The 47,779-nt window shown below is 66.5% G+C and carries 57 protein-coding genes (1 of these 57 only partly in view); 46 read left to right on the top strand and 11 right to left on the bottom strand.

What is annotated here, in order from left to right; genetic code table 11:
• From tuf to rplQ, 29 genes are all read left to right on the top strand, one after another.
• Positions 1 to 1,190, top strand: a 1,190-nt coding sequence (gene tuf, locus F467_RS0112735; RefSeq protein ID WP_018138205.1) for an elongation factor Tu, incomplete at its 5' end; no start/stop codon positions are given.
• A gap of 5 nt (positions 1,191 to 1,195) precedes the next feature.
• On the top strand, positions 1,196 to 1,507 hold the full coding sequence (rpsJ, locus tag F467_RS0112730; RefSeq protein ID WP_012983533.1) for a 30S ribosomal protein S10: 312 nt from the start codon (positions 1,196 to 1,198) through the stop codon (positions 1,505 to 1,507).
• Positions 1,508 to 1,618: 111 nt separating this feature from the next.
• A complete protein-coding gene (gene rplC / locus F467_RS0112725; RefSeq protein WP_018138204.1) occupies positions 1,619 to 2,263 on the top strand; it encodes a 50S ribosomal protein L3 in 645 nt (214 codons plus the stop codon).
• A 5-nt stretch (positions 2,264 to 2,268) separates the two neighbouring features.
• Positions 2,269 to 2,874 carry a 50S ribosomal protein L4 gene (rplD, locus tag F467_RS0112720; RefSeq protein ID WP_026182195.1) on the top strand — a complete coding sequence of 202 codons (606 nt, stop codon included), beginning with the start codon at positions 2,269 to 2,271 and terminating at the stop codon, positions 2,872 to 2,874.
• The gene (gene rplW / locus F467_RS0112715; protein ID WP_012983530.1) at positions 2,871 to 3,167 is read left to right on the top strand and encodes a 50S ribosomal protein L23; all 297 of its coding nucleotides are present in this window, start codon (positions 2,871 to 2,873) and stop codon (positions 3,165 to 3,167) included. The genes rplD and rplW overlap by 4 nt, the downstream gene beginning before the upstream one ends.
• A gap of 2 nt (positions 3,168 to 3,169) precedes the next feature.
• Positions 3,170 to 3,991 (top strand): 50S ribosomal protein L2, encoded by an 822-nt coding sequence (gene rplB, locus F467_RS0112710; protein ID WP_018138202.1) that lies wholly within the window; start codon positions 3,170 to 3,172, stop codon positions 3,989 to 3,991.
• Between the two features lie 12 nt (positions 3,992 to 4,003).
• Positions 4,004 to 4,276 (top strand): 30S ribosomal protein S19, encoded by a 273-nt coding sequence (gene rpsS, locus F467_RS0112705; RefSeq protein ID WP_017926381.1) that lies wholly within the window; start codon positions 4,004 to 4,006, stop codon positions 4,274 to 4,276.
• Between the two features lie 9 nt (positions 4,277 to 4,285).
• Complete coding sequence (gene rplV / locus F467_RS0112700) at positions 4,286 to 4,624, top strand: 50S ribosomal protein L22 (protein WP_012983527.1); 339 nt, start codon at positions 4,286 to 4,288, stop codon at positions 4,622 to 4,624.
• 2 nt (positions 4,625 to 4,626) lie between these two features.
• The gene (rpsC, locus tag F467_RS0112695; protein WP_012983526.1) at positions 4,627 to 5,307 is read left to right on the top strand and encodes a 30S ribosomal protein S3; all 681 of its coding nucleotides are present in this window, start codon (positions 4,627 to 4,629) and stop codon (positions 5,305 to 5,307) included.
• A gap of 12 nt (positions 5,308 to 5,319) precedes the next feature.
• Positions 5,320 to 5,733: a 50S ribosomal protein L16 gene (gene rplP, locus F467_RS0112690; protein WP_012983525.1), complete on the top strand. Its 414-nt coding sequence runs from the start codon at positions 5,320 to 5,322 to the stop codon at positions 5,731 to 5,733.
• The gene (rpmC, locus tag F467_RS0112685; RefSeq protein WP_018138201.1) at positions 5,733 to 5,924 is read left to right on the top strand and encodes a 50S ribosomal protein L29; all 192 of its coding nucleotides are present in this window, start codon (positions 5,733 to 5,735) and stop codon (positions 5,922 to 5,924) included. The genes rplP and rpmC overlap by 1 nt, the downstream gene beginning before the upstream one ends.
• A 4-nt stretch (positions 5,925 to 5,928) precedes the next feature.
• Positions 5,929 to 6,195, top strand: a complete 267-nt coding sequence (gene rpsQ / locus F467_RS0112680) for a 30S ribosomal protein S17 (protein WP_018138200.1) — start codon at positions 5,929 to 5,931, stop codon at positions 6,193 to 6,195.
• Between the two features lie 21 nt (positions 6,196 to 6,216).
• The gene (rplN, locus tag F467_RS0112675; protein ID WP_012983522.1) at positions 6,217 to 6,585 is read left to right on the top strand and encodes a 50S ribosomal protein L14; all 369 of its coding nucleotides are present in this window, start codon (positions 6,217 to 6,219) and stop codon (positions 6,583 to 6,585) included.
• A 7-nt stretch (positions 6,586 to 6,592) separates the two neighbouring features.
• The gene (rplX, locus tag F467_RS0112670; protein ID WP_018138199.1) at positions 6,593 to 6,907 is read left to right on the top strand and encodes a 50S ribosomal protein L24; all 315 of its coding nucleotides are present in this window, start codon (positions 6,593 to 6,595) and stop codon (positions 6,905 to 6,907) included.
• A gap of 16 nt (positions 6,908 to 6,923) precedes the next feature.
• The gene (rplE, locus tag F467_RS0112665) at positions 6,924 to 7,463 is read left to right on the top strand and encodes a 50S ribosomal protein L5 (protein ID WP_018138198.1); all 540 of its coding nucleotides are present in this window, start codon (positions 6,924 to 6,926) and stop codon (positions 7,461 to 7,463) included.
• Positions 7,464 to 7,476: 13 nt separating this feature from the next.
• Complete coding sequence (gene rpsN / locus F467_RS0112660; protein ID WP_018138197.1) at positions 7,477 to 7,782, top strand: 30S ribosomal protein S14; 306 nt, start codon at positions 7,477 to 7,479, stop codon at positions 7,780 to 7,782.
• A gap of 13 nt (positions 7,783 to 7,795) precedes the next feature.
• Positions 7,796 to 8,188: a 30S ribosomal protein S8 gene (rpsH, locus tag F467_RS0112655; RefSeq protein ID WP_018138196.1), complete on the top strand. Its 393-nt coding sequence runs from the start codon at positions 7,796 to 7,798 to the stop codon at positions 8,186 to 8,188.
• A gap of 10 nt (positions 8,189 to 8,198) precedes the next feature.
• Positions 8,199 to 8,729, top strand: coding sequence for a 50S ribosomal protein L6 (gene rplF, locus F467_RS0112650; protein WP_017926378.1), 531 nt, complete (start codon positions 8,199 to 8,201; stop codon positions 8,727 to 8,729).
• Between the two features lie 10 nt (positions 8,730 to 8,739).
• Positions 8,740 to 9,090: a 50S ribosomal protein L18 gene (gene rplR / locus F467_RS0112645; RefSeq protein WP_018138195.1), complete on the top strand. Its 351-nt coding sequence runs from the start codon at positions 8,740 to 8,742 to the stop codon at positions 9,088 to 9,090.
• A 27-nt stretch (positions 9,091 to 9,117) separates the two neighbouring features.
• The gene (gene rpsE / locus F467_RS0112640; protein WP_018138194.1) at positions 9,118 to 9,624 is read left to right on the top strand and encodes a 30S ribosomal protein S5; all 507 of its coding nucleotides are present in this window, start codon (positions 9,118 to 9,120) and stop codon (positions 9,622 to 9,624) included.
• Between the two features lie 2 nt (positions 9,625 to 9,626).
• Positions 9,627 to 9,806, top strand: a complete 180-nt coding sequence (gene rpmD / locus F467_RS0112635) for a 50S ribosomal protein L30 (RefSeq protein WP_018138193.1) — start codon at positions 9,627 to 9,629, stop codon at positions 9,804 to 9,806.
• A 3-nt stretch (positions 9,807 to 9,809) separates the two neighbouring features.
• Entirely contained in the window at positions 9,810 to 10,244 is a 435-nt protein-coding gene (rplO, locus tag F467_RS0112630) for a 50S ribosomal protein L15 (RefSeq protein ID WP_018138192.1), read from the top strand.
• Entirely contained in the window at positions 10,244 to 11,590 is a 1,347-nt protein-coding gene (gene secY / locus F467_RS0112625; RefSeq protein WP_012983512.1) for a preprotein translocase subunit SecY, read from the top strand. Before rplO ends, secY begins: the two co-directional genes overlap by 1 nt.
• A gap of 36 nt (positions 11,591 to 11,626) precedes the next feature.
• Entirely contained in the window at positions 11,627 to 11,740 is a 114-nt protein-coding gene (rpmJ, locus tag F467_RS0112620) for a 50S ribosomal protein L36 (RefSeq protein WP_012983511.1), read from the top strand.
• A 66-nt stretch (positions 11,741 to 11,806) separates the two neighbouring features.
• A complete protein-coding gene (gene rpsM, locus F467_RS0112615) occupies positions 11,807 to 12,163 on the top strand; it encodes a 30S ribosomal protein S13 (protein ID WP_012983510.1) in 357 nt (118 codons plus the stop codon).
• A gap of 21 nt (positions 12,164 to 12,184) precedes the next feature.
• On the top strand, positions 12,185 to 12,574 hold the full coding sequence (rpsK, locus tag F467_RS0112610) for a 30S ribosomal protein S11 (protein WP_012983509.1): 390 nt from the start codon (positions 12,185 to 12,187) through the stop codon (positions 12,572 to 12,574).
• Positions 12,575 to 12,589: 15 nt separating this feature from the next.
• Entirely contained in the window at positions 12,590 to 13,210 is a 621-nt protein-coding gene (rpsD, locus tag F467_RS0112605; protein WP_012983508.1) for a 30S ribosomal protein S4, read from the top strand.
• Positions 13,211 to 13,240: 30 nt separating this feature from the next.
• Positions 13,241 to 14,227, top strand: a complete 987-nt coding sequence (gene rpoA, locus F467_RS0112600; RefSeq protein WP_012983507.1) for a DNA-directed RNA polymerase subunit alpha — start codon at positions 13,241 to 13,243, stop codon at positions 14,225 to 14,227.
• Between the two features lie 42 nt (positions 14,228 to 14,269).
• Positions 14,270 to 14,665 carry a 50S ribosomal protein L17 gene (gene rplQ, locus F467_RS0112595; protein WP_018138191.1) on the top strand — a complete coding sequence of 132 codons (396 nt, stop codon included), beginning with the start codon at positions 14,270 to 14,272 and terminating at the stop codon, positions 14,663 to 14,665.
• Positions 14,666 to 14,750: 85 nt separating this feature from the next.
• Here the strand turns inward: rplQ and uvrA are convergent, their stop codons facing one another.
• Positions 14,751 to 17,600: an excinuclease ABC subunit UvrA gene (gene uvrA / locus F467_RS0112590; protein ID WP_018138190.1), complete on the bottom strand. Its 2,850-nt coding sequence runs from the start codon at positions 17,598 to 17,600 to the stop codon at positions 14,751 to 14,753.
• A 169-nt stretch (positions 17,601 to 17,769) separates the two neighbouring features.
• Between uvrA and F467_RS0112585 the strand changes: the two genes are divergently transcribed.
• The 7 genes from F467_RS0112585 (at position 17,770) to lnt (ending at position 25,364) form a co-directional block, all read left to right on the top strand.
• Positions 17,770 to 19,158 (top strand): MFS transporter, encoded by a 1,389-nt coding sequence (locus F467_RS0112585; protein ID WP_018138189.1) that lies wholly within the window; start codon positions 17,770 to 17,772, stop codon positions 19,156 to 19,158.
• Positions 19,159 to 19,567: 409 nt separating this feature from the next.
• Positions 19,568 to 20,047 (top strand): single-stranded DNA-binding protein, encoded by a 480-nt coding sequence (gene ssb, locus F467_RS0112580; RefSeq protein ID WP_018138188.1) that lies wholly within the window; start codon positions 19,568 to 19,570, stop codon positions 20,045 to 20,047.
• A 39-nt stretch (positions 20,048 to 20,086) separates the two neighbouring features.
• On the top strand, positions 20,087 to 21,439 hold the full coding sequence (gene miaB, locus F467_RS0112575) for a tRNA (N6-isopentenyl adenosine(37)-C2)-methylthiotransferase MiaB (protein WP_018138187.1): 1,353 nt from the start codon (positions 20,087 to 20,089) through the stop codon (positions 21,437 to 21,439).
• Between the two features lie 3 nt (positions 21,440 to 21,442).
• A complete protein-coding gene (locus F467_RS0112570) occupies positions 21,443 to 22,438 on the top strand; it encodes a PhoH family protein (protein WP_018138186.1) in 996 nt (331 codons plus the stop codon).
• The gene (ybeY, locus tag F467_RS0112565; protein ID WP_018138185.1) at positions 22,425 to 22,940 is read left to right on the top strand and encodes an rRNA maturation RNase YbeY; all 516 of its coding nucleotides are present in this window, start codon (positions 22,425 to 22,427) and stop codon (positions 22,938 to 22,940) included. Before F467_RS0112570 ends, ybeY begins: the two co-directional genes overlap by 14 nt.
• Positions 22,933 to 23,865 (top strand): HlyC/CorC family transporter, encoded by a 933-nt coding sequence (locus tag F467_RS0112560; protein WP_018138184.1) that lies wholly within the window; start codon positions 22,933 to 22,935, stop codon positions 23,863 to 23,865. Before ybeY ends, F467_RS0112560 begins: the two co-directional genes overlap by 8 nt.
• Positions 23,865 to 25,364, top strand: a complete 1,500-nt coding sequence (lnt, locus tag F467_RS0112555; RefSeq protein WP_018138183.1) for an apolipoprotein N-acyltransferase — start codon at positions 23,865 to 23,867, stop codon at positions 25,362 to 25,364. The genes F467_RS0112560 and lnt overlap by 1 nt, the downstream gene beginning before the upstream one ends.
• Positions 25,365 to 25,411: 47 nt before the next feature.
• Here lnt and F467_RS0112550 read toward each other — a convergent pair whose 3' ends face one another.
• Positions 25,412 to 25,957: a zinc ribbon-containing protein gene (locus F467_RS0112550; RefSeq protein WP_018138182.1), complete on the bottom strand. Its 546-nt coding sequence runs from the start codon at positions 25,955 to 25,957 to the stop codon at positions 25,412 to 25,414.
• A gap of 61 nt (positions 25,958 to 26,018) precedes the next feature.
• Entirely contained in the window at positions 26,019 to 26,873 is an 855-nt protein-coding gene (locus F467_RS0112545) for a DUF2189 domain-containing protein (RefSeq protein ID WP_018138181.1), read from the bottom strand.
• A gap of 206 nt (positions 26,874 to 27,079) precedes the next feature.
• Here F467_RS0112545 and leuS point away from each other — a divergent pair, with 206 nt between their 5' ends.
• The 8 genes from leuS (at position 27,080) to F467_RS0112505 (ending at position 34,779) form a co-directional block, all read left to right on the top strand.
• Entirely contained in the window at positions 27,080 to 29,671 is a 2,592-nt protein-coding gene (gene leuS / locus F467_RS0112540; RefSeq protein ID WP_018138180.1) for a leucine--tRNA ligase, read from the top strand.
• Positions 29,668 to 30,234 carry an LPS assembly lipoprotein LptE gene (gene lptE / locus F467_RS0112535; RefSeq protein WP_018138179.1) on the top strand — a complete coding sequence of 189 codons (567 nt, stop codon included), beginning with the start codon at positions 29,668 to 29,670 and terminating at the stop codon, positions 30,232 to 30,234. The genes leuS and lptE overlap by 4 nt, the downstream gene beginning before the upstream one ends.
• A complete protein-coding gene (holA, locus tag F467_RS0112530; protein ID WP_018138178.1) occupies positions 30,234 to 31,271 on the top strand; it encodes a DNA polymerase III subunit delta in 1,038 nt (345 codons plus the stop codon). Before lptE ends, holA begins: the two co-directional genes overlap by 1 nt.
• A gap of 4 nt (positions 31,272 to 31,275) precedes the next feature.
• The gene (locus F467_RS0112525) at positions 31,276 to 32,580 is read left to right on the top strand and encodes a glutamate-5-semialdehyde dehydrogenase (RefSeq protein WP_018138177.1); all 1,305 of its coding nucleotides are present in this window, start codon (positions 31,276 to 31,278) and stop codon (positions 32,578 to 32,580) included.
• A 69-nt stretch (positions 32,581 to 32,649) separates the two neighbouring features.
• Positions 32,650 to 33,300 carry a nicotinate-nucleotide adenylyltransferase gene (nadD, locus tag F467_RS0112520; protein WP_018138176.1) on the top strand — a complete coding sequence of 217 codons (651 nt, stop codon included), beginning with the start codon at positions 32,650 to 32,652 and terminating at the stop codon, positions 33,298 to 33,300.
• A gap of 7 nt (positions 33,301 to 33,307) precedes the next feature.
• On the top strand, positions 33,308 to 33,700 hold the full coding sequence (gene rsfS, locus F467_RS0112515) for a ribosome silencing factor (protein ID WP_018138175.1): 393 nt from the start codon (positions 33,308 to 33,310) through the stop codon (positions 33,698 to 33,700).
• Between the two features lie 15 nt (positions 33,701 to 33,715).
• Complete coding sequence (gene rlmH / locus F467_RS0112510) at positions 33,716 to 34,186, top strand: 23S rRNA (pseudouridine(1915)-N(3))-methyltransferase RlmH (protein ID WP_018138174.1); 471 nt, start codon at positions 33,716 to 33,718, stop codon at positions 34,184 to 34,186.
• Positions 34,186 to 34,779 carry a nucleoside triphosphate pyrophosphatase gene (locus F467_RS0112505; RefSeq protein ID WP_018138173.1) on the top strand — a complete coding sequence of 198 codons (594 nt, stop codon included), beginning with the start codon at positions 34,186 to 34,188 and terminating at the stop codon, positions 34,777 to 34,779. The genes rlmH and F467_RS0112505 overlap by 1 nt, the downstream gene beginning before the upstream one ends.
• A gap of 10 nt (positions 34,780 to 34,789) precedes the next feature.
• On the opposite strand, the gene F467_RS0112500 is transcribed toward F467_RS0112505, so the two are convergent.
• From F467_RS0112500 to glgA, 5 genes are all read right to left on the bottom strand, one after another.
• On the bottom strand, positions 34,790 to 36,214 hold the full coding sequence (locus tag F467_RS0112500) for a sigma-54 dependent transcriptional regulator (RefSeq protein WP_018138172.1): 1,425 nt from the start codon (positions 36,212 to 36,214) through the stop codon (positions 34,790 to 34,792).
• Positions 36,211 to 37,860, bottom strand: coding sequence for a PAS domain-containing sensor histidine kinase (locus F467_RS0112495; protein ID WP_018138171.1), 1,650 nt, complete (start codon positions 37,858 to 37,860; stop codon positions 36,211 to 36,213). The genes F467_RS0112500 and F467_RS0112495 overlap by 4 nt, the downstream gene beginning before the upstream one ends.
• Before the next feature lie 21 nt (positions 37,861 to 37,881).
• Entirely contained in the window at positions 37,882 to 38,163 is a 282-nt protein-coding gene (locus F467_RS0112490) for a PP0621 family protein (protein WP_018138170.1), read from the bottom strand.
• A 66-nt stretch (positions 38,164 to 38,229) separates the two neighbouring features.
• Positions 38,230 to 41,070, bottom strand: coding sequence for a phosphoenolpyruvate carboxylase (gene ppc, locus F467_RS0112485; protein WP_018138169.1), 2,841 nt, complete (start codon positions 41,068 to 41,070; stop codon positions 38,230 to 38,232).
• A gap of 87 nt (positions 41,071 to 41,157) precedes the next feature.
• Positions 41,158 to 42,633: a glycogen synthase GlgA gene (glgA, locus tag F467_RS0112480; RefSeq protein ID WP_018138168.1), complete on the bottom strand. Its 1,476-nt coding sequence runs from the start codon at positions 42,631 to 42,633 to the stop codon at positions 41,158 to 41,160.
• A 153-nt stretch (positions 42,634 to 42,786) separates the two neighbouring features.
• Here glgA and pgi point away from each other — a divergent pair, with 153 nt between their 5' ends.
• The gene (gene pgi, locus F467_RS0112475) at positions 42,787 to 44,445 is read left to right on the top strand and encodes a glucose-6-phosphate isomerase (RefSeq protein ID WP_018138167.1); all 1,659 of its coding nucleotides are present in this window, start codon (positions 42,787 to 42,789) and stop codon (positions 44,443 to 44,445) included.
• A gap of 21 nt (positions 44,446 to 44,466) precedes the next feature.
• On the opposite strand, the gene F467_RS0112470 is transcribed toward pgi, so the two are convergent.
• A complete protein-coding gene (locus tag F467_RS0112470) occupies positions 44,467 to 45,333 on the bottom strand; it encodes a bifunctional nuclease domain-containing protein (RefSeq protein ID WP_018138166.1) in 867 nt (288 codons plus the stop codon).
• A 90-nt stretch (positions 45,334 to 45,423) separates the two neighbouring features.
• Here F467_RS0112470 and F467_RS0112465 point away from each other — a divergent pair, with 90 nt between their 5' ends.
• The gene (locus tag F467_RS0112465; RefSeq protein WP_018138165.1) at positions 45,424 to 46,023 is read left to right on the top strand and encodes a DUF938 domain-containing protein; all 600 of its coding nucleotides are present in this window, start codon (positions 45,424 to 45,426) and stop codon (positions 46,021 to 46,023) included.
• A gap of 30 nt (positions 46,024 to 46,053) precedes the next feature.
• Here the strand turns inward: F467_RS0112465 and F467_RS0112460 are convergent, their stop codons facing one another.
• Positions 46,054 to 46,473 (bottom strand): DNA polymerase III subunit chi, encoded by a 420-nt coding sequence (locus tag F467_RS0112460; protein WP_018138164.1) that lies wholly within the window; start codon positions 46,471 to 46,473, stop codon positions 46,054 to 46,056.
• Positions 46,474 to 46,489: 16 nt separating this feature from the next.
• Positions 46,490 to 47,779, bottom strand: the 3' portion of a protein-coding gene (locus tag F467_RS0112455; RefSeq protein ID WP_018138163.1) for a leucyl aminopeptidase. It continues 204 nt past the right edge of the window; 1,290 of the gene's 1,494 nt are visible here — the last part of the coding sequence; the start codon falls outside the window, past its right edge; its stop codon occupies positions 46,490 to 46,492.

Here is a 47,779-nt window from a genome sequence, read left to right as displayed (position 1 = left end):
TGTCCAAGGAAAAGTTCGAGCGTAAGAAGCCGCATGTGAATGTGGGGACGATTGGTCATGTGGACCATGGCAAGACCACGCTGACGGCGGCGATGACTGCGGTGCTGGGCAAGAAGTACGGCAGTGAAGCCCGTGCGTTTGACCAGATCGACAATGCGCCGGAAGAGAAGGCGCGCGGGATTACGATTGCCACGGCGCACGTGGAATACGAATCCGACATTCGTCACTACGCGCATGTGGATTGCCCTGGGCACGCGGACTACGTGAAGAACATGATCACGGGTGCGGCGCAGATGGACGGCGCGATTCTGGTGGTGTCCGCGGCCGATGGCCCGATGCCGCAGACCCGCGAGCACATCCTGCTGGCGCGCCAGGTCGGTGTTCCGTACATCGTGGTGTTTCTGAACAAGGCCGACATGGTCGACGACCCCGAGCTGCTCGAGCTGGTCGAGATGGAAGTGCGCGACCTGCTGTCTTCCTACGACTTCCCGGGCGACGACACCCCGGTGATCACCGGTTCCGCGCTGAAGGCGCTGGAAGGTGACGAGAGCGAAGTGGGCGCGCCGGCGATCTACAAGCTGGTCGAAGCGATGGACACCTGGATTCCGGAGCCGGAACGCGCCGTGGACGGCGACTTCCTGATGCCGGTGGAGGACGTGTTCTCGATCTCCGGCCGCGGCACGGTGGTGACCGGTCGTATCGAGCGCGGTGTGGTCAAGGTGGGCGAGGAAATCGAGATTGTCGGTATCCGCGACACCCAGAAGACCACGGTCACCGGTGTCGAGATGTTCCGCAAGCTGCTGGACCAGGGCGAAGCGGGCGACAACGTGGGCATTCTGCTGCGTGGTACCAAGCGCGACGAAGTGCAGCGTGGTCAGGTGCTGTGCAAGCCGGGTTCGATCAACCCGCACACGCATTTCGAGGCCGAGGTGTACATCCTGGGCAAGGACGAGGGTGGTCGTCATACCCCGTTCTTCAATGGTTATCGCCCGCAGTTCTACTTCCGCACGACGGACGTGACGGGTTCGGTGGAGCTGCCGGAAGGCACCGAGATGGTGATGCCGGGTGACAACGTGAAGATGACCGTGTCGCTGATCAGCCCGATCGCGATGGAAGATGGTCTGCGCTTTGCGATTCGCGAAGGCGGCCGCACCGTCGGCGCCGGCGTCGTATCCAAGATTATTGAGTGAGTGAGATGGCAAACCAGCGTATCCGAATTCGCCTGAAGGCCTTTGACCATCGACTGATCGACCGCTCGGCGGCCGAGATCGTCGAAACCGCGAAGCGTACGGGCGCCCGCGTGAAGGGGCCCATCCCGCTCCCGACCAAGCGTGAGTCGTACACGGTCCTGATCTCGCCGCACGTCAACAAGGACGCGCGAGACCAGTACGAGCTGCGTACGCACAAGCGTTTGATGGACATCCTCGATCCGACCGACAAGACCGTGGATGCCCTGATGAAGCTGGACCTCGCCGCGGGCGTGAATGTTCAGATTCGACTTAACTAACTCGTAACTTTCTGCCATACTATTGGGCTTTCCGTGGCCCGGCGGGATTGTTCGCCGGGCCGCGGCTTTAGGGCGCTTGCCAGCGCCGTTCGATACGGAAGGGGTTTTGCAATGGCCATTGGACTCATCGGTCGCAAACTAGGCATGAGCCGCGTCTTCACTGACGACGGCGTCTCCGTGCCGGTGACTGTGCTGCAGGTGGACAACAATCGCGTAGTCCAGATCAAGCGCAGCGAAGGCGACGGCTACAACGCGGTCCAGGTGACGGCCGGCGCACGCAAGGCGTCCCGGGTCAGCAAGCCCGAAGCGGGGCACTATGCTGCGGCCTCGGTCGAGCCTGGGCGCGGTCTCTGGGAATTCCGCGTTGAGGCGGATGAGCTCGAGGGCCTGGCCCCGGGTGACACCATCACGGTTGATCGCTTCGAGGAAGGTCAGGTCGTTGACGTGACCTCTCAGAGCAAGGGCAAGGGTTTCCAGGGTGCGGTCAAGCGTCATAACTTCCGCACGCAAGACGCGACCCACGGTAACTCGCTGGCGCACCGCGCCCCGGGTTCGATCGGGCAGAACCAGAGCCCGGGTCGTGTGTTCAAGGGCAAGAAGATGGCGGGCCATATGGGCGCCGAGCGCAAGACGATCCAGAACCTGAAGGTTGTTCGGGTGGATGCGGATCGCAGCCTCGTGCTGATCCAGGGCGCGGTGCCGGGTGCGCCCAGCACTGACGTGATGATTCGTCCGGCCGTCAAGGCGAAGGGTTGAAGACAATGCAAGTAACGACAGCCGATACCGGTGCCAGCGTAGAGTTGTCGCCCGTGTGCTTCGAGCGGGACTTTAACGAGTCGCTGGTGCACCAGAGCGTAGTGGCCTTCCTCGCGGGGCAGCGCCAGGGCACCCGTGCGCAGAAGACGCGCTCCGACGTGAGCGGCGGTGGTGCGAAGCCGTTTCGCCAGAAAGGCACGGGCCGCGCCCGTGCCGGTACGATCCGCAGCCCGCTGTGGACCGGTGGTGGCAAAGTCTTTGCGGCGCGCACCCGGGACTTCTCGCAGAAGCTGAACAAGAAGATGTATCGCGCCGCGATGGCGTCGATCCTCTCCGAGCTGGTCCGTCAAGAACGGCTGAAGGTAGTGGCCGACTTCGCCGTGGCATCGGGCAAGACCCGCGACGGCGTTGCCAAGCTCAAGGAGCTGGGTCTCGCGAAGGGGCTGGTCGTGCTGGCCGAGGCGGATGACATGACCGCTCGTGCGGTGGGTAACGTGCCGCATATCGACATCGTCGACGTTGCCGGCATCAATCCGGCCAATCTGGTCGGTGCGGAGACGGTCGTGATGACCGAAGAGGCGATCCGCAAGGTTGAGGAGTGGCTGGCATGAATGCGCGTCTGATGCAGGTAATTCAGGGCCCGGTGGTTTCCGAGAAATCCACCATGGCCGGCGAGGTCGGTCAGTACGTGTTCCGCGTGCTGCCCGACGCGAGCAAAGAAGAAATCAAGGCGGCGGTCGAGCATCTGTTCCAGGTGCGGGTCGAGAATGTCCGCACCCTGAACCAGCAGGGCAAGAAGAAGCGCTTTGGGCGCCTTTTTGGGCGCCGCAATCACTGGAAGAAGGCTTATGTCGCGCTGGCCGAAGGCGAGAGCATCGACATGGGTGAAGGAGACCAGGTCTAGTCATGGCGATTATCAAGACGAATCCGACTTCGGCCGGTCGTCGTCACGCGGTGCAGATCCGTGGCGACAACCTGTACAAGGGTGCGCCGCATGCCGCGCTGGTCGAGAAGAAGACCCGTAGCGGCGGTCGCAACAACACGGGCCGTATTACTACGCGGCACGTGGGTGGCGGTCACAAGCAGCGCTACCGTGTGGTCGACTTCAAGCGCAACAAGGACAACGTGCCGGCGCGGGTCGAGCGGCTGGAGTATGATCCGAACCGCAGCGCCCACCTGGCCCTGCTGCTGTACGCCGACGGCGAGCGTCGCTACATCATCGCGCCGAAGGGTCTGAACCAGGGTGATCAGGTCGCGAGTGGTAACCAGGCCCCGATTCGTCCGGGCAACGCCATGCCGCTACGCTCGATCCCGGTCGGTACCACCGTGCATTGTGTCGAGCTCAAGCCCGGCAAGGGTGCCCAGATGGTTCGCTCCGCCGGTACGTCCGCGCAGGTCGTGGCCCGCGAAGGACAGCACGCCACCCTGCGTCTAGGTTCGGGCGAGATGCGGCGCGTCCTGTCCGAGTGCCGCGCCGTGGTGGGCGAAGTTGGCCACTCCGAGCACAGCCTGAAGAAATACGGCAAGGCCGGCGCCAAGCGCTGGAAGGGTGTCCGCCCAACCGTGCGTGGTACCGCCATGAACCCGGTCGATCACCCGCATGGTGGTGGCGAAGGCCGCAACTTTGGCCGTCATCCGGTGACCCCGTGGGGTCGTCCGACCAAGGGTTACAAGACCCGCAATAACAAGCGTACCGACGGCATGATTGTTCGTCGGCGTAAGAAGTAACGGAGTCCCAGCATGCCGCGTTCACTGAAGAAAGGCCCGTTTGTCGACCACCACCTGCGCAAGAAGGTGGAAGATGCGGTCGAGAAGAGCGATCGTCGACCGATCAAGACCTGGTCCCGGCGTTCGATGATCATCCCGCAGATGGTCGGGTTGACCATCGCCGTCCACAACGGCCGGCAGCACGTGCCTGTCCTCGTCAACGAGAACATGGTGGGCCACAAGCTGGGCGAATTTGCCTTGACGCGGACCTTCAAGGGTCATATCGCGAACAAGAAGTCGCGCTGAGGACGAACGATGGAAACGATTGCAAAACTGCGTTTCGCGCGGATCTCCCCGCAAAAGGCTCGCCTGGTCGCCGACCAGGTGCGTGGCCTGCGGGTGGAAGAGGCGCTCAACGAACTCACGTTCAGCGCGAAGAAGCCGGCCGCCATTGTGAAAAAGGTGCTGGAGTCCGCCATCGCGAACGCGGAAAACAACGACGGTGCCGACATCGACGAGCTGCGCATCTCGCGCATCCAGGTCGACGAAGGGCCGGTGCTCAAGCGGATGCACGCGCGTGCCAAAGGCCGCGGTAACCGCATCCTGAAGCGCACCAGCCATATCGTCATCGGCGTTAGCGAGAAGGGAGCCTAAGCATGGGTCAGAAAGTACATCCGACCGGCATCCGCCTGGGCATCTCTCGCCCGTGGTCGGCCACCTGGTACGCCGACGGCCGCGAGTTTGGCGAGACGCTGAACAACGACATCAAGTTGCGCGAGTTTCTGCAGAAGAAACTGGCCCACGCGTCGGTGAGCCGCATCAGCATCTCCCGCCCGGCGAAGGCCGCGCATATCACGATCCAGACCGCGCGTCCGGGCATCGTGATCGGCAAGAAGGGCGAAGACATCGAGAAGCTGCGCCAGGACGTGGCCCGCGAGACGGGTCTCGAGAAAGGCACGGTCAAGATCAATATTGAAGAGGTGCGCAAGCCCGAGATCGAGGCCCAGCTGGTGGCCGAAGGGATCGCGCAGCAGCTGGAGCGCCGCATCATGTTCCGCCGCGCGATGAAGCGCGCCGTCGGCAACGCGATGCGCCTCGGCGCCCAGGGCATCAAGGTGCACGTGTCCGGTCGCCTGAACGGCGCCGAGATCGCGCGCTCCGAGTGGTACCGCGAAGGCCGCGTGCCGCTGCATACCCTGCGTGCTGATATTGACTATGGGTTTGCCGAAGCGCGGACCACCTACGGGATCATTGGCGTGAAGGTGTGGATCTTCAAGGGCGAGGTCTTTGGCCTGGAGCCGACCGAAGGGACCCGTGCCGCCGCCAACGCGAGCTAGGACTGAAAGATCATGCTGCAGCCAAAAAGAACCAAGTTCCGCAAGCAGTTCAAGGGCCGTAACCGGGGCATGGCCTCGACCGGCGCCAAGGTCAGCTTCGGCGAGTACGGCCTGCAGGCCGTCGAGCGGGGCCGGATTACGGCTCGCCAGATCGAGGCCGCGCGTCGCGCGATGGTCCGCCACATCAAGCGTGGCGGGAAGATCTGGATTCGGGTGTTCCCGGATGTGCCGGTGACCAAGAAGCCGCTTGAAGTCCGTATGGGTAAGGGTAAGGGCGGCGTCGAGTACTGGGTTTGCAAGGTGCAGCCTGGTCGCATGCTCTACGAAATGGAAGGTGTGCACGAGGACGTCGCGCGTGAGGCGATGCGTCTGGCGGCAGCCAAATTGCCGGTGAAGACGGTGTTTACCCGTCGGCAGGTGATGTGATGAAAGCGAGCGAACTGAGAAAGAAATCCGACGACGAGCTCAGCACTGAGCTCGAGGCGCTCTACAAGGAGCAATTCGGGCTGCGTATGCAGAAGGCCGTCGGCCAGCTGGCGCGCCCCGACCGGGTGGGCAAGGTCCGGCGCGAGATCGCGCAGATCAAGACGCTGATGAACGAACGAAAGGCAGGCTAAGAAGATGACCGAGCAAGTCTCCAAAACCCAGCGATCCGTCGTTGGGCGCGTGATCAGCGACAAGATGGACAAGACCCGCACCGTCCTGGTCGAGCGCCGCGTGCGTCATCCGCTGTATGGCAAGTTCATTCGGCGCAGCACCAAGCTGCACGTCCATGACGAAGACAATGTCTCGCGCATGGGTGACCGTGTGCGTATCCGTGAGTGCCGGCCGATGTCCAAGCAGAAGCGCTTTGCCCTGATCGAAGTGGTCGGGCAAGACGCGCTTTAATCGGCCGCTGGGAGAGAAGTCATGATTCAAATGCAGACCGTTCTCGAGGCCGCCGATAACAGCGGCGCCCGTCGCATCCAGTGCATCAAGGTGCTGGGCGGCTCGCACCGTCGCTATGCGCGCGTGGGCGATGTGATCAAGGTGAGCGTCAAGGACGCCATCCCGCGCGGCAAGGTCAAAAAAGGCGACGTCTATAATGCGGTCGTCGTGCGCACCGCCGCGGGTGTTCGGCGCCCCGACGGTTCGATCATTCGTTTCGACCGCAATGCGGCGGTGCTGCTGAACAATCAGCATCAGCCGATCGGCACTCGTATCTTCGGGCCGGTGACGCGTGAACTGCGAGGGGAGAAGTACATGAAGATCATCTCCCTCGCCCCGGAAGTGCTGTGAGGTCGTCATGAATAAGATTCGCAAAGGCGACGACGTCGTCGTGATCGCAGGAAAGGACAAGGGCCGTCGAGGCACCATCATCAAGGTGCTGGATGGCAAGGTCCTGGTCCAGAACATCAACATGGTGAAGAAGCATCAGAAGCCCAATCCCCAGCGTGGGATCGGGGGCGGGATCATCGAGAAGGAAATGCCGATCGATGTCTCCAATGTGATGCTCTTTAACCCGGCAACCGACAAGGGTGATCGCGTGTCGTTCAAGACCCTGGAAGATGGCCGCAAGGTCCGTGTCTTCCGATCGAACGGCGAGGTCGTGGACGCATAACGCGGACGGACGGTTTATGGAACGCTTGAGAGAAGAATACGAATCCAACGTGAAGCAGGCGCTGCAGAAGCAGTTCAGCTATGCCAACGTGATGGAGATCCCGCGTGTCACCAAGGTAACCCTGAACATGGGTCTGGGTGATGCAGTTGCGGACAAGAAGATCATTGAACATGCGGTCAGCGACATGACGGCCATCGCCGGGCAGAAGCCCGTGGTGACGAAGGCCCGCAAGTCGATCGCCGGGTTCAAGATCCGTGACGACTATCCGATCGGTTGCAAGGTGACCCTTCGTAGTCGGCAGATGTACGAGTTTCTGGATCGCCTGATCAACGTGGCGTTGCCGCGTGTGCGGGATTTCCGTGGCTTCAGCGCAAAGGCGTTTGATGGCCGTGGGAACTACTCCATGGGCATCAAGGAACAGATCATCTTTCCCGAGATTGATTATGACCGTGTCGACAAGATTCGCGGCATGGACATCACGATCACAACCAGCGCGAAGACGGACGAGGAAGCCAAGGCCCTGCTAGAAGCCTTCCGTTTCCCGTTCCGGAACTAAGAGGTAGGCGCACATGGCGAAGACATCGATGATCGAGCGCGAGAAGAAGCGCGCCCATCTGGTCCAGAAATATGCCGCAAAGCGTGCGGAACTGAAGGCCATCCTGGTGGACGAAACCAAGTCCTCCGAGGAACGCCTGGCCGCGATGCATGCATTGCAGAAGCTGCCGCGTGATTCCGCGGCGGTGCGACAGACAAACCGCTGTGGCGTCACCGGTCGCCCGAAAGGTTATTACCGTCGGTTCGGCCTTGGGCGGAACAAGCTGCGGGAGCACGCCATGAAGGGCGAAATCCCGGGCCTGCGCAAGTCGAGCTGGTAAGGAGACAGAAGCAATGATGACCGATCCGATTTCCGACATGCTCACCCGCGTGCGCAATGCGCAGCGCGCGAACAAGGAGCAGGTCGCGATCCCGTTCAGCAAAGCCAAGGAGCGAATCCTCAAGGTGTTTGCCGACGAGGGCTATGTGGGCGACGTCCAGGTCGAGGGCGAGGTCGCGCAGAAGAAGCTGGTGGTGAAGCTGAAATATTTCGAGGGGCGTCCGGTCATCGAAAGCGTTGAACGGATCTCCCGCCCGGGCTTGCGGATCTACCGCGGCAAGGACGAGCTCCCGCGTATTAACCAGGGGCTCGGTGTCGCGGTGATTTCCACGCCGCAGGGTGTCATGAGTGATCGCGCAGCCCGGGCCGCCGGCCAGGGCGGCGAGGTCCTCTGCAAGATTTACTGAGGAATCAGCCATGTCGCGCATTGCAAACCTGCCGATCAAGCTGCCCAACGGCGTGGCCGTGGAGCAGGCGGACGGCGAGATCAAGGTCAAGGGCCCGAAGGGCGAGTTGCAGCTGAGCTGCCCCGAAGCCGTCACGGTCACCGTCGAAGATGGTGTCGTTCAGGTGAAGCCGAACGAACACGCCAAGAACACCGCTCTTGCGGGTACCATCCGTGCCATCCTGGGCAACCATGTGCACGGCGTGAGCGAGGGTTTCGAGCGCAAACTCGAGCTGGTGGGCGTCGGTTACCGCGCGCAGATGCAGGGTGCCAAGCTGAATTTGACGCTAGGCTACTCGCACCCGATTGAGTTTGAAGTGCCCGAAGGGGTCACGATCGAGACGCCCAGCGCGACCGAGGTCGTAGTGAAGGGGACGGATCGCCAGAAGGTGGGCCAGGTGGCCGCGAACATTCGCGCCTTCCGCCCGCCGGAGCCCTACAAGGGCAAGGGCGTGAAGTACAAAGACGAGCGCATTGTGCGTAAAGAAGCCAAGAAGAAGTAGGTAGGCACCAGTGGACAAGAAAGAGGCCAGACTTAAGAGAGCGCGTCGCGCGCGGTTCAAGATCCGCGAGCTGGGGGTGCATCGTCTCTGTATTCACCGGACGCCGCGCCACATGTATGCCCAGATCATTGCGCCTTCGGGCGACGCGGTGGTGGCTGCTGCCTCTACCGTCGAGAAGGATCTGAAAAGCGCCGGCAACACCGGGAACGCCGACGCGGCGGCCCGTGTGGGGCAGGCGATTGCCGAGCGCGCAAAGAAAGCCGGAATCGAACAGGTCGCGTTCGACCGTGCGGGCTTTCGTTATCACGGACGGGTGAAGGCCCTGGCCGACGCCGCCCGTGAAAACGGCCTGCAGTTCTAGTCCAACGCGACCCACCGGAGAAGATAAATGGCACGTAATGATGTAAGCGAAGCCACCGACGGCCTGCAAGAAAAGCTGATCGGCGTGAACCGCGTGGCCAAAGTGGTCAAGGGCGGTCGTCAGTTCCGCTTTGCCGCGCTGACCGTGGTTGGCGATGGCGAAGGCCGCGTTGGCTTTGGCTACGGCAAAGCCCGTGAGGTCCCGCAGGCGATCCAGAAGGCGATGCAGCAGGCGCGTCAGGAGATGCGCGATGTCTCACTGAAGGACGGCACGCTGCACTATGCGGTCAACGGCCGTCATGGCGCCGCGAAGGTCTACATGCAGCCGGCCTCCGAGGGTACGGGTGTCATCGCCGGTGGTGCGATGCGCGCGGTGCTCGAAGTGGCGGGTGTGCACAACGTGCTGGCCAAGTGTGTTGGTTCGCGCAATCCGATCAACGTCGTGCAGGCGACCATCGACGGGCTCACCAAGGTGAACTCGCCCGAACGTGTCGCTGCCAAGCGCGGCAAGACTGTCGACGAAGTGACGAGCTAGTCATGAGCAAGCTGAAACTGACCCTGGTGCGCAGCACCGCCGGACGGCTGAAGAATCACAAGGCCTGTGTTCGCGGCCTCGGCCTGCGCAAGACCCACAGCACCTCTGTGATCGAGGCCACCCCCGAGAATCTCGGTATGGTCCACAAGGTGTCGTACCTGCTGAAGGTAGAGGAAGTCTGACCTATGCGACTCAACGACATTTCGAGCCCCGCCGGTGCCCGCAAGCCGGGCAAGCGCGTGGGGCGTGGCATCGGCTCCGGCCTGGGCAAGACCGGCGGTCGTGGCCACAAGGGCCAGAAGTCCCGCTCCGGCGGCTTCACCAAGACCGGCTTCGAAGGCGGTCAGATGCCGTTGCAGCGCCGTTTGCCCAAGGTGGGCTTTCGGTCGCGCAAGCAGCGCTATTCCGCCGAGGTTCGCCTGAGCGAGCTGGCCAAGGTTGACGGTGAGGTCACGCTGGAGAGCCTGAAGAAGGCTGGCGTTATTCCCGAGATTACCCAGACCGCGAAGATCTTCGCGTCCGGTGAAGTCACCCAGGCCTGCGTCGTCAAGGGCGTGGGCGTGACCAAGGGGGCCAAGGCAGCCATTGAGGCGGCCGGCGGGAGCGTCGAGGCCGAATAATGGCGCGTGGAGCGACAGCACGATCCGGTGGCGGGCTCACCGGCTTTACCGAGTTGCGTCAACGCCTGCTGTTCGTGCTGGGCGCTCTGGTCGTCTACCGCATCGGGACGTTTATCCCGGTGCCGGGGATTAACCCAGTCGCCGTATCGCAGTTCTTCGAACAGCAAAGCGGCACGATCCTGGACATGTTCAACATGTTTTCCGGGGGTGCGCTTGAGCGGCTGTCGATCTTCGCCCTCGGGGTGATGCCGTATATTTCGGCGGCGATCATCATGCAGCTGCTGGCCGCGACCGTGCCGGCGCTGCAGCAGCTGAAGAAGGAAGGCGAGCAGGGCCGACGCAAGATTACGCAGTACACGCGCTACGGGACCGTGGCGCTGGCGCTGTTTCAGAGTATCGGCATCGGAATCGCGCTCAACGGGCAGACCATTCAGGGCATGCCGATGGCGCTGAACCCGGGACCGATCTTCATCTTTACGGTGGTCGTCTCGCTGGTGACGGGTACCCTGTTCCTGATGTGGCTGGGTGAGCAGATCACCGAGCGCGGGATTGGTAACGGTATCTCGATCATCATCTTCGCCGGGATCGTGGCGGGTCTGCCGGGTGCGATTGGCGGCACCCTGGAACTGGCGCGTACCGGTGAGCTGGCGGCCGCGTTTGTGGTGATCCTGATCGTGCTGGCGCTCGCGGTGACGGCCTTCGTGGTGTTCGTCGAGCGCGGACAGAGGCGCGTCACGATCAACTACGCGAAACGCCAGGTCGGGAGAAAGGTTGTCGGTGGACAGTCCTCCCACCTGCCGCTGAAGTTGAACATGGCGGGCGTGATCCCGCCGATCTTCGCGTCGAGTATCATTCTGTTCCCCTCGACCCTGGGGCAATGGTTTGGACAGGCCGAAGGCATGGACTGGCTGCGCGAGCTGTCGACGACGCTTGCGCCCGGTCAGCCGCTGTACGTGGGCTTTTACGCGGCGGCGATTATTTTCTTCTGTTTCTTCTATACCGCGCTGGTGTTCAACTCGCGCGATACGGCGGAAAACCTGAAGAAGCAGGGCGCCTTTATTCCGGGGATCCGGCCGGGCGTCCAGACGGAACGGTTTATCGACGGGGTCATGACCCGGTTGACCGCGGTGGGTGCGGTGTACATTACCGCCGTGTGTCTGCTGCCGGAGTTCCTGATCCTGTACTGGAACGTGCCCTTCTACTTTGGTGGGACCTCGCTGCTGATCATCGTGATCGTAGTGATGGACTTCATGGCCCAGTTGCAATCGCACCTGGTGTCGCACCAGTACGAAGGACTGATGAAAAAGGCGAATCTGAAGGGATTCGGCGGGACCGGGATCCGCTAGACCATCCCGTTGGGAATCCGTTGAAGGAGAAAGACCATGAAGGTACGGGCATCCGTAAAGCCGATCTGCCGCAACTGCAAGGTGATCCGGCGTAATGGCGTGGTCCGCGTGATCTGCTCGGACAAGCGCCACAAACAACGTCAGGGCTAAGGCTTGGCGTCACTGGTATTCATTGCTACTATAGCCGGCTTTGCCGGTTTCTGATGGAGATGTTGGATGGCTCGCGTCGCTGGAATCAATATTCCTGACCAGAAGCACACCGTGGTTGCGCTGACCGCGATCTATGGCATTGGCCCGACTCGGGCCCGCCAGATCTGCGAGGCCGCCGGTGTGCGTCCGGAAATCAAGGTGCGGGATCTGACCGATGCCGAAGTCGACGCTCTGCGTGCGCAGATCGATCGCATTCCGGTGGAAGGGGATCTGCGCCGCGAGATCAGCATGAACATCAAGCGGTTGATGGATCTGGGCTGCTATCGCGGGGTGCGTCATCGTCGCGGCCTGCCGCTGCGCGGCCAGCAGACGCAGACGAACGCCCGGACCCGCAAGGGCCCGCGTCGCCCGATTCGTAAGTAATCAGACTGGGATCACAGGTACATGGCACAAGCGCAGACCCGGACCAAGAAAAAGGTCCGCAAAAATATCGCCGAGGGCGTGGCACACGTGTACGCCACGTTCAACAACACGATCATCACCATCACCGATCGTCAGGGCAACACGATCAGCTGGGCCACCTCGGGTGGCTCAGGCTTCCGTGGCTCGCGCAAGTCGACTCCGTTCGCAGCCCAGGTGGCCGCGGAACGTGCCGGTTCGGCCGCAGCCGAGCACGGCGTGAAGAACCTCGACGTGATGGTTCGCGGTCCGGGCCCGGGTCGCGAGTCGGCGGTACGTGCGCTGAACAATGCGGGGTTCAAGATCACGAACATCAGTGATGTCACCCCGATCCCTCACAACGGCTGCCGGCCGCCCAAGAAACGCCGCGTTTAAGGCTGGAGTTCAAGAATGGCTCGTTACATTGGACCGAAATGCAAGTTGAGTCGCCGCGAAGGCGTGGACCTGGGGCTGAAGAGCCGGGCGCGCGCGCTGGAGACCAAGTGCAAGCTGGACAAAGCCCCGGGGCAGCACGGCGAACGCCGTACCCGCCTGTCCGATTACGCCGTGCAGCTGCGTGAAAAGCAGAAGCTGCGCCGTATCTACGGGGTGCTGGAAAAGCAGTTCCGCAACTATTACAAGAAGGCCGCTCAGCGCAAGGGCTCCACGGGTGAAAACCTGCTGAAGCTGCTGGAAGGCCGTCTGGACAACGTCGTTTATCGCATGGGCTTCGGCAGCACCCGGTCCGAGGCGCGTCAGCTGGTCTCGCACCGCGCGGTGCTGGTCAATGGTCAGGTGGTGAATATCGCCGCCTACCAGGTGCAGCCGTCCGACGTCGTCAGCATCCGGGAGAAGGCACGCAAGCAGGTGCGTATCCAGGATTCCATGACCCTGGCCGAGCAGAGCGGTTTTCCGTCCTGGGTGGAAGTGGACACGAGCAAGTTCGAGGGCACCTTCAAGGCGATCCCGGACCGCTCCGACCTGCCCGCCGACATCAACGAGTCGCTCGTCGTCGAGCTGTACTCGAAGTAACCGTATAGCGGCCTTCCGCCAGGAGACACCATGCAGTCCAACGAACTGGTCAAGAAACAACAGATCGAGGTCGAGGCCGAGAATCGGAACCAGGCCAAGGTCGCGCTGGAGCCGCTCGAGCGGGGCTTCGGTCATACGCTGGGCAACGCCCTGCGCCGCGTGCTGCTGTCGTCGATCCCGGGTGCCGCGATCGTCGAGGCCCGTATCGAGGGCGTGCTGCACGAGTACACCGCGATCGAAGGTGTGCAGGAAGACGTGGTCGACATCCTGCTGAACCTGAAGGGTGTGGCTCTGCGCATGCACAGCCGCGAAGAGTCGACGCTGAGCCTGAAGAAAAAGGGCCCGTGCGTGGTGACCGCCGGTGACATAACCGTGGATCACGATGTCGAAGTCGTTAACCCGGAACATGTGATCGCGACGATCACCAAGAATGTCGAAATCGACATGACCCTGACCGCCCGTGCCGGGCGCGGCTACGAGCCGGTGAGTACTCGACGTCAGGCCGAAGGTGACGAGACCGGCATTGGCCGGCTGCTGCTGGATGCCAGCTTTAGCCCGATCCGCCGTGTCGCCTACCGTGTCGAGAGCGCCCGTCTGGCGCAGCGCACCGACATGGATCGCCTGGTGCTGGAGCTGGAAACAAATGGTGCGATCGCACCGGATGACGCGGTGCGTCAGGCGGCGACGATCCTGCAGGGTCAGCTGGCCCCGTTCGTCGATCTCCAGGAAGAGACGGGCGAGGTGCCGGGCACGACCGCTGGCGCGATCGATCCGATCCTGCTGCGTCCGGTGGACGAGCTGGAACTGACCGTGCGTTCGGCGAACTGCCTGAAGGCGGAGAACCTGTACTACATTGGTGATCTGGTCCAGCGTACCGAGGTTGAGCTGCTGCGTGCTCCCAACCTGGGCAAGAAGTCGCTGACCGAGATCAAGGACACGCTGGCCACTCACGGTCTGTCGCTCGGGATGCGTCTCGAGAACTGGCCGCCGCCGGGTCTGCGCGACGACAACGAGTAATCACGGCGCTTCGCGCCAACCGTATTTCAGAGGAAATCTCTCATGCGTCATCGTCATTCCGGCCGTCAGCTGGGCCGTAACAGCTCGCACCGCAAGGCCACTTTTCAGGCCCTGTCCGTGGCCCTGTTCCGGCACGAACTGATCAAGACCACGCTGCCGAAGGCCAAAGAGCTTCGCCGTGTGGCCGAGCCGCTGATCACCCTCGCGAAGGAAGACAGCGTGCACGGTCGTCGTACGGCGTTCGCCCGCCTTCGTGACAAGGAGATCGTGGGGAAGCTGTTCACCGAGCTGGGTCCGCGCTACGAGGGTCGGCCGGGTGGCTACCTGCGCATCCTGAAGTGCGGGAACCGCGCAGGCGACAACGCGCCGATGGCGTATGTCGAGCTGGTCGATCGGCCGGAGCCGAGTGCAGATCAGGAGAACGGCGAAGCCGCCTGATAGGCGACTGCTCGCGCATTAAAAAGCCGGCCTCTTGGGCCGGCTTTTTTGCGTCTGGGGGAAGGCAAACTCCCCCGGCGAAGTATCAGGCGGATGCGACTCGATTCTGGCGTGTATCGAGCAAGGGCGCCAGAAAGCGGCCTGTGTGGCTGCGCGGGGTACTGGCGACCGCCTCGGGGGTGCCGGCCACCAACAGCTCGCCACCGCCGCTACCGCCCTCTGGTCCGATGTCGATCAGCCAGTCGGCAGTCTTGATCACATCGAGGTTGTGTTCGATCACGACGATCGTATTGCCGTGGTCGCGCAGGCGGTGGAGTACTCGCAAGAGCTGGGCGATGTCCTCGAAATGCAGGCCGGTGGTGGGCTCGTCGAGGATGTACAGGGTGCGGCCGGTATCGCGTTTGGACAGCTCGCGCGCCAGCTTGATGCGCTGGGCCTCGCCACCGGACAGGGTGGTGGCGTTCTGGCCGAGCTGGATGTAGGACAGTCCGACCTCCATCAGCATCTCGAGCTTGCGATGGATCACTGGGACGGGCTGGAAGAACTCCAGGGCCTCCTCGACCGTCATCTCCAGTACCTCGTGGATGCTCTTGCCCTTGTAGCGGACCTCTAGGGTCTCGCGGTTGTAGCGCTTGCCCTTGCAGACGTCGCAGGGGACGAAGACATCCGGTAGGAAGTGCATCTCCACCTTGATCACGCCGTCGCCCTGGCAAGCCTCGCAGCGGCCGCCGCGCACGTTGAACGAGAAGCGACCGGGCTTGTAGCCGCGCGAGCGGGCCTCGGCGGTGGCGGCAAACAGCTCACGGATCGGCGTGAACAGGCCGGTGTAGGTCGCGGGGTTCGAGCGCGGGGTGCGGCCGATCGGGCTCTGGTCGATGTCGACGACCTTGTCGATTAGCTCGAGGCCGTCGATGCGCTCGTGCGGCGCGATCGTGTGGCGCCCGCCATGCAGGGCCACGGCGACGGCCGGGTAGAGCGTATTGTTGACCAGGGTCGATTTGCCGGATCCGGAGACGCCGGTGACACAGGTGAGCAGGCCCGTCGGGAACGCGAAGTCGCCGCCCTTCAGGTTGTTGCCGCGCGCGCCGATCACGCGGATCTCGCGCTCGGGGTCCGGTTCGACGCGCTTCTCCGGGACGGCGATCGCGCGTGTCCCGGTGAGATAGGCCCCAGTCAGTGAATCCGGTGTGCGGGCCACCTCGTCGGGGGTGCCGGCGGCGACGACCTGCCCACCATGACGGCCCGCACCGGGGCCGATATCGACCACATGATCGGCGGCACGGATCGCATCCTCGTCGTGCTCGACGACCACCACCGTGTTGCCGAGATCCCGCAGGTGACAAAGCGTCTTCAGCAGGCGCTCGTTGTCGCGCTGGTGCAGGCCGATCGACGGCTCGTCGAGGATGTACATCACCCCCACCAGGGCCGACCCGATCTGTGACGCCAGCCGGATACGCTGGGCCTCGCCGCCCGACAGCGTGTCGGCGGAGCGATCCAGGGTCAGATAGTCGAGCCCGACATCGTTCAGGAATCCCAGGCGCGCGCCGATCTCGCGCACGATCTTCTCTGCGATCTGGGCGAAGCGTCCCGGCAGGCGCAGCTCGCCGAAGAAGGCCCGGGCATCGGCCACGCTCATGTGCGTGACCTCGGGCAGCGTGAGGTCGCTGACGAACACGTGGCGCGCCGCGGAGTTCAGGCGCGTGCCGTGGCACTCGGGGCAGGCCTGTTCGGCCAGGTAGCGCCCCAGTTCCTCGCGTACGGCTGCGGAGTCGGTCTCGCGGTAGCGCCGTTCCAGGTTCGGGATCACCCCTTCGAACACGCGCTCGTCCGTGCGCAGGCGGCCATTCGCGGCCGGGGTCGACAGCTTGACCTTGTCCTTGCCGGAGCCGTGCAGCACCACGGCGCGGACCTCGGCCGGCAGCTCCTGCCAGGGGCTCTCGACGTCAAAGCCGTAATGCCGGGCCAGGCTGTTCAGCAGACTGAAGTACCAGGCATTGCGCCGGTCCCAGCCACGCACCGCCCCGCCAGCCAGACTCAGTTCGGGTTGCGAGACCACCCGCTCCGGGTCGAAGTACTGGCGCACGCCGAGGCCATCACAGGTGGGGCAGGCGCCGGCCGGGTTGTTGAACGAGAACAGCCGGGGCTCCAGCTCGCGCAGCGCATAGCCGCAGACGGGGCAGGCATAGCGCGCGGAAAAAATCATGGGCTCGCGTTCGGGCTCGTCCATCCAGGCGATCAGCGCCAGCCCGTCGGCCAGTTCGGTCGCCGTCTCGAAGGACTCGGCCAGGCGCTGGCGCAGGTCCTCGCGGACCTTGAAACGGTCGATCACGATCTCGATGTTGTGCTTGCGCTTGGCATCCAGCGCGGGCAGGGCATCGAGGTCGTGGATCTCGCCATTGATGCGGGCGCGCAGGTAGCCCTGGGCGCGCATGGACTCCAGCAGCTTGTGGTGCTCGCCCTTGCGTCCGCGCACGATCGGGGCCAGCAGCATCACCTTCTCGCCCTCGGGCAGATCCAGCACCTGATCCACCATCTGCGAGATGGTCTGGGCGGCCAGGGTCTCGCCGTGTTCCGGGCAGCGCGGCTCGCCGGCGCGCGCGAACAGGAGGCGCAGGTAGTCGTAGATCTCGGTGATGGTGCCGACCGTGGAGCGCGGGTTGTGCGAGGTGCTCTTCTGTTCGATGGAGATCGCCGGCGACAGGCCCTCGATCTGGTCCACGTCCGGCTTTTCCATCATCGACAGGAACTGGCGGGCGTAGGTGGACAGGCTCTCTACGTAGCGGCGTTGCCCCTCGGCAAACAGGGTGTCGAAGGCCAGCGACGACTTGCCGGAGCCGGACACGCCCGTGATCACGATCAGCCGGTCGCGCGGCAGGTCGAGATCGATGTTCTTCAGGTTGTGGGTGCGGGCCCCGCGGATGCTGATGCTGTCCATGGATCGGTATCGACTCCACCTGGTTGTGCAAGATGCGCCCGGCAGACTGCCCTGAGGCGCAAACCGCTCATGGTAACACTGCGGCGATCGCCGCCATGGTTTCCGTGGCGTTGTTGCCGGTAAACTCGGCACGCATGACAGCCCGTCCTTCCCTGCGGATTCCACCGGCATGACGCCCCGCGAGCTGCGCGCGACCTCCGGGCTCGCGGCCATCTATGGCGTGCGCATGGCCGGTCTGTTCATGGTGCTGCCGGTGTTCATGCTGCACCTGGACGCGCTCGCGGGTGCGACCCCGCTCCTGATGGGGCTGGCGCTGGGGATCTACGGCCTGACCCAGGCCCTGCTGCAGATTCCGTTTGGTCTGTTGTCCGACCGGCTGGGCCGCAAGCCACTGATCCTCGGCGGGCTCGTGCTCTTCGTGCTCGGGAGTCTGGTCGCGGCCCTGGCGGAGACCGTGCACGGGGTGATCCTGGGGCGGGCGCTGCAGGGCGCCGGGGCGGTGGCCGCGGTGATCCTCGCGCTGACCGCCGATCTGGTGGGCGAGGAGCGACGTATGCGCGCACTCGCGGTGATCGGACTGACCATCGGGCTGACCTTTACCGCCTCGATGGCGCTGGGGCCGGTCGTCGATCGCGCGGCCGGGTTGAGCGGGGTCTTCGGCCTGTCCGCATTGCTCGGGGTGCTGGCGATCGTGATCCTGCTGTTCTGGGTGCCCAACCCGGAGCGCTCGCGGCAGCACCCGGACATGGTCCCCATGTGGTCCGCGCTGCCGCAGGTGCTGCGCGAACCGGAGCTGCTGCGCCTGAATCTCGGCATCTTCGTGCTGCACCTGGTGCTGGCGGCCAATTTCCTCGTGATCCCGCTGCTGCTGGTCGAGTACCTGGGGCTGGCCGGCGCCGAGCACTGGCGCTTTTATGTCCCGGTGCTGCTGGCGGGCTTTGCCCTGATGCTGCCGGGGATCATCCTGGGCGAGCGCCGCCGACGGGTGCATACGGTGATGCGCGGGGCGATTGCCCTGCTCGTGCTGGTCCAGCTCCTGCTGGCGCTGGTCCTCTTTAATGGCATGGGTATGTGGCTTTTTGTGGGTCTGATGGTGGCGTTTTTCGCCGCCTTCAATCTGCTGGAGGCCGGGCTGCCGTCCCTGGTCGCGCGGGAGGCGCCGGTCGCGCACAAGGGGACGGCCATGGGTGGCTTTGCCACGGCGCAGTTCCTGGGAATCTTCGCCGGGGGCGTGGTCGGGGGTGGCGTGCTGACCCTTACGGGGCCCGCCGGTGTCTTTCTTGCCTCCGTCCCCCTGCTGCTGATCTGGTTTGTGGTCGCCTGGCGCATGCAGCCACGCTATCGCTCCAACCGTGTACTGGGGATTCCCGCCCACTGGGCGGGGCGCGAGGCCGAGCTGCGCTACGCGCTGGTGGGCTGGCCCGGCATTGTGGAGGTGGCGCTATCACCCGATGCACGGTCGCTGTACCTCAAGGTCGACCCTGGCGGGCCGGATACGGAGGCCCTAGTGGCCTGGCTGGCACAGCCCCCCGCTGTGGTGGCCGCGCGCGGCGGGTGAGCGGTGCCATCGGTGTTTGAGGCAATACCGCAAACGGGCGCTGCTGGCTCGCGGGCGCCCTGCTACAATTAAGGAAACACTGACCAATGTACGCGCTCGCGCTCGAGTCGCTTTTGCGTGCGAACAAGGCGCAGCGACTGCCATGCAGTCATTCTGCACAAGGGAGCCGCAACGCCGTGCGCATGCCAGTTTTTGATTACAACGGGCGGCCGAGCCCCTTCGGGGTTGGCACCCCAGGTTCCCCGATGCTGCGTTGCGCCGCTTGACCGTAGAATGAACTACGGCGCTGCGCGACGCGCCTTGTCTCGGAAAACCTGGGGTACCAACGCGAGCGTGTACATTGATCAGTGTTTCCTTAACGGTTCGTTTCCCGCGCCCTGCACAAGGCGTCAGACACTAAGGAGTTCCCATGGCCCGCGGCGTCAACAAAGTCATCCTGCTCGGTAATCTCGGGGCCGACCCGGAAAAGCGCGAGACCCCCAACGGGGTTACCGTGACCAATCTGCGTCTGGCCACCTCGGAGCAGTGGACCGACAAGAACTCCGGCGAGAAGCGCGAGAACACCGAATGGCACCGGGTGGTGATGTTCGGGCGTCTGGCCGACATCGCCGCGCAGTACCTGTCCAAGGGCTCGCAGGTCTATATCGAGGGCAAGATCCAGACCCGCAAGTGGCAGGACCAGTCCGGCAATGACCGCTACAGCACCGAGGTGGTCGCCAACGACATGCAGTTGATCGGCGGTCGTGGTGGTGGCGGTGGCGGCGGGTTCGACCAGGACCCGGGCTATGGCGGCGGCAATGCCTATGGCGGTGGCGGCCAGCAGGGCGGCAACCGCAGCAGCGCCCCGGTCTCCGGTGGCGCCTTCGATGACGACGACGTCCCGTTCTAAAGGGATGTCCCCGACGTCCACCAACACAAGTACGCACGCATGATCCGCAAGGTCTACATCCAGACGCACGGGTGTCAGATGAACGAGTACGACTCCGACCGCATGCTCGACGCGCTGCGCGAGCTGCACGGGGCGGAGCGTACCGATGACCCCGAGCAGGCCGATCTCCTGCTGATGAACACCTGCTCCATCCGCGAGAAGGCACAGGAGAAGGTGTTCTCGCTGCTGGGGCGCTGGCGCCAGATCAAGGAGCGCCGACCGGAGGTGATCATCGGGGTTGGCGGCTGTGTCGCCAGCCAGGAGGGCGACGCCCTGCGCGAGCGCGCGCCCTACGTGGATCTGGTGTTCGGGCCGCAGACCCTGCACCGCCTGCCGGCGATGATCCAGTCGGTGCGCCGCGAGCGGGCGCCGGTGGTGGACATCTCCTTCCCCGAGATCGAAAAGTTCGACCGCCTGCCCGAGCCGAAGGCCGATGGCCCGACCGCGTTCGTCTCGGTGATGGAGGGCTGTTCCAAGTACTGCAGCTTCTGCGTGGTGCCCTATACCCGCGGTGACGAGATCAGCCGGCCGTTCGACGACGTGATCGCCGAGGTCGTGGCGCTGGCCGGGCAGGGGGTCAAGGAGATCAACCTGCTGGGGCAGAACGTGAATGCCTACCGCGGGCCGATGGAGGACGGTGACACCGCCGACCTCGCCCTGCTGATCCACTACGTCGCCGCGGTGGACGGGATCGAGCGCATCCGTTTTACCACCTCGCATCCGGTGGAGTTTTCCGATTCGCTGATCCAGGCCTATGCCGACGAGCCCAAGCTGGTCAGCCACTTGCACCTGCCGGTACAGAGCGGTTCCGACCGCATCCTGGCGCAGATGAAGCGTGGCCACACGATTCTGGAATACAAGTCCAAGATCCGCCGCCTGCGCGAGGCGCGTCCGGACCTGGACCTGTCCTCCGACTTCATCGTCGGCTTCCCCGGCGAGACGGACGCCGACCACGCGGCGACCATGAAGCTGATCGAGGAGCTGCACTTCGACTTCTCCTTCAGCTTCATCTACAGCGCCCGTCCGGGTACGCCAGCGGCCTCGCTGCCGGACGACGTGCCGCTGGCTACCAAGAAGGCTCGCCTGGCCGAGCTGCAGGCCCTGATCGAACAGCACGGGCGCGAGCGCAACCAGGCCATGGTCGGCAACATCGAGTCGGTCCTCATCGAGGGCCCGGCCAAGCGCAATCCGGGCGAACTGGCCGGGCGAACGGCAAACAACCGCATCGTGAATTTTGCGGGCGACCCCAGCCTGATCGGACAGATGATCCCGGTCGAGATCACCGAGGCCCTGGCGCATTCCCTGCGCGGCCGTGCGGTCGAGCGGGCGATGCCCGCCGCCGTCGGCGCCTGATTGATGAGTAACCGTCTGGATTTCACCCTGGAGCCGGGGGACCAGGAGACGCTGGCGCGTCTGTCCGGTCCGCTGGATGCCCATCTGCGCCTGATCGAGTCGCGCCTGGGCGTAGCCGTGCACAATCGCGGGCCGCGCTTCAACCTGACCGGGCCGAAGGCCGCGGTACAGGCCGCCGGCGCGCTGATTCACGACCTCCACCGCATGGCGCAGGAGGAACCGGTCAGCCTGGAGCAGGTGCATACGGCACTGCAGACCGCGCACATGGAAGGGTTGGCGGAGGCCGAGCCGGCCGCCGCCGATCCCGCCTTGCGTCTGAAGCGCGCGGTGATCCGGGGCCGTGGTCCGCGCCAGAGCCGCTACCTGGCCTCGATCCAGCAGCATGACCTGAGCTTCGGGATCGGCCCCGCCGGGACCGGCAAGACCTTTCTCGCGGTGGCCGCCGCTGTCGCGGCGCTGGAGCAGGACCGCGTGCAGCGCCTGGTGCTGGTGCGTCCGGCGGTGGAGGCGGGCGAGCGCCTGGGTTTCCTGCCTGGCGATCTCGCGCAGAAGATCGACCCCTACCTGCGCCCGATGTACGACGCCCTGTATGAACTGATGGGCTTCGACCAGACCGCGCGTCTGATGGAGCGCCAGGTGATCGAGGTGGCCCCGCTGGCCTACATGCGCGGGCGCACGCTGAACGAGGCCTTCATCATCCTCGACGAGGCACAGAACACCACCGTCGAGCAGATGAAGATGTTCCTCACCCGGATCGGCTTTGGTTCCACGGCTGTGGTCAACGGCGATATCACCCAGGTGGATTTGCCGCGCGGTCAGCGTTCGGGCCTGAAGCACGCGATGCAGATTCTGCAGGGCGTGGAGGGGGTGAGCATTACGCGGTTCCAGGCGGGCGATGTGGTGCGCCACCCGCTGGTGCAGCGCATCGTCGAGGCCTACGACGCACACGAGGATGACGCGGCACAGGAGGGCGGACCCCGAGGCGATGGCGACGCTTGAGGTCGTGGTCCAGTATGCCCTGCCGCGTCGGGGGATCCCGTCCGCCGTTACCCTGCACCGGGCCGCGCGCGCCGCATGGCGCGGGGCCGGCCGGGCCCGCGTAACCCTGCGCGTGGTGGATGCCGACGAAGGCCTGGAACTGAACCGGGGCTTTCGCGGGCGTGCCTACGCCACCAACGTATTGTCCTTCCCCGCCCCCGATCTGCCCGCGATGGCGGCGGGCGAGCCGCACTATCTCGGCGATATCGTGCTCTGTGCGCCGGTGCTGGCGCGCGAGGCGGCCGAGCAGGGCAAGTCCCTGCGGGCCCATTACAATCACATGGTGGTGCATGGCCTGCTGCATCTGCAGGGCATGGATCACCAGGAACCCGGCGAGGCCGAGGCGATGGAGGCCGTTGAGCGCTCGATCCTGGCCGGGTTAGGCTATCCCGACCCCTATCAGACCGGCTCTCCGGCCCGTGACCCAAGCGCGCCCGCCACCGGAACCGTCCCCAATGCCTGAACCCGTACCCGACGAGCAACCTACCTGGCGGCGCTGGCTGGAGCGCGCGAAGACGCGCCTGTGGCCGCGCCGCGATCCTGCCACCCGCCCCGAATTGATCGAGACGCTGCGCGATGCGCACGGTCGCGAGCTGGTCGACCCCGAGGCCCTGACCATGCTCGAGGGCGTGCTCAACGTGGCCGACATGCAGGTGCGCGACATCATGATCCCGCGTGCGCAGATGGAGGTCGTCCGCCGCGACGCGCGCCTGTCCGAGTTCCTGCCGGACGTGGTCGCCTCCGCGCACTCGCGCCTGCCGGTGGTCGGGGACCACCGCGACGAGGTCGTCGGTGTCCTGCTGGCCAAGGACCTGCTGCGCTTTTTCGGCGAGCCCGACGATGCCGCCTTCGACATGCAGGAGATCCTGCGCCCGGCGGTGTTCGTGCCGGAGAGCAAGCGCCTGAACGTGCTGCTGAAGGAGTTCCGCCTGAGCCGCAACCACATGGCGATCGTGGTGGACGAGTACGGTGGCGTGGCCGGGCTGGTGACCATCGAGGACGTGCTGGAGCAGATCGTCGGCGAGATCGAGGACGAGCACGATGTCGAGGACTACCTGACCCAGATCATGCAGCACCCCGGCGGGCGCTACACCATCAAGGCGCTGACGCCGATGGAGGAGTTCAACGCCTACTTCCAGACCGCCTACAGCGAGGACGACTTCGACACCATCGGCGGACTGGTGCTGTCGCACTTCGGCCATGTGCCGCGACGTGGTGAGCAGATTGTGATCGACGGGATGCGCTTTCGTGTGCTGCGCGCGGACAACCGCCGCCTGCATCTGCTGGAGATGCGCCTGCCGGAGCCCGACGTGATCCCGGTCTCGGATGACTCTGGCCAGACCTTCGAGGGCCAGCCGACCGACAGCGGCGAGCACAAGGGGGCCTGATGCAGCCACTGGCCGAGCGTCTGCCTGCCTGGGCCATCACAGTGCTGGCCCTGGTCTCAGGGGCGGGGGCGACCCTCGCCTTTGCCCCGGTCGGCTGGTTCCTGGCCGCGCCCCTGGGGCTGGCCGTCTGGTTTGGCCTGCTGATCGACGCACCGCCGCGGCAGGCCGCCTGGACCGGCTATGCCTTCGGGCTCGGGTTCTTCGGGGCCGGCGTGACCTGGATCTTCAACAGCCTGCTGGTATTCGGGCAGGCCCCCCTGGTGGTGGCCTCGTTCATCACCGTGCTCTTCGTACTGATGATGGCCCTTTATCCGGCCCTGCTCGCGGGGCTGGCCGCCCGTTTTCTGCCGCTGACGCGACCAGCCGGGCTGCTGGCCCTGGCCGGGGGTGTGGTGCTGATGGAACTGGCCCGGTCCTGGCTGTTCTCGGGCTTCCCCTGGCTGCTGTTCGGGCACACGGTGCTGGACACCCCACTGCAGGGCTGGCTGCCCCTGGCCGGGGAGCTGGGCGCCGGGCTGATGGTCGCGTTGCTCGCGGTGGCCGTGGTCAGTGTATTTCTGCCGGGGAAGCGCTGGCTGGGAGCAGGGCTGGCCGTCACGGTGGTGATCGCATCGCTGGCACTGGGGCTCGTGCGCTGGGTGGAGCCCACCGGCGAGGAGATCCCGGTCGCGATGGTGCAGGGCAACATCGACCAGGCCCGCAAATGGGCCCCGGACGGGATCGAGTATTCGCTGGATATCTATCAGGAGTTGACCCGCGAGGCCGTCGGGGATGCGTTGATCGTCTGGCCGGAGACCGCGATACCGGCGTTCTATACCGAGGTTCACCGTCCTCTGGAAGGCATTGCGAGCGAGCTCGCCGAGGCCGGTGGCGAGCTGGTGGTCGGTATCTTCGATTACGAGGCCGAGGGGCGGGATGTCTTCAACTCGGTGGTGCATGTCGGCAGTGGCGTGGGCTACAACAAGCGCCAGCTGGTGCCCTTTGGCGAGTACATCCCGCTGCGCGATCGCCTGGCCTGGCTGGACCGGCTGCTGCAGATCCCGATGTCGGACCTCTCCCCGGGCAGGGGCGATGGCCGCATGGAGATGGCCGGGACGACCGCCGGGGTCAGTATTTGCTACGAGTCCGCCTATTCCCGTCACATTCGCGCGGCACTGCCGGAGGCCGGATTCCTGGTCAACGTCTCCAACGACGCCTGGTTCGGCGACAGCCTGGCCCCGGCCCAGCACCTGCAGATTGCCCGGGTGCGCGCGGTGGAGACCGGGCGCCCGATGGTGCGTTCGACCAACACGGGCATCTCGGCGCTGATCGATGCCGATGGCCGTATCCTGGAACGCTCGGGTCTGTTTACCCGCGAGGTGGTCCGCGGGACGCTGGAGCCGCGCACCGGGCTGACCCCCGCCGCCGCGCTGGGCGAGGGCCCGGCGGTGCTGGCTGCGCTGGTACTGGTGGTGCTGGGTGCGGCGGTGGGTCGCCGCACCCGGTCACAGTCGGTCTGACGTTTCCGCTGGACTATGAGCCTGTCGGACCTGGGACTGATCGGCTCCTAGGCCTCTGCGGTCTCGCTGGCGCCCGGGCCACGGCGGAAGGTCGTGTTATGGCAGTTGGAGCAGGGCGGAATGCGCGCGACCTTGGTCATGTGCAGTGCATGGCCGCATTTCTTGCACAACAGCTCGCCGGGGCCAGTGATCTCGCCGGTGTGCCATTCGCCCATCACCTGGGCGCGGGCGGTCAGCTCGGTGATCTCGATGCGAGTCCTGTCGGCGATGCGCTCCAGCGCATTGAGAACACTGGCCTCGATCAGCCCGAGGTCGATCCGCAGCCAGCCGCGCCAGTCCTCGCTGCGGCTGTCCAGGTAAGCCCCCAGGTCCTGCAGGTCGCGGCGCAGATAGTCCATGACCTCGTGGGCCTCCTCGCGCGTGAGGTCGCTGGCCTTCTGTACGCGGTCGCGGGCGTTTTCCAGTGTCTCGGTGATCGCCTTGCTGGTCTTGTCCTCCAGTTTTTCGAGATCTTCGGTGACCTCGTGCAGCATCCGGTGGTAGGCGCTGCTCAGTCGGTTCTCGCGTTCCTCGTCCCTGCGTTCTTCGCTCATCGATTCCTCCGTCGATTGTTGGGGAGGGGCGGTTGCCCCCCTCCCCAGGATTAGAGCCTTTTTACGCAGTTTCGACCAGATCCCGGTAGCCGTGCCACATCGCAAAGCCGAGCCACGGGAAGATCACGATCAGTGCCAGCAAGGCCGTGGCCACCGAGATCACGAACAGGGTGGTAATGATCAGCCCCCACAGGATCAGCGTGCCCCGGTTGTGGTTGAAGGCCTTCAGGCTCATCCCGATCGCGTCGACCAGCGTGGTCTGCGGGGCCTCCTCGCGGGCGCGGTGATCGATCATGGCGGGCAAGGTGACGAGGCTCAGTACGAAGACTATGAGCCCGAACACCACGGCGGCCACGACTACCCCGATCAGGGAGATGATCCCGGAGCCGGTGGTCAGCATGGTGCCCACCAGGTGATGCAACTGCCCGGTCACACCCAGTTCGCCGATATTCAGCACGGCGACCCACATCCAGACGAAGCTCGCCCAGATAACGAAGATCAGGGCCAGCAGCAGGGCGAATACCCAGACCGATCCCCCCAGGTGGGTAAGCCAGCCGAGGCCTGCGCCAGTCGAATGGCCCTGTTCGCGTTCCATCGCCAGGTAGTTCACGCCGACGGCGAGCACCGGCCCCAGGAACAGGAAGCCGGCCAGGAAGGAAAAGGCCATCCAGGGCTGGTTCCATGACATTCCCAGCAGCACCAGGCCGACGATGGCGATGACCAGGCCGTGTATCAGGGCCACGGGTGTTTTCCAGAGGTCTCGCCAGCCCTTGCCCAGCCAGGTCCCGAGATGGTCGGGCTCCACTGTGCGGATTGCGGGACTCTCGGTCTCGGGTGTGTGTTCTCTTTCGACTTCGCCCAGGTCTTCGGGATAGGCGCGCTTCACAACGGGGATTTCGTCCTTTTCCTCACTCATGTCCTCAACTCCTTGGGACTTTTTCGTGGGCTCACTGATTCCGTCTGTCGTGATGCGCAGTGGTTCCGGTCATTTTTTGAAGCCCGTCTCGAAAACCGGCGGGTTGCCCGGGTGCCCCGGTCAGCGTCGTTTGCTTGGAGGGGGTACGGGCGGCTGGTATTCTGCGCAGTTCTTTGTTTCCCGCGATAAAGGCACAGGTGAGGCGCATGCAGGAGCAGTATTCCCCGGAGGTGATCGAGGCGCAGGTACAGCGCCAGTGGGAGGAGGCCGACTGCTTCCGCGCGCGCGAGGACGCCCCCGGCGAGCCGTTCTACTGCCTGTCCATGTTCCCCTACCCGTCGGGCAAGCTGCACATGGGGCATGTGCGCAACTACACCATCGGGGACGTGATCGCGCGCTTCCAGCGCATGCAGGGCAGGAGCGTGCTGCAGCCGATGGGCTGGGATGCCTTCGGCCTGCCGGCGGAGAACGCGGCGATGCAGAACCACGTCCCGCCGGCCGCCTGGACCCGCCAGAACATCGAGCAGATGCGCACCCAGCTCAAGCGCCTGGGCTTCGCCTATGACTGGTCGCGCGAGTTCGCGACCTGCGATGCCGACTACTACCGCTGGGAACAGTGGCTGTTTGTGCGCCTGCTGAAGAAGGGCCTGGTCTACCGCAAGAAGGCGACCGTGAACTGGGACCCGGTGGACCAGACCGTGCTCGCCAACGAGCAGGTGATCGAGGGCCGCGGCTGGCGCTCCGGCGCGCTGGTCGAGCGCCGTGAGATGCCGCAGTGGTTCCTGCGCATCACCGACTACGCCGACGAGCTGCTGGAGGCCCTGGACGGGCTGGACGGCTGGCCGGACCAGGTGCGCACCATGCAGCGCAACTGGATCGGGCGTTCCGAGGGCGTGGAGCTGGAGTTCGCGGTGGACGGCGGCGAGCCGCTGACCGTCTACACCACGCGCCCGGACACCCTGTTCGGCGTCTCCTACATGGCGCTGGCCCCGGAGCACCCGCGGGTGCAGGCGCTGGCGGAACATGACGCCGAACTGGCCGCGTTCGTCGCCGACTGCGCGCAGGGCGGGGTGGCCGAGGCCGATCTGGCGACCATGGAGAAGAAGGGCCGGTCGCTGGGCTTTACCGCCCGCCACCCGCTGACCGGAGCGGAGGTCCCGGTCTGGGTCGCCAACTTCGTGCTGATGGAATACGGCACCGGCGCAGTGATGGCGGTGCCGGCACACGACGAACGCGACCACGAGTTCGCCACGCAGTACGGGCTGCCGATCCGGCAGGTGATCGCCCCGGCCGGCGGCGCCGAGTGCGACGTACAAGCCGCGGCCTTCACCGATCCCGGCGTGCTGGTGAACTCCGGCGACTTCGACGGGCAGGCCTCCGAGGCGGCCAAGGCCGCGATCGCCGAACACCTGGAACAGGCCGGGCTGGGCCGGCGCCGGCGCAACTACCGCCTGCGCGACTGGGGCATCTCGCGCCAGCGCTACTGGGGCTGCCCGATCCCGGTGATCCACTGCGACGACTGCGGGGCGGTGCCGGTGCCGGAAGCCGACCTGCCGGTGCGCCTGCCGGAGGACGTGATCCCGGACGGCGCCGGCTCGCCCCTGGCGCGCATGCCCGAGTTCTTCGAGGCAACCTGCCCGGAATGCGGCAAGGCGGCGCGGCGCGAGACCGACACCTTCGACACCTTCTTCGAGTCGAGCTGGTACTTCGCGCGTTACGCCTGTGCCGACAACGACACCGCGATGCTGGATGCGCGAGCCGACCACTGGCTGCCGGTGGATCAGTACGTCGGCGGCATCGAGCATGCCGTGCTGCATCTGCTGTATGCGCGCTTCTTCCACAAGCTGCTGCGCGACGAGGGCCTGCTGGCCTCCGACGAGCCATTCACCCGGCTGCTGACCCAGGGGATGGTGATCGCGCCGACCTTCTACCGCGAACGCGGTGACGGCGGGAAGGACTGGATCAACCCGGCCGATGTCGAGCTGGAACGCGCGGAGGACGGCGCCGTGAAGGCCGCGCGCCACCGCGAGGACGGCCAGCCGGTGGTCGTGGGCGGCATGGAAAAGATGTCCAAGTCGAAGAACAACGGCGTGGACCCGCAGGCGCTGATCGAGCGCTTCGGTGCCGACACCGCGCGGCTGTTCACCATGTTCGCCGCGCCGCCGGACCTGTCGCTGGAGTGGTCCGACTCCGGCGTCGAGGGCGCGCAGCGCTTCATCAAGCGCCTGTGGCGGGCGGTGCACGAGCACGTGAACGGCGATGCGCCGGGTGCGCTGGATGTGGACGCGCTGGACGACGCCGGGCGCGTGCTGCGGCGCAAGCTGCACGACACCATCGCCAAGGTGACTGACGACATCGGGCGGCGCCAGACCTTCAACACGGCGGTGGCCGCGAACATGGAGCTGCTGAACGATCTCGGAAAATTCCCGAAGGATGCGGCCCGGGCCGCGGCCGTGCGCCAGGAGGCCCTGGAGGGCATCGTGCGCATGCTGGCGCCGATCATCCCGCATGTGACCGAGATGCTGTGGCGCGCGCTGGGCCATGACGAGCTGGTCGCGACCACCGCCTGGCCGACGGTCGACGAGGCCGCGCGCCAGGCCGCGCAGGAGACCCTGGCGGTGCAGGTGAACGGCAAGCGCCGCGCCGAGATCGCGGTCCCCGCCGGTGCCGACCGCGATGCGATCGAGGCCGCCGCGCGCGGCGACGAGAACGTGCAGCGGCACATTGAGGGACACAACGTGGTGAAGGTGATCGTGGTGCCCGGTCGCCTGGTGAACTTCGTGGTGAAGCCGCAATGACCGCGGTGCTGCGCGCAGTGCTGGTCGTATGGCTGGCGGTTGCTGTGGCCGCCTGCGGCTTCCAGCTGCGCGGCAGCATGGACTGGCCGGAGGCCCTGGCCCCGGTGCAGATCACCGGCGTGAATCCGCGGGACTCCCTGTACCGCGAGCTGGCGGTGGCCTTCGGCTCGGCCGGGGTCGAGGTGGTCGATCAGCGCCCCGAGGGGCAGGGCGCCACCCTGGATGTGCGCTCCGTGCGCGACCGTCGGCGCACGCTGTCGGTGACCGACGCGGCACGGGTCGCGGAGTACGAACTGATCCGGTCGGTGGAGGTGCGCCTGCGCCCGGTGGACGGCGAGGCTGTGGATCTGGGCACGTTGCACGCAAGCCGGATCTATCTGTTCGACGGCTCGGCGGTGCTCAGCCGTTCCGAGCGCGAGGAGACCCTGCGCGAGGCAATGAACCGGGATATCGTCAGCCAGCTGCAGCGTCGTATTCAGGCGGTGATCGGAGCCGACGGGCAGTTGCGCACGGATGTCGAGTTCGAGGATGACCAGCCGATGACTGGAGAACCTACCGACTGATGGCCCAGGATCTCGCCCGCCTGGAACAGGATCTGGCGCGCGGCGTGGCGCCGATCTACCTGCTGCTGGCCGAGGAGCCATTGCAGGCGATCGAGGCGGCCGATGCGATCCGTGCGGCGGCCCGCGACCAGGGCTATCTGGAACGGACCGTGCTGGACATGACCGCGCAGTCCGACTGGGCGCCGTTCGAGTCCGCGATCCGCGACCGGTCCCTGTTCGCCGAGCGCAGCGTGCTGGACCTGCGCCTGGCCACTGGCAAGCCGGGCAAGGTAGGTGGCGATCACCTGAAGGCCTATGCGGCCGATCCCCAGGACGATCTCGTGCTGCTGTTGCAGCTCCCGCGGCCGGATCGGGACATGCGCCGGGCAGCCTGGTTCAAGGCGCTGGAGAACCGTGCGGTGGTGCTGCACGCGCGTCCGATCCCGCCATCCCAGCTGGGTCCGTGGGTTCGCGCCCGCCTGCAGCGCCATGGCCTGACGATCACGGATCCGGCGCTGGCGCTGCTGGTCTCGCGCATCGAGGGCAATCTGCTGGCCGCGCGCCAGGAGATCGAGAAGCTGGCGCTGGCGGGCGTGACCGACATCGACGAGGCCGTGCTGGCCGAAGCCACCACCGACGCCGCGCGCTTCGAGCTGTTTGCCCTGGCCCCGACCGCACTGCGCGGCGATGCCCGACATGCCCTGCGCATGCTGGAGGGGCTGCTGGACGAGGGACAGCCGGAGCCCCTGATCCTCTGGGCGCTGGCGCGCGAATGCCGGCTGCTGGTGCAGGCGATGGAGCGCAAGGCGGCCGGGGCGCCGGATCGCGAGGCCTTTCAGGGCAGCTTCGGAGACGGCCAGAAGGCCCTGCGCCAGGCGATGTCGCGGCTGAGCCTGCCGGCGGCGCGCGGGCTGCTGGGCGAGGCCGCGCGCGTGGATCGGGTCATCAAGGGTCAGGAAAACGGCAACGCCCGGCAGGGGTTGCTAGACTTGGTGGCCCGTATGGCGGGACGCCGGTTGTCCCGGCCATTGCCCGCACTGAACACCGAACGAGTCTGATTGCATGAACGCTGCCGTACACCCGACCGAACCCGCTGCCGCCGACGTGATCGCCCAGGTCGAAGCCCTGGGGCGTGCTGCCCGCGTGGCCTCGCGGCGCATGGCCGAGGCCGAGCCGGGCGCGAAGAACGCGGCGCTTCACGCGATCGCCGAGGGTATCGCCGCGCGGCGTGCCGAGCTGGTGGAGGCCAACAGCCGCGATCTGGAGGCCGGGCGCGCGCGCGGCCTGGACGCCGCGATGCTGGACCGCCTGGCGCTGACCGACGCGCGCATCGACACCATGATCGAGGGCTGTCGCCAGGTGGCCGGGCTGCCCGATCCGGTGGGCACCATCACCGACATGGCCTATCAGCCGAGCGGCATCCAGGTGGGCCAGATGCGCGTGCCACTGGGCGTGATCGGCATCATCTACGAATCGCGCCCGAACGTGACCATCGACGCCGCCGCCCTGTGCCTGAAGTCCGGCAACGCCGCGATCCTGCGCGGCGGCTCCGAGGCCCTGCACTCGAATCAGGCCCTGGCCGCGATCATCCAGGCCGGGCTGGAGCAGGCCGGGCTGCCGCGCGAGGCGGTGCAGGTGGTGCCGACCACCGACCGCGCGGCGGTGGGCGCGCTACTGCGCATGCCGCAGTACGTGGACGTGATCGTCCCGCGCGGCGGCAAGGGCCTGATCGAGCGTGTCAGCAACGAGTCGCAGATCCCGGTGATCAAGCACCTGGACGGCGTCTGCCACGTGTACGTGGATGGCGGGGCCGATCTCGACAAGGCGCTGGCCGTGGCGGTGAACGCCAAGACCCAGCGCTACGGCACCTGCAACACCATGGAGACGCTGCTGGTGCACGCTGACCAGGCCGAGGCTTTCCTGCCGCGCCTGGCCACAGCGCTGGGCGAGCGCCAGGTGAGCCTGCGTGGCTGTGCGCGCACCCGCGCCATCCTCGCTGACAGCGGGGCGGATATCGCCGAGGCCACCGAGGACGATTGGGTGGCCGAATACCTGGGGCCGATCCTCGCGATCCGTGTGGTCGACGACCTGGACGCAGCGATCGACCACATCAATACGTACGGTTCGCACCACACCGACAGCATCGTGACCGAGGACTACACCCGGGCCCGGCGTTTCCTGCGCGCGGTGGACTCCAGCTCGGTGATGGTGAACGCCTCCACCCGCTTCGCCGATGGCTTCGAGTACGGCCTGGGTGCGGAGATCGGTATCTCCACCGACAAGCTGCACGCGCGCGGTCCGGTGGGCCTGCACGGCCTGACCACCCTCAAGTACGTGGTGTTCGGCGACGGTCATGTGCGTAGCTAGGAGCCTGCCGGGTTTGGGAGTGATCTTCTGCGCGCGATTGGATCAGCGTCTCCCTGGGGCGATTCCCGCGTGATCGGGATTCTCGGCGGCACCTTCGACCCGATCCACTTCGGCCACCTGCGGCCGGCCCTGGAGATCCAGCAGCACCTGGGGCTGGAGCGGGTACATTTCATCCCCTGTCATGTCCCGCCACACCGCGCGAGCCCGGGCACCGGCAGCGACGATCGGCTGGCTATGGTGGAGAGTGCCATCGCGGACGTGCCGGGCTTCGTGGCCGACCGCCGCGAACTGGACCGCGAAGGGCCCTCCTACACGGTCGATACCCTGCTCAGCTTCCGCGAGGAGCTGGGGCCGGATGCCCCGCTGGTGCTGATCATGGGCATGGACGCCTTCGCCGGCCTGCCGTCGTGGAACCGCTGGGAACAGCTGTTCGAGCTGGCCCATATCGTGGTTTCGCACCGCCCGGGCAGTCCCGCCTCGCAGGAACTGGGCGGGTGGCTGGGCAACGCGGCCACCCATGATCCGGCCGCTTTGCGCTCCAGCCCGGCGGGCCGGGTGTACTTCCAGCCGGTGACCCAGCTCGATATCTCCGCCACGGCCATCCGCGACGAACTGCTTGCCGGGCGCAGCCCGCGCTTTCTGCTCCCCGGGGCCGTCAACCGCTACATTCAGGACCACGGCCTGTACCGGGCCGGGGCCCAACGACATCACGGAACCTGATCGACAAATGAACAGCGAACAACTGCTTGAACTCGTGACTACCGCGCTGGAAGACATCAAGGCGCAGAACATCCGCACCATCGATGTGCGCGGCAAGACCACACTGGCCGACTTCATGGTGATCGCCTCCGGGACCTCCGGGCGGCATGTGCAGTCGGCCGCCGAATCGGTCGCGCTCGAGGCGAAGAAGGCCGGTATCCAGCCGCTGGGGGTCGAGGGCCAGGAGAGCCAGGAGTGGGTGCTGGTGGACCTGAACGACGTGATCGTCCACGTGATGCTCCCGGAGACCCGCGACTTCTACAATCTGGAAAAGCTCTGGCTGGCCGAGGAGGCCGCGGATACCGAAAAGGCCGCCCCGGAAGACCCCAGCCTGGAGCGCGTCCGCCGCCTGCGCGGCTGACCGCCGCGCGCCGCCATGCGCCTGGACCTGATCGCGATCGGCAAGTGCATGCCCGACTGGGTGGCGGCCGGGTTCGACGAGTACGCCGGTCGCCTGCCGCGTGAGCTGAACCTGAACCTGCAGGCCCTGGCCGGCCCCTCCGGGGCCAAGTCCATGGATACGGCCACGCTGCTGCGGCGCGAGGGCGAGATCCTGCTGAAGGCCATCCCCGAGGGCGCCCGCGTGATCCTGCTGGACGAGCGCGGCAAGGGCGTGGACACCAAGGGCGTCGCGCGGCGCCTGGCCGACTGGCAGCAGGACGGACGCGATGTCGCGCTGGTGATCGGCGGGGCCGCGGGGCTGGATGAGGCCGTGCGCGCCCGTGCGGAATGGGCCTGGTCGCTGTCGCCGCTGACCTTCCCGCACATGCTGGTGCGGGTGCTGGTCGCCGAGCAGCTCTACCGCGCCTGGTCGCTGCTGAACAACCACCCCTACCACCGCGCGTGATGCCCGTGGCGCATCCGCTGCTGCTGGCTTCCGCCTCCCCGCGCCGGCGCGAACTGCTGGAGCAGGTCCAGCTCGTCTTCGAGGTGGCCCCGATGGACGTGGACGAGACCCCGCTACCGGGCGAGTCCCCGGAGGCGCTGGTCGAGCGCCTCGCCATCGCCAAGGCGGAGGTGGCCCTCGAGCGCGGCATCCCGGGGCAGTGGGTGCTGGCCGCGGATACCGTGGTCGCGCTGGGCGACGAGGCCCTGGGAAAGCCCGTGGATTTCGCCGATGCCGAGTCCATGCTGCAACGCCTCTCCGGCGGTGAGCACCGGGTGGTCTCCGGCATGGCCCTTTGCCGGCCCGGTGAATCCATGCGGGCATGCACCGTGACGACCCGCGTGCGCATGCGGCCGCTGACGCCATCCGACATCGAGCGTTACTGGGCGACGGGCGAGCCGCGCGGCAAGGCCGGGGCCTACGCGATCCAGGGGCGCGGTGCCGCCTTTGTCGAGTGGATTGCCGGGTCCTACACCAACGTGGTGGGGCTTCCGCTGTTCGAACTGGAGCAGTGGCTGGCGGCGATCCCAGACCCGCCGCCGCGCCGCGCCTGATCTGTCCCTTTTACTCGATCCCGAGCTTCTTGAGCCGGTAGCGCAGCTGGCGAAAGCTGAGCCCGAGCAGGCGCGCCGCCGCCGTGCGGTTGCCGCCGGTCTGCTGCAGCGCCGTGGCGATGGCCTGGCGTTCCTGCTCGGCCAGGCGCTGGTCCAGGGCGACGTCGTCCGCCGTTGCCGTCGGTATCTCGCGCCGGGGCGGGGGGGGGACAAAGCCCGGGGCCTCGGCCGATGGCAAGGGTTCGCCATGTGCGGAACGGGGTAGGTCAATGCTGTCGGCTTGAATCGTGGGGCCCTCGCTGAGGGTGGCCGCGCGTTCGAGGATGTTCTCCAGTTCGCGCACGTTCCCCGGGAAGGGATGCCGGGCCAGGGCCTCGAGCGCGTCCGGCGCCAGTTCCAGTGGCTCGGTACCCCACTGCTCGCTGATCCGGGCCAGCACGCACTGGGCGAGCAGAGGGATGTCCTCGCGTCGTTCCCGCAGGGCGGGGACCTTCAGTTCGATCACGTTCAGGCGGTAGTAGAGATCCTGACGGAAGCGCCCCTCGGCCACCGCGCGCTCCAGGTCGTGGTGCGTGGCCGACAGCAGGCGCACGTCCACCGGGATCTCGCGCGTGCCCCCCACGGGCTTGATCGCGCGCTCCTGGATTGCACGCAGCAGCTTGACCTGCATGGGCAGTGGCAGGTCGGCGACCTCGTCGAGAAACAGCGTCCCGCCGCTGGCGGCCTGGAACAGCCCGGTGTGATCCTGCGTGGCCCCGGTGAAGGCCCCCTTGCGGTGGCCGAAGAACTCGCTCTCCATCAACTCGCCGGGGATCGCCCCGCAATTGACCGGGACGAACGGGCGATCGCTGCGCGGCCCCAGGCGATGGATCTCGCGTGCCACCAGCTCCTTGCCGGAGCCGGACTCGCCACGGATGAACACCGGCGCCTGGCTGCGCGCCAGTTTCTGGATCGTCGCGCGCAGGGTCTGCATCGGTGGTGCCTGTCCGAGCAAGGGGCTGTCGGTGCGGGTGGTATCGGCGTCCAGGACCGTGCCGGCATTCAGTGTCCCGGGCAGGTCTGGAGCGGGTTCCATTCGCAGTGCGGTGTCGATAAGCTCGCGCAGCTGCTGCAGGTCCACCGGCTTGCTGACAAAGTCGAATGCGCCCAGCTTCAGGGCCTGGACGGCGGTGTCCACGCTCCCGTGGGCGGTGATCACGGCCACAGGCAGGTCCGGGCGCTGGCCCTGGATGTGGCGCACCAGATCCAGCCCGTCGCCATCCGGCAGGCGCATGTCGGTCAGGCAGAGGTCGAAATCCTGCTGGGCGAGCAGTTCGCGCGCCCCGTTCAGGCGTTCGGTTGTGGTGGCCTCGATCCCCATGCGGGAGAGGGTGATCTCGAGGAGTTCGCAGATGTCCGGTTCGTCGTCCACGACCAGGACGTGGCGAATGCTCATGCGCGTTCCCTCGCGGTCTCCGTTGACGATGCTTCCGTGCTGCTTTTGCCCGCGACTGTTTCGGTCGGGGCGAACAGGATGCGGAAGCATCCGCCGGTGGGTGTGCTGACGTACTCCAGGGTTGCTCCGTTGTTCTCGCACAACATGCGCGAGATGTACAGGCCCAGCCCGGAGCCCCCGCCGCTGCTCGAGACGAACGGTTCGAACAGGTCGGAGCGCTGGTCCGGCGCAATGCCGGGTCCTGCGTCGAGGACATCGAGACTGACAACGCGTGCCACCTGGCCGGCGCCGCCACGCAGCACAATCGGCGGTGAGCCCGGCTGGTCGTGGCCCCCGTGTATGCGGGCGTTGGTGCAAAGGTTCCAGAGGACCTGATTCAGCTGCGAGGGGTCGAACAGCACTTCGGAGTCATACGGTTCGATCCTGGCGTGCAGCGCGACGCGCGGGATCTGCAGGGCGCCACAGAACTCGTCGACGAAACGGTCGAGAAATTCCTGCAGGTTCAGTCGCTCGCGTTGTCCGGTATCGCGTCGCGACAGGCTCAGCACGTTGGAGATTAGCTCGTTCACGCGCTTGCTCTGCTTGTTGATGATGGTCAGCAGGCGCTGGTCGGGTCGGGTCAGCTGTGGAGACTCGGCGAGCAGCTGGGCACTGTGGCTGATCGCGCCCAGCGGGTTGCGGATCTCGTGGGCGATACTCGCGGTCAGGCGGCCGAGCGCCTGCAGCTTGCTGGCCTGTGCCTGGCGCTGGATCTCCGCGAGATCCTCGAGGATCAGCAGCGTCCCGCGATCGCCCAGAGGGGTCAGGCGGACCTGCAGGGCGGGCTGGTCACGATCCCCCGGCAGCTGCTGCGTGTCCGTGCGCATCCCTGTGCTTTGCCATTGTTCGACCCGCTGCGCCAGCGCCGGCGAGATCTCGGCCAGCTGGCGGCCGGGGCGGGGCGGGAGCAGCCGGCGCGCGGCCTCGTTGATCGAACGGATCTCGCCATCCGGGTCGACCGCGATGACGCCGGCGCTCATGCGCGCGATGATCTGGGCGTTGAGCTCGGCGAGGTTGGCCAGGTCTTCTTCCTGACGCTCGACCTGGGCGCGGGTCGCCCCTGCGCGGCGCGCGACATGCCGGGCGAGTAGCCCGGCGGCGAAGAGCGTGGCGCCGAGCAGTCCGGCCTGGCTCAGGCCCGAGCCGTCCTGGTCCAGCAGGAAGATCGCCGCCGCCTCGGCCGTGAGCAGACCCAGGGTAGCGACGGCGGCCAGCGACAGGCTCAGCCGTCCGCCGGAGAGCAGGGTGGCGGCCACCACCGCGGGGATCAGCAACAGGCCGATGCCGGTGCCCACGCCGCCTGCGACCAGGACCAGCGCGACCAGGCTGATGGTGTCGCCAATCCCGCCCAGCAGCGCCAGGGCCGCCAGGCTGGTCGTGCGGGGGTCGCGGGCAGGGCGCCAGGTCATCGCCGCGACGAACAGCGCAAAGACCAGATAGCCGCCGGCGAGTGCCGGATACATCTCCGGGGCCGCGGCGTGCAGCCCCACGGGGCTCTCGGGTACCAGCCCCAGGATCAGCAGGACGCTGGCAACAAAGACGCGGTAGAGCGCGAACAGCCAGGCCGAGCGGCGCGTGTCGGCATCAAGCGCGATGGGCCCCCCCATGGATGCCGACCTCCCGCTGGATCAGTCGGCGCCCGAGTCGGAACCGGGCCCGGTATTCTGCCGGTTGCGGTCGATCTCGGCGTGTTGCGGGGAGCAGTAGAGGCGATCGCCATCGCGGTAGGCCTCGGCCTCCGGGACGTGTACGCCACAATAGGCGCAACGGATCACCGCGCCGCCTTCCTTCAGGCGGTCGGGGCGGGCGTCACGCGAGACGGACTCCTTGCGCGCGCTGGTGGAGCGCACCAGGGTGCGGACCGCCAGAAAGACAGCGACGATGGCAACGATGAGCAGCAGCAGGCGCATGCCGCGATTCTAACGCAAGGAGGTGCCCACCGCCCCCTCGGGTCCGGAAGCCTGGGGGGCGTACGGCTAGCCGGTGTTGCGCATCCCTGCGGCGATCGCGTTGATCGAGCGCAGCAGCGGCGAAAGCCAGGGGTTGTCCGCGTCGTCGTCGGCTTCGGCGTCGAACTGGCGCGACTCGCGCAGCAGGTGGATCTGGATGCTGTTGAGCGGGTCCAGATACGGGTTGCGCCGCTGCAGCGAGCGCGCCAACAGCGGTGTCTCGTCCATCAGTCGGTCCAGCCGGGCCACGCGCAGGACCTCGTTGACCGTGCGTGTGTGCTCCTCGCGCACGCGCGAGTACAGCCGTTCGGCCAGCTCCGGGTCGCTGCAAAGACGTGCGTACTCGGCCGCGGTGCGCATGTCCGCCTTGGTCAGGGCCATCTGGCAGTTCGACAGCAGAGAACGGAAGAATGGCCACTCCTGGTACATCCGCTGCAGCTGTTCCAGGCGTGCCGGGTCCTCGCCTCGCCACTGTTCCAGGGCCGATCCGATCCCGTACCAGGCGGGCAGGGTATGGCGCGACTGTGCCCAGCCGAACACCCAGGGGATCGCCCGGATCGAGCTCTTGGAACGATCCGTCTTGCGCCGGTGGGAGGGGCGCGAACCGATATTCAGGAAACCGATCTCCTGCACCGGGGTAATCTCGTAGAAGTAGTCGAGAATCCCCGGCGTGCGGTCGATCAGGTCGCGGTAGGCATCCTCGCCAGCACGGGCCAGCTCGCCCATCGTGTCGCGGTATTCGTCACGGTCCTGGCGTGCCGTGCGGATCAGGCTGCGCGAGGCGAGCATCAGACCGGTCGCCCCCATGCCCAGTTCGTAGACCGCCGTCTCTGCGTTGGAATACTTGTACGACAGCACCTCGCCCTGCTCGGTGAACTTGATCCGCCCCTGCACGGTGGCCGGGGGCTGGGCGAGGATAGATTCATGGGTCGGGCCGCCGCCGCGGCCCACGGTACCACCGCGCCCGTGGAACAGCTGGCAGCGCACGCCAAAGCGGTCGGTGATCCCGACGATCTTCTTCTGCGCCTCGTAGAGGTTCCAGCTGGAGGCGAGGATGCCGCCATCCTTGCAGGAGTCGGAGTAGCCGAGCATTACGTCCTGGACGTTGCCGGAGGCGGACAACAGGCGGGCATAGACCGGGTTGGACAGCAGGCCTTCCAGCACGTCCTCGACATGCAGCAAGTCCTCAATGGTCTCGAACAACGGCGAGATGCGCAGGTGGCAGAACGGCTCGCCGTTCTCGTCCTCGCCGGCCAGCCCCGTCAGGCGGCCCAGCAGCAGGACCTCCAGCACATGCGAGGCGGCGTGGGTCATCGAGATCACGTAGGTGCCGATGCCATCCGGACCGATCTCGCGGCGCATCGACTGGATGACCTCGAATACGCGCAGGGTCTCCAGTGCGCCCTCGTCGAGGGCCTCGCGATTCAGATCGGCCAGCGATGGTGCCGCGATCAGGTCGCTCAGGACCTTCTGGCGGCCGGACTCGTCCAGCGTGTTGTAGTTGACCTCCGGTGCCAGTTGCTGCAGCAGCTGGGCGATGGCCTCGCTGTGGACCGTGGACTCCTGGCGCACGTCCAGGTGATGCAGGTGGAAGCCGCAGGTCTCGACCAGACGGATCAGGTCGGTCAGCGCGCCGGAGGCGATGTTGCGGTCGCCATGGCTGATCAGCGAGTCGCGGATCAGGTTCAGGTCCTGCAGAAAGGCATTGGCGTCGGCGTAGGCGCTGTTGGTCGGCAGCACGGCCGCCTCGCCCTGGATGCGCCGGCAGACCGTCTCCAGCGTCTCGCGCAGGCGGTAGCGCATGATGTACAGCTTGCGCCGGTACGGTTCGCTCTCGAAACGGTCGGAGGCGCCGTGGAACACGGCGTTGGCGATGTTGCTGTCGGCGTCCAGGCTGTCGAGGAATTCCTGCGACGGCTGGCACATATAGGCTGAATGGGTGAGGACATTGCGCAGGTGATTGACCCGCTTGATGTACTCGCGCAGGACCTGCTCCATCGCCAGGCGGCAGGCCAGTTCGGTGACTTCCGGGGTGACGTTCGGGTTACCGTCACGGTCACCGCCAATCCAGGAGCCGAAGTGCAGAAAGGCCGGGATGCGCACGGGCAGGCTGCCGTCTGGGTGTACCCCGTAGATGCGCCGGATCGCCTTCTCCAGGAAGCGGTAGGACAGCGGTATTGCCTCGAACAGGCTCTCCTCGAAATAGAACAACCCGTACTTGATCTCGTCCTGGACCTGCGGCTTTTTCACCCGCACCTCGTTGGTGCGCCACAGCAGCTGGATCTGGGTCTCCAGCTCCTCGATGATCAGGCGGCGTTCTTCCTCGCCCAGCTCGGGCTGGTTGAGCCGGTCGGCTGTCTCGAACACGCGGCGCTGGTTCTCCATCGTGGTCCGGCGACGGGCCTCGGTGGGGTGCGCGGTGAATACCGGCTGGTAGTGCAGTTCCGCGAGCAGGCGTTCCAGTTCGGCGGCGGTCACACCCTCGTTGTGCAATTCGCGCAGCGTCTGGTCGAACGAGCCGGTCCACAGCGGCTCGCCGCTGGAGACCTGCGCGCGCCGCCAGCGGTAGAACAGGTCTTCCTCGGCGATGTTGACCAGGCTGAAGTAGATGCTGAACGCGCGGATCACGCGTTCGGTCAGGGTCGCGTCGAAGTGGGTGATGTCCGCCATCAGACGCTGGCGCAGCTGGGGATCTTCGTCCTTGCGCAGGCTCACGAAACCGCGGCGGAGCTTTTCCACTGCGTCGAATACGGTCTGGCCTTCCAGCTTGCGGATTACGTTACCCAGCAGTTCGCCGAACAGGCGCACGCGGGCGCGCAGTTCCTTGTCCTTGGGCAGGAATCGGTCGTCTAGGTCGGTTTGAGTCATAAGCCCTTCTGCACGCACAAGGCCGGCCCATGGGCCGGCCTTGTGGGGAACGTTGCTAGCGCGAAAAGAGGATGATTATAGCGCAGATCAGCCGGTCGTAGCCTGTCGCCTGCGGGGAACCAGTTGGCGATAAAGCGAGAGGTAGTGCTCGGCACTCGCGGTCCAGTCGAATTCCTGGGTCATGCCGGTGCGCAGGAGTTGTTCCCAGCGCCCGTCGGCGCGCTGCTGGTAGAGCTCGAGGGCGCGTTCCAGGGCCTGCGTCAGGGCGCTGACCGTGTCGGGCGTGAAGCTGAAGCCAGTGGCTGTGCCGTCGGCCAGGTTTTCGGGGCTTGCGTGCACCACGGTGTCCGCCAGCCCGCCCGTGGCATGCACCACCGGCGGGGTGCCGTAGCGCAGGCTGTACATCTGGTTCAGGCCGCAGGGCTCGAAGCGCGAGGGCATCAGGAACAGGTCGGACCCGGCCTCGATCTGGTGCGCCAGCGGCTCGTCGTAGCCGATATGCACCCCGACGCGGCCGGTGTAGGTCCGGGCCAGGGCGCCGGTCGCATGTTCCAGGTCCTTCTGTCCGGAGCCGACCAGGGCGAGCTGCACACGTCCGGCCTCCAGCAACGGGGTGCAGGCCGCATGGATCAGGTCCACGCCCTTTTGCTCGACCATGCGCCCGACATGGCCAAGCAGCGGTACGTCCGGGTCCTCGTCCAGCCCCATGCGTTTTTGCAGCGCGGCCTTGCTATGGGCCTTGCCGGCCAGGTCCTCCGCCGAGTAAGGCTGAGCGATGTGGCGATCACGGGACGGATCCCAGGCGCGGTAGTCGACCCCGTTCAGGATGCCGTAGAGGTCGGCGGCGCGGGCGCGCAGCACGCCGTCCAGGCCCATGCCTGATTCCGGCTCCTGGATCTCGCGGGCGTAGGTGGGCGAGACGGTGGTGATGGCGTCGGAGAAGACCAGTCCGGCCTTTATGAACGACAACTGGTCGTGGAACTCCAGGGCGTCCGGGGTCCACAGATCGGACGGCAGCCCAAGATCGTCCATCGCCTGCGCCGGGAACAGGCCCTGATAGGCGAGGTTGTGGATCGTGAAGATCGTGCGCGGGCGCGGGGCGCCACTGCGCTCGGGGTCCAGGAACACGGGCACCAGGCCGGTCTGCCAGTCGTTCAGGTGCACCAGTTCCGGTGCCCAGTCGAGCCCGGCCTCGTCGCGGGCGATGGCGGTGATCGCCCGGGCGAATCCGGCGAAACGCTGGGCGTTGTCCGGCCAGTCCGTGCCATTGCTGGCGCTGTAGGGGTTGCCGGCCCGCTGGAAATACTCCGGCCAGTCGACCAGGTAGACCGGCAGTTTGGTACCGGGCAGATGGCCTTCAATCAGCTGCCAGGGCGCATCCGGGGGGCCGGGCAAGGGTTGCGCGTGGGCCAGCTGGCTGCAGGCCTCCGGATAGCCGGGTACGACCAGCCGTACGTCCTGCCGCCGCCGGCGCAGGGCAACGGGCAGACTGGCGCTGACGTCGGCGAGGCCCCCGGTCTTGGTGAGGCCGTACGCCTCGCTGCTGGCGAAAAGGATGCGCATAACAATTTCCTGGGGAAACACGGGTGGAACCGGGAGCCCCGGTTGCGTTTCCAAGAGTGTAACGCAGGCGCCCGGAGCGATATGGGGCGCCGGGGCATTGAACGGCTGGGCGGCGCGCGGCAATCTGGAGTCACCATCGCAAGGGGCACACGGATGATCTCAGGGAACGAAGGGGCACGGAGTGATGATCTGGCTGCACATGCAGAGCGGCTGAACGAGTGCCCCCTGCGAAACCTGCTGGAAGAGGACTCGGGCCGGGTGCAGCGGGATGTGCAGGAGATCGCGGGGCTGCGCCTGGACTGGACGCGCCAGCGGCTGGACGGTCCGGCGTGGCAGGCCCTGGCGGCGCACGCGAACCGCTGCGGTGTGTCCGGGGCCTTGGAGCGCCTGTTCTCGGGCGAGCGCGTGAACATCACCGAGGGGCGGGCGGCTCTGCATTCAGCGCTGCGCCTGCCGCCCGGGGCGTGCTGCGAGGTCGAAGGCGAGGACCTGGCGCGTGTGGTGCATGCGGAACTCGAGCGCATGGAGGCCTTCGTGCGGCGGGTCCACACGGGTGAGCATATGGGCCATACCGGGCGTCCGATCCGGCGCGTGGTCAATATCGGCATTGGCGGCTCCGACCTGGGCCCGCGCATGGTTTGTCGTGCACTGGCCGCACACGCGCGGCCGACCGCCGAGGGCGATCCGCTAACCGTGCGCTTTGTCTCCAATGTGGATGGCGCCGCGCTGTCCGCCGAGCTGCGCGAGGCCGACCCCGAGACGACTCTGTTCATCGTCGCCTCCAAGACCTTCGGCACGCAGGAGACCCTGACCAACGCCCGCGCCGCGCGTGACTGGCTGCTTGGCCACTTTCCCGAGGAGGCGGTCGCGCGCCACTTCGTCGCGGTGTCCACCGCGCGCGAGCGGGTGGTGGCGTTCGGGATCGACCCGGCCAACATGTTCGGCTTCTGGGACTGGGTGGGCGGGCGCTATTCGGTGTGGTCGGTGATCGGTCTGCCGGTGGCGCTGCTTCTGGGCATGGATGGCTTCCGCGCCTTCCTCGGCGGGGCGCACATGATGGACGAGCACGTGCGCGCCACGCCCCTCGCCGACAACGCCGCCGTACGCATGGCCCTGGTCGACTACTGGAACCAGAACCTGCTGGGGGCCTGCGCCCGCGCGGTCCTGCCCTATGACGAGCGCCTGGCCCTGCTGCCCGCCTATCTGCAGCAGGCAGAGATGGAGAGTCTCGGCAAGCGGGTGCGTCTGGATGGCCGCCCGGTGGAGGAGGATACCGGCAGCATCGTCTGGGGGGCGGTCGGCACCGATGGCCAGCACGCGTTCTTTCAGCTGCTCCATCAGGGTACGCGGGTGATCCCGGCGGAATTTATCGGCGTGGCCCGGCCGGAACACGACCTGCCGGCCCAGCACCCGCTGCTGCTGGCGAACCTGGTAGCGCAGGCGCAGGCCCTGGCGCTCGGCAAGGACGAGGACACGGTGCGCGCGGAGATGGCCGCGGCCGGGACCGCCCCCAAGCAGATCGATGCCCTGGCCTCGCACCGGACTTTCCCGGGCAACCGGCCCAGCACCGTGATCCTGCTCGAGCAACTCGATCCGGCAACGCTCGGGGCGCTGATCGCACTGTACGAGCACAAGATCTATGTGCTCGCGACGCTCTGGGGTATCAATGCCTTCGACCAGTGGGGCGTGGAGCTTGGCAAGCAGTTGGCGGGCGAGGCCCTCCAGGCCCTGCGCGGCGAGGGCGGGCAGCCGGACGCGGCCACGGCCGCGACGCTGGACTGGCTGCGCCCGCGGCTGCCGACTGCCGACTGACTTCTTTCCTGGCCAGTTCCGCTACACGGCCAGCGCGTCGTCCGACTCTTCGATCTGCGGGACGTCGGTGGGCAGAGTGATGGTGCGTTCCTCGCCGTCCAGCCAGAAGCGGATCTCCGCCTCTTCGCCATCCGGAGTCTCGGAGACCGCATCCAGGAATTCGATCGGGGTCTCGGGAGTTTGCCCGTTTACCTCCAGGATCAGCGCGCCCTGCGCCAGGCCGGCGGCTGCGGCAGCGCCCTGGGCGCGGCTGACCAGCACGCCGGGTTCATCCGGCAGTTCCAGTGCCTCGCGCAGGTCGTCGCGCACCGCGATCACGGTGATGCCGAGTGCGGTCACCACCTCGTCGTCGCCGGGCGGGCTGTATTCGAACGGCACGTCGGCCTCGAGGACGTCGGGCGAGACCGCAATCGTGGCACCGGTGCGCACGGCCAGGGCCAGGCCGTCACTGGGGCGGGTGTCGATGTAGCGCGGTTCTTCCTCGCCCTCCACGCGCAGTTCCAGCCAGCCGAGGTAGGTGCCGTCGACCAGGCCGTCGACGATCACGCGCTCCAGGGTCGCATTCAGTTCGTCCAGCAGGTTGATCATCAGGTCGTGCGTCTGCGGACGCGACAGCTGGACCTCGTGCATCGCCAGCAGGATGGCCTGCGCCTGGTCGGGGCCGATCACGATCGGTACCACCTCGCCGGAGTCGGGGTCGCGCAGCAGGGCGATCGGGGCGCCGGTCTGAGCGTCCATGCCGACGGTGGCCAGCTCCACCGGCAGCACGCGTTCCAGCGCCTCCGGATCGACTTCGCGGGCGAGGGTGTCACTGGCGGCGAGCGTGAGGGTGAACACCAGGGAGACGATCAGGACTCGGGGCCAGGCAAACCAGCGGGGATGCGACATGGGGCGGGCCTGTGTTCGGGATGTCCCTCGATCATGGCAGTCCGCCCCGGGCGCGTCCAGAATGACCCGAAATCCGATGCAGGAGAGATGATGCCCCGACACAAGCCGTACGCCCCGGCCGCGGAGGAGAACCGCGACCCCATCCTGTCCGTATTGCGCGACCGCTTTGCCGCCCCGGGACGCGTACTGGAGGTTGGGGCGGGAACGGGGCAGCACGCGGCGCATTTCGCCGGCGCCCTGCCACACCTCGACTGGCTCCCAAGCGATGTCGCGGAGAATCTTCCGGGGGTGGAGGCCTGGCGGGCGGACGCGGCGCTGCCGAACCTGCGGGCGCCGGTGGCGCTGGACGTGCTGGCCGACCCCTGGCCCGAGGGGCCGTTCGACTACGTCTACAGCGCGAATACCGTGCACATCATGCACTGGCCGGCGGTCGAGGCCTTTTTTGCCGGCGTGGGGCGGGTGCTGGCACCGGCCGGGGTGTTCGCGCTCTACGGCCCGTTCGCCCACGACGGCGCACATATGGCGGCCTCCAACGCGCGTTTCGATGCGATGCTGCGTCAGCAGGATGCCGGCATGGGCGTGCGTGACCGGGCCGACCTGGACGCGCTGGCCGCGCAGCACGGTCTCGGCCGGGCCGAGGTGGTGGAGATGCCGGTCAACAATCAGGTGCTGATCTGGCACAAGGCTTGAAGAGTCCGTGTTTCCCTGGCGCGGTGCGCGTCAGATGTTGTGGTGCTTCAGCGGGTAGCCGCGTTCCTTGAAGTAGCGGTAGCGGGCGCGGCCCGCCTCGCGCGCCGACTCCTCGCCGCCGACGATATCCGCGACGCGCTCGAAGCGCCCGCAGTACTCCGGCACCTCCGGCGCCAGGTTGATCAGCACGTCGCAGCGATCCGACGGGGCATGGGCTTCGTGCAGGGAGACCGGGACGTCCGCATCGCGCACATCGGTGCTGTGCGGCAGGAACGCGGTGTCCTCGAAGGTCCACAGCCACTCGTCCAGCGTGCGCGTCAGCTCCGGCGAGCCGGTGTGGATGTGCACGCGATGGCCCTGGCCGCTGGCCTTTTTCGCCAGGCGGCAGGTGAAGCGCAGGCGCGCCTCCGGGGCCGGGTCCTGCAGCAGGTAGAAGCTGACGTGGGTCATCCGCGCCCGACCCGGATCAGGCCTGGTCGAGCAGGTAGCGCATCAGCATCGGGACTGGGCGGCCGGTCGCGCCCTTCTCCTTGCCGCTCTTCCAGGCCACGCCGGCGATATCGACATGCGCCCAGGTGTAGTCCTCGGTATAGCGCGACAGGAAGCAGGCGGCGGTGATGGTGCCGGCCGGGCGCCCGCCGATGTTGGCCATGTCGGCGAAATTGCTCTTCAGCTGTTCCTGGTACTCCGGCCACAGCGGGAGCTGCCAGCCGCGATCACCGGTCTCCTCGCCGGCGGCCAGCAGGCTCTTCGCCAGGCGCTCGTTGTTGCCCAGGATCGCCGCGCCCTGATGGCCCAGGGCGATGATGCAGGCCCCGGTCAGCGTGGCGATGTCGATCACCGCCTTCGGCTTGTAGCGCTCCACCCAGGTCAGGGCATCGGCCAGCACCAGGCGGCCCTCGGCGTCGGTATTCAGGATCTCGACGGTCTGTCCGGACAGGGTGGTGACGATGTCGCCCGGGCGCGTCGCGCGGCCGTCGGGCATGTTCTCGGCACTGGTGACCACGCCGACCACGTTGACCGGCAGCCCCAGCTCGCAGCAGGCCTCGATCACCCCGAACACGCTGGCGGCGCCGCACATGTCGTACTTCATCTCGTCCATCTCGGCACCGGGCTTCAGCGAGATGCCGCCGGTGTCGAAGGTGATGCCCTTGCCGACCAGCACCACCGGGGCGTCGCCCTTCTTGCCGCCGGAGTACTCCATCGCGATCAGGCGCGGCGGGCGCTCGGAACCCTTGCCTACCGCCAGGATGGCCCCGGCGCCAAGCTTCTCCAGGTCCTTCTCGTCCAGCACCGTGGCCTTCAGCTGCTTGTACTGCTTCGCCATCTCGCGGGCGGTGTCGGCCAGGCTCTCCGGGTAGCAGACATTCGGCGGGGTGTTGCCCAGGTCCTTCGCGCGGTTCACGCCGGTGGCGATCGCCGCGGCCTCGGTGCAGGCCTGCTTCGCGGCCTCGGCGTCCTTGCGCTCCACGCACAGCTGGATCTTGTCCAGCTTCACCGGGGTGGTCTTCTCCTTGCCCTTGAACGGGGTGAAACGGTAGGCGGCATCCGAGATCGCCGCGACCAGGGTGTGCACCACCCAGGCGATGTCCTTGCCGCGCGGCTGGAAGTCCGCGACCGCGATCGCGGCGCTGGTGGCCGGGCGCTCGACCAGCGCGGCGGCCAGGGCCTGCGCCGCCTTGCGCGCGGCGCGGGCGTCGAAGTCCTTCTTCGCCCCCAGGCCGATCAGGAGTGCGCTACCCTTCCCTTGATTGCC

This window comes from Thioalkalivibrio sp. ALJ12 (genome assembly GCF_000378305.1).
Taxonomy (GTDB): Bacteria; Pseudomonadota; Gammaproteobacteria; order Ectothiorhodospirales; family Ectothiorhodospiraceae; genus Thioalkalivibrio.
Note: the sequence above shows the minus strand (reverse complement) of the source record. Positions and strands in the feature narration are given on the sequence as shown.

Excerpts from the sequence above, each read along its gene's own strand:
- rpsK (WP_012983509.1), top strand. The coding sequence starts at position 12,185 with ATGGCACAAGCGCAGACCCGGACCAAGAAAAAGGTCCGCAAAAATATC.
- lnt (WP_018138183.1), top strand. The coding sequence starts at position 23,865 with ATGCAGCCACTGGCCGAGCGTCTGCCTGCCTGGGCCATCACAGTGCTG.
- F467_RS0112525 (WP_018138177.1), top strand. The coding sequence starts at position 31,276 with ATGAACGCTGCCGTACACCCGACCGAACCCGCTGCCGCCGACGTGATC.
- secY (WP_012983512.1), top strand. The coding sequence starts at position 10,244 with ATGGCGCGTGGAGCGACAGCACGATCCGGTGGCGGGCTCACCGGCTTT.
- pgi (WP_018138167.1), top strand. The coding sequence starts at position 42,787 with ATGATCTCAGGGAACGAAGGGGCACGGAGTGATGATCTGGCTGCACAT.
- F467_RS0112550 (WP_018138182.1), bottom strand. The coding sequence starts at position 25,957 with ATGAGCGAAGAACGCAGGGACGAGGAACGCGAGAACCGACTGAGCAGC.
- F467_RS0112505 (WP_018138173.1), top strand. The coding sequence starts at position 34,186 with ATGCCCGTGGCGCATCCGCTGCTGCTGGCTTCCGCCTCCCCGCGCCGG.
- uvrA (WP_018138190.1), bottom strand. The coding sequence starts at position 17,600 with ATGGACAGCATCAGCATCCGCGGGGCCCGCACCCACAACCTGAAGAAC.
- rpsM (WP_012983510.1), top strand. The coding sequence starts at position 11,807 with ATGGCTCGCGTCGCTGGAATCAATATTCCTGACCAGAAGCACACCGTG.
- ppc (WP_018138169.1), bottom strand. The coding sequence starts at position 41,070 with ATGACTCAAACCGACCTAGACGACCGATTCCTGCCCAAGGACAAGGAA.
- F467_RS0112460 (WP_018138164.1), bottom strand. The coding sequence starts at position 46,473 with ATGACCCACGTCAGCTTCTACCTGCTGCAGGACCCGGCCCCGGAGGCG.
- rplV (WP_012983527.1), top strand. The coding sequence starts at position 4,286 with ATGGAAACGATTGCAAAACTGCGTTTCGCGCGGATCTCCCCGCAAAAG.
- rpsJ (WP_012983533.1), top strand. The coding sequence starts at position 1,196 with ATGGCAAACCAGCGTATCCGAATTCGCCTGAAGGCCTTTGACCATCGA.
- rpsE (WP_018138194.1), top strand. The coding sequence starts at position 9,118 with ATGGCACGTAATGATGTAAGCGAAGCCACCGACGGCCTGCAAGAAAAG.
- rplQ (WP_018138191.1), top strand. The coding sequence starts at position 14,270 with ATGCGTCATCGTCATTCCGGCCGTCAGCTGGGCCGTAACAGCTCGCAC.
- rpsD (WP_012983508.1), top strand. The coding sequence starts at position 12,590 with ATGGCTCGTTACATTGGACCGAAATGCAAGTTGAGTCGCCGCGAAGGC.
- ybeY (WP_018138185.1), top strand. The coding sequence starts at position 22,425 with ATGGCGACGCTTGAGGTCGTGGTCCAGTATGCCCTGCCGCGTCGGGGG.
- miaB (WP_018138187.1), top strand. The coding sequence starts at position 20,087 with ATGATCCGCAAGGTCTACATCCAGACGCACGGGTGTCAGATGAACGAG.
- rpmJ (WP_012983511.1), top strand. The coding sequence starts at position 11,627 with ATGAAGGTACGGGCATCCGTAAAGCCGATCTGCCGCAACTGCAAGGTG.
- rpsN (WP_018138197.1), top strand. The coding sequence starts at position 7,477 with ATGGCGAAGACATCGATGATCGAGCGCGAGAAGAAGCGCGCCCATCTG.
- rplO (WP_018138192.1), top strand. The coding sequence starts at position 9,810 with ATGCGACTCAACGACATTTCGAGCCCCGCCGGTGCCCGCAAGCCGGGC.
- rplX (WP_018138199.1), top strand. The coding sequence starts at position 6,593 with ATGAATAAGATTCGCAAAGGCGACGACGTCGTCGTGATCGCAGGAAAG.
- F467_RS0112545 (WP_018138181.1), bottom strand. The coding sequence starts at position 26,873 with ATGAGTGAGGAAAAGGACGAAATCCCCGTTGTGAAGCGCGCCTATCCC.
- rpoA (WP_012983507.1), top strand. The coding sequence starts at position 13,241 with ATGCAGTCCAACGAACTGGTCAAGAAACAACAGATCGAGGTCGAGGCC.
- rplN (WP_012983522.1), top strand. The coding sequence starts at position 6,217 with ATGATTCAAATGCAGACCGTTCTCGAGGCCGCCGATAACAGCGGCGCC.
- F467_RS0112560 (WP_018138184.1), top strand. The coding sequence starts at position 22,933 with ATGCCTGAACCCGTACCCGACGAGCAACCTACCTGGCGGCGCTGGCTG.
- F467_RS0112470 (WP_018138166.1), bottom strand. The coding sequence starts at position 45,333 with ATGTCGCATCCCCGCTGGTTTGCCTGGCCCCGAGTCCTGATCGTCTCC.
- rplE (WP_018138198.1), top strand. The coding sequence starts at position 6,924 with ATGGAACGCTTGAGAGAAGAATACGAATCCAACGTGAAGCAGGCGCTG.
- rplD (WP_026182195.1), top strand. The coding sequence starts at position 2,269 with ATGCAAGTAACGACAGCCGATACCGGTGCCAGCGTAGAGTTGTCGCCC.
- F467_RS0112500 (WP_018138172.1), bottom strand. The coding sequence starts at position 36,214 with ATGAGCATTCGCCACGTCCTGGTCGTGGACGACGAACCGGACATCTGC.
- ssb (WP_018138188.1), top strand. The coding sequence starts at position 19,568 with ATGGCCCGCGGCGTCAACAAAGTCATCCTGCTCGGTAATCTCGGGGCC.
- rlmH (WP_018138174.1), top strand. The coding sequence starts at position 33,716 with ATGCGCCTGGACCTGATCGCGATCGGCAAGTGCATGCCCGACTGGGTG.
- F467_RS0112570 (WP_018138186.1), top strand. The coding sequence starts at position 21,443 with ATGAGTAACCGTCTGGATTTCACCCTGGAGCCGGGGGACCAGGAGACG.
- rpmC (WP_018138201.1), top strand. The coding sequence starts at position 5,733 with ATGAAAGCGAGCGAACTGAGAAAGAAATCCGACGACGAGCTCAGCACT.
- rplW (WP_012983530.1), top strand. The coding sequence starts at position 2,871 with ATGAATGCGCGTCTGATGCAGGTAATTCAGGGCCCGGTGGTTTCCGAG.
- F467_RS0112490 (WP_018138170.1), bottom strand. The coding sequence starts at position 38,163 with ATGCGCCTGCTGCTGCTCATCGTTGCCATCGTCGCTGTCTTTCTGGCG.
- F467_RS0112495 (WP_018138171.1), bottom strand. The coding sequence starts at position 37,860 with ATGGGGGGGCCCATCGCGCTTGATGCCGACACGCGCCGCTCGGCCTGG.
- rpsQ (WP_018138200.1), top strand. The coding sequence starts at position 5,929 with ATGACCGAGCAAGTCTCCAAAACCCAGCGATCCGTCGTTGGGCGCGTG.
- leuS (WP_018138180.1), top strand. The coding sequence starts at position 27,080 with ATGCAGGAGCAGTATTCCCCGGAGGTGATCGAGGCGCAGGTACAGCGC.
- F467_RS0112585 (WP_018138189.1), top strand. The coding sequence starts at position 17,770 with ATGACGCCCCGCGAGCTGCGCGCGACCTCCGGGCTCGCGGCCATCTAT.
- rplP (WP_012983525.1), top strand. The coding sequence starts at position 5,320 with ATGCTGCAGCCAAAAAGAACCAAGTTCCGCAAGCAGTTCAAGGGCCGT.
- rpsC (WP_012983526.1), top strand. The coding sequence starts at position 4,627 with ATGGGTCAGAAAGTACATCCGACCGGCATCCGCCTGGGCATCTCTCGC.
- F467_RS0112465 (WP_018138165.1), top strand. The coding sequence starts at position 45,424 with ATGCCCCGACACAAGCCGTACGCCCCGGCCGCGGAGGAGAACCGCGAC.
- rplB (WP_018138202.1), top strand. The coding sequence starts at position 3,170 with ATGGCGATTATCAAGACGAATCCGACTTCGGCCGGTCGTCGTCACGCG.
- lptE (WP_018138179.1), top strand. The coding sequence starts at position 29,668 with ATGACCGCGGTGCTGCGCGCAGTGCTGGTCGTATGGCTGGCGGTTGCT.
- rplC (WP_018138204.1), top strand. The coding sequence starts at position 1,619 with ATGGCCATTGGACTCATCGGTCGCAAACTAGGCATGAGCCGCGTCTTC.
- rpsS (WP_017926381.1), top strand. The coding sequence starts at position 4,004 with ATGCCGCGTTCACTGAAGAAAGGCCCGTTTGTCGACCACCACCTGCGC.
- rpsH (WP_018138196.1), top strand. The coding sequence starts at position 7,796 with ATGATGACCGATCCGATTTCCGACATGCTCACCCGCGTGCGCAATGCG.
- glgA (WP_018138168.1), bottom strand. The coding sequence starts at position 42,633 with ATGCGCATCCTTTTCGCCAGCAGCGAGGCGTACGGCCTCACCAAGACC.
- rpmD (WP_018138193.1), top strand. The coding sequence starts at position 9,627 with ATGAGCAAGCTGAAACTGACCCTGGTGCGCAGCACCGCCGGACGGCTG.
- rplF (WP_017926378.1), top strand. The coding sequence starts at position 8,199 with ATGTCGCGCATTGCAAACCTGCCGATCAAGCTGCCCAACGGCGTGGCC.
- rsfS (WP_018138175.1), top strand. The coding sequence starts at position 33,308 with ATGAACAGCGAACAACTGCTTGAACTCGTGACTACCGCGCTGGAAGAC.
- holA (WP_018138178.1), top strand. The coding sequence starts at position 30,234 with ATGGCCCAGGATCTCGCCCGCCTGGAACAGGATCTGGCGCGCGGCGTG.